Raw genomic sequence first — 57,425 nt, 5'->3', positions numbered from 1 at the left:
GGCTCTAGAACACAAGAAAATAGCGTTTCTCGGCGGTATCGCCGATGTCGAAGTCCGAAACCAGCGCATTGCCGGGTATAGATCGGTACTGGAAGAACATGGCTTGAACCATCCAGTGATCTGGGAATGCCCCGACAACAAGCTTTCTGGCATGAAAGCAATGGCCGGGCTCAAAGAGGCACATCCAGAAGTAACAAGCGTAGTGTGCAACGGAGATATGATCGCGATTGGTGCGTGTCTTGCTCTTGTTCGCATGGGGCTCACGCCTGGCAAGGACGTATCTGTCATTGGTTTTGACGATATTCAGGATGCAGCAGTTTCCGCACCGCCATTAACGACGATGGCGGTTTCGCCGTACAATCTTGGTCAACAGCTGGCTCAGGTTTTGCTGGAAAGAATACGAGAACCGGAACGGCCTGTTTCTTCGCATGAAGTTTCCGCAAAGCTTGTAGTTCGGGAAACCACCGGCATTGCAAAACCGTCGCGTGGAAAAGTGCCGAAAAACTGAAACGGGCAAAAATCCCGTGGGGTCATGGCTTACAGCGATGGCAACACGACGCAGCGCCACGACAAAAAGAGCTTGATTTCCTTACGTCTTTAGCTCGGCGGTGTCAGGACGCTCGTCAACGTCGCAGTTGTTGCCAAAACCACCACCGTTGTCAAAAACTCAAGCTCGATCGAACGGGTCAGGCGCTGCCCGGCCCTTGCATCTCCACTTCGCAGGGCCGGAACAAACTGAAGCTTGTTGAATGCTGCGAATATCAACAAGAGGCCAACAAGAAAGATTTTGAACAAAAGCGCACGACCATAGCCGGTTGCGAAGAGTGCCTGAATGCTGCCGACAAGCGCCCAAGCCATCACCAGACCCGCCGCGACCAAGAGCGGCACAACAAGTACACCCACCTTGCCAAATCGGTACCCTAGCTCCGCCGCATCTGAAAGCTGCCCTGGTTCAAGCGCCATTCTGCGAAGTGGGGCAAAGACGCCAAGCCAAAACGCTGCGCAAAGCAAATGTAGGAAAAGAACAACTTGAAAACCAAACCGTCCAAGTTCCGGCACATGACCGATCAGAGCAAAGGACCAAAGCGCCAAGAGGCCTCCGCAAAGAGCAATCCAACGGCCAAATCGTGGGACAAAGCATCCAAAAAGAAGCAAAACGGCGGCTAGTACTTGGCATACAAGCAGGTATCCCACGGATGTCTGCCACAGCAAACCAAGCATCTCGGGGTCGACCATACCATCGATCTCGCCTGTAAGTGCAGCTCCGCGAAGCAAAAAACCGACAATCGCCGCGACCAACGCGGAACAGGCCAGAACGATGGTCTGACGCTTCAACTCAGGGCTTATTCGCGCCACCAAACCAGAATAGACGCACCCGATGATCACAAGCCCGGTAGCACCGATAAAGCTTAGGTAAAGTACAAGCTTGGCAAGGATTGCAGCGACACCCCAAACGTCCAGCATGTCTATTCCACAGTAAAAGAAAACTCGCCCTGCATCGTGTGACCGTCTACACCCAAACCTCGCCACTCGATTACATATGTGCCGCTGCCCTTGCTCGGCAACGGTATCGAAAAGTTCTGTTCGAAATTCGTTTGGTCACCCAGTTCGAGTTTGACAGCCTTCTCCTGTTCAAAGGCCAGTCCAACTCGCGTTAACCTGATTTCCTGGTCAAATCTCAGCTCAACTTCACCTGGTTGATTGGGTATCGTTGCACCATCGGTTGGGGTCGTCGTTTCTACTTTCGAATGCGCCATGGCAAAACCGGATAGCAGGACCAAAATCACGAAAGCCAGGATTGTCTTCATACTGTTTCTCTTGGTTTTTTCCGCGCCACTTTCCGGTCAAAACTTTTGGCGACCACCGCAGCCGGGTTACCATAGACCAAAACTTCGCTTGTTATGAAGCATCAATCGTCAGATTGACGAATGGCGAAACGCCATTTCGATCCGTTTCATTATTTACGCGATTTTTATTCCTGGCCCACTATGCGCCGTCAAAACTTCTGTGTTCGCCGCTGCCCGCGCAAGAAGCGGCCAAACTTCGCAGCCCTGGATTTGAGCGAGGAGAACAACAGTAATTAAACCATGGATCACCGGTGCAATTATGATCTTTCGGCCACATACCGAAGGTGACAGCTTATTACAGCAAAAACCCGTCAGCCCAGGAATAGAACTTTAGGCTTGATCCCCTCCCCTATTTTCCTTAAACGACCGCAATCCGGCGCCGCGTGTTCGCGACTCCGGTGTTTTTGGTTTGTCTTCTGGCGTGGCGCCCCGCTTTCTTCGGCCCAAGGCGTGCTGATGGCAGACCGGACCAAAGGAACAGTCGACCTGATCTCTGGCGGGCTGCGGTGCAGGACCCGGTAGAAGACCAAGAGCTCTGAGGGCGCGCTCAAACTTCGTGGACCAACCACGAGCAGATAGGAGTACCTGCGATGGACCTGATCGCACAGCTTGAGGCGGAGCAAATTGCCGCCCTGGGGAAAGACATCCCCGATTTCAAAGCCGGTGACACCATCCGTGTCGGCTATAAGGTGACCGAAGGGTCGCGCACCCGTGTGCAGAACTATGAAGGTGTCTGCATCGCGCGCAAGAACGGCGAAGGCATCGCCGGTTCGTTCACCGTTCGCAAGATTTCCTTTGGCGAAGGTGTGGAACGTGTGTTCCCGCTCTATTCGACCAATATCGACAGCATCACCGTTGTCCGCCGTGGCCGCGTTCGTCGCGCCAAACTGTACTATCTGCGCACCCGTCGTGGTAAATCCGCACGTATCGCAGAAGTCACCAACTACAAGCCCAAGGCTGGCGCCGAGGCGTAAGGAGCGGAAAGATGAAAAAAGACATCCATCCCGATTATCACGTCATCAACGTCAAAATGACCGATGGCACCGTGGTTCAGATGAAATCCACCTGGGGCGCCGAGGGCGACCAGCTGGCCCTGGAAATCGACCCCTCCTCGCACCCTGCGTGGACCGGTGGTGGCACCCGTCTGATGGACGCTGGTGGCCGAGTGTCGAAGTTCAAGAAGAAGTACGAAGGTCTGGGCTTCTAAGCCAAACCTGTTTCGGATGCGAAAGGCCGCCTGTTTGGGGCGGCCTTTTTCGTTTGGGTCAGTTGAGCGGTTGATTAAGAAATCGTAATCTTTTGCCCATCCGGGCCGCAGGTTGCACGCACATCTAAAGGTGACCAGAGCGTTAACCCAGGAGAGTGCAATGCTATCGCCCACCAAATTGCTCGCCGCCACTGCAACCGTGGCCCTGTTGTCGCAAGCCGCTATCGCTGGCCCTGCCGACCAAAACACAGAGTTGCCCCCGCAGGACGAATATCTGGTGGATGGGATGCCCCTTTGGGGACCGTTCACTCCGGATTTTCCGCTGTCATTGCTGATTGAAAATAGCGGTGAGGCTCAGACCTCGTTGTCGACACTGGTCTAGCGCCCACCGCCGCAGGCTTAGACCCAAACCGACAGCGCTAAAGGCAGAACCAGGATTGTGGCCAGGGTCGAGACCAGAATAAAGCCCGCAACGTCCGGCCCGTATTCGGGCATATGCTGATCGATGAACAGATAGGTTGCCACGGATGAGGGCATCAGGCAGCACAGGATCACCGCGCCACGTTCCGCGCCCGTAAAGCCGAATAGCCAGACCAAGGTACTGGCGATCACTACGGCCATGGCGAGGTGCAGCCCGGTCAGTAGTACCGCGCGCCAAAGGCTTTGGATTTGTAGCGTCGCGAGTGTATGGCCCAGTGTCAGCAACATCAGCGGGATCGACAGCCCGCCCAGTATGTCAAAGGATTTGGCGATGGGTTGCGGCAGGCTGGTCCCCGTCGCCATCAGCACCAATGACAGCGCAACCGCGTAGATGATCGGCGATGTCGCCAGTTTCCTGTGGGAAAACGCGCCAGCCGGGATCCACATGCCGATGGTAAATATGCTGATCAGGACCACGACGACAAAACCCATCGTATAGGCCATGCCCGCATTGCCCAGCGCCAGCAACGTGATCGGCAGACCTATGTTGCCGACATTCCCGTGCATCAAGGGTGTCAGGAATGCGCGCACCGGAAGGCGCATCAACCGCAGCGCCACAAACCCCAGAACACCAAAGCCCGCGATCGCCAGCGCGGCGGCCGCCATGACGTCCAGGAACGTTCCGACAGCAATGGTCGTGGCCGACAGGTGCGAGATGATCAGTGTCGGGTATCCCACCCGTGAGACAATGCCGCCGATCACCTTGTTGTCGAAAGGCGCTTTGGTTACTGCCAGCCCATAGCCGATTCCGGCGCAGATCAGCACAGGCAAAACCACGTTGAGAACGTTTAGAAACAGCTGCTCCACCCGAGGCCTCTTGCGCTGATGTCTTGCACAGACTGTGGTTGAGCGGCAGAAGTTTGACAAGCCTTGGCCCGTAACGCCCCTGCATCACGGGATTTTCCCGAAAAGGCGCGCGGAACCTCAAAACCGCAGTGTGAAGTCCTTCCCTTCGACACTCACACAACATATAGTGGCATGCAACAACGTGTGGATAAACACGGCGGGACACTGGGAATACAGGCATGGCACATATCATCGTAGTCGGGAATGAAAAGGGCGGCGCGGGTAAATCAACCGTATCCATGCATGTGGCCACCGCGCTGGCGCGACTGGGACACAAGGTCAGCACCCTGGATCTGGATTTGCGCCAACGCAGCCTGGGTCGCTATTTCGAGAACCGTTTAAACTTCATGAAAAGCGCTGGATTGAACCTGCCCAGCCCGCGCCACCACGACCTGCCCGAGATCGATGCCAGCACGCTGAGACCCGGTGAAAACATCTATGACCACCGCCTGTCGGCTGCCGTGGCCGAGTTGGAAAGCGACAGTGACTTTATCCTGATCGACTGCCCCGGTTCACACACCCGCCTCAGCCAGGTGGCCCATTCACTGGCCGACACTCTGGTGACGCCGCTGAATGACAGTTTCATCGATTTTGACCTATTGGCCCGGATCGACTCGAAGGGTGAGAAAATCCTTGGCCCCTCGGTCTATTCCGAAATGGTCTGGAATGCGCGGCAACTGCGGGCACAGGCCGGGCTGAAGCCCATCGACTGGGTTGTGGTGCGCAACCGCGTCGGCACCCAGCGCATGGTCAACAAGGAAAAGATGCAACGCGCGATCGAGATGCTGTCCCAACGCATCGGTTTCCGCGTCGCCTCGGGCTTTTCTGAACGCGTCATCTTTCGCGAGCTGTTCCCCCGCGGCCTGACGCTGCTGGATCTCAAGGATATCGGGGTCAAACAGCTCAACATCTCGAACATCGCCGCCCGCCAGGAATTGCGGGACATGATGAAAGAGTTGAGCTTGCCGGGTGTTGAGATCGATTTTTAAGGTCTTGCGAACGGCTTGCGAGTCCCACGACTAACCCTGGTGTCCTTGGGTCGGGTCACTCCACTCGTATTCGCGCCATTCCTCAAGCGGATGTTCGATTAGCCATTTTTGGCAATAGTCGTGGATGACATCGTTTATGTTTCCACGATGCGCACTTGGCCAGTAGTGCTTGCTGTTGCTCTGCCCCAAGTTCCTCTTTCGCATAATAAAGAAGGAAAAAATCGAAGAGGCACTCGGGTTGGCCCTCGTCGGCGCATAGCTGTCTCAGAACGTTTAGGGTGTTTGTACTGTCGCCTTTGTTTTGAACAAGTCTTCTCACGTAAGCTGTCGCGACTATCTCGAGCGCTTCCTTGCGGTTGCGAATTTCTGGTAGGCCCAATTCACTTCGAATATGGGCGAGTAATTCGTTGATTTCAAAACTATTAAAAGGTGTGAATTCACCCAAGAGTACGTACAAACTTTCAGACTGAAAGCCTGCAATAACCATGTTTTCGGCCCAGGCCACAATTGTTTCGTCTGGCGAGAAACCCAGAAACCGCCCTGCAAAAATTTCAGACGTAAAGCGCGGCTCGGCGGTGCTCGTCATATCGCTTGTGAAGTAACACCGATTTCAATTTGAGCGACAAGTTCCTATTCAAGTCATATATCGATGCAGCCCAACAAAGCCAATCAACCCGCTTGATACAAAACCGTAAACAACTCCTTGGGCTCGGGCACCCCGCGCAGCATGTAGCGGCCGACCGAGACCAGTTCGTGCGGCGTATCTTGCGCGGCCTGCGCCACGTTGTCGGACACCAATATGCGTTGCCCTAGTGAACGGTGCATGCCGGCGATACGGGCAGTTTGGTTGACGGCGGGGCCGATCACCGTGAAATCCAATCGGCTATCGGCACCGATATTGCCATAGAGGATCTCACCCGCATGCAATGCGAGCGTATAGTTGACCACTGGCAGGCCCGCCTGCGCACGTTGCGCGTTCAACTCTGTGATCTTCGTGTGCAACTGCGCAGCAGCAGCCAAGGCCGCCTTGGCATCAGCATCGATATCTCCGACATCGAACATCGCCATCACGCCATCGCCCATGAATTTGAGGATGCTGCCCTCGCAGTCGTGGACCACGTCCACAGCGACGGACAAATAGTCGTTCAGCATGTCGATAATGTCCGGGCCCGGCAACTCCTCGGACAGAGTGGTGAAGCCTTCGAGGTCGAAGTTCCAGATCACCGCGTCGATTTTCTGTAATGACCCTCGGCGAATTTCGCCCGACAGCACCCGTTGGCCTGCATCACGCCCCAGATAGACCCGCATCAGATCATGCGAGACCCGCGCGTTCGACGCAGATTTAAGTGCCAGGCCCAGATGTGGCATGACCCCTTTGATCACCGCCATATCTTCATCTGCAAAACCGCTCAGCGCGTTGCTTGTCCAAGACATAAGAACCCCGTCCACCGGTTTTTTGGCGTCTCGGGGCGCGCTATGTGTCGGAACGTCAAAGGAAATACCGGTTGCGTAATAATCGGTTGCTCCGATTTCGCGCAGTTCGTTCAAAAAAGGAAAACGGCTGGCTTCGTTCTGGTTGACCAAGCGTTCATGGATTTCGTCGACATCTTCTTCCAGCAGAGCGAAAAGAGGGCTTTGCCGCCAGGCTTCGCTCGGGATCTCGCTGTATTCAAAGGTTTGATAATCGCCACCTTTGTCCTTGTACCAGCTATAGCCGGTGCCGCCGTAAACCGGATGCAGCGCTGATTGGGCTGCGTGAAACCGCATCAGAGGCACACCCATGTCGATCAATCGGTCACAATAGCCCTCGAGCAGTTGTTCCTTGCCCGCCCCTTCCAATCCTTGCGCAACCAGCCATTCGGACAGGCTGTGAATTTTGGTGTCTACTGATCCCGATATGCTCATATCACGTTCCTGTGTCGGCGGTGCTGTTCATCTGGGGACGCGCCCCGCCAATGTCCAGTGCCGGATCGGCCATGTCGCTTGGCCAAATCCGCTATTCCGTCGCGCGACAGTGGATTGGAAGTCAAGCGCTGATAGGTTCTGCTTCACCGACGCTGCATGGTGAAGGCCATGGCTTGCCCGTCCGCTCAATAGCGCAAGAATTGTGGTGCCGCGAATCCGTTGCTGCGCAAAACAAACTATCGGTGTTGGCAGGGGATCGGTGTATGATCCGTGTTCAGGCAGCAGGACGAGGACGAAATGAGCGTTGATACCTGGATCACCTATGTGGCGACAGTTCTCTTGTTGATGAGTACGCCCGGGCCAAGCCAGCTGCTGATGCTGTCCAACTGCGCAACCAACGGTCTGAAACGCGGCGTTTCCACGGCTGCCGGGGACTTGACTGCCAATTTCCTTCAAATGCTGGCGGCAGGGCTTGGCCTTGCTGCCGTGATTGCCAGCTCAGGTACCGCTCTGGCTTTGATTAAGTGGTTGGGCGTTGCCTATCTGGTTTTTCTTGGTGTCAAACAGGTCCGTAATGCAAAAGCCGCGTCGACACATCGCGCAACAAAGGCGAGCCCCAAGGCGCTGTGGGTGCAGGGTTTTGTGACCTCTGCCGCGAACCCCAAAGCCGTTGTGTTTTTTGCGGCCCTTTTTCCATTGTTCATAGATGGTGCGCTGCCATTTTGGCCTCAATTTGCGATTTTGTCCGCGACCTATCTTTTAATCGACGGGCTGTTTCTGACCGTCTATGGCGCAAGTGCCAGTTGGCTGGCTCAGCGGCTACAAGGTCCGGCGCGGCTCTGGCTCGACCGGATCGGGGGCGGATTCATGATTTTGGCAGCGCTTTTGCTGGGGCTTAAATCGCTTCGCGACGCCAACTGAAACAAAAGCCAAAACGCAAGAACATTTCCTGCCTCTATTTGATCCAGATCGTGGTGGCGCCCTGTCGAACTGATCAGTCTGTCAATATCCCAACGCGTCTTGCGTTGGGTGCAGTGAAACCGAACCCTGACCCCGGGGGCGACAGAGGAGATCATCCATGACCAAGATCTTTGAAGTTCCGCTTTATGCCTACGAAAGCAGTGCAGATCAGGCTTCAGCCTTGCCTGTTCGGCACCAGGTCATTGTTGTCGGCGCAGGTCCCGTCGGGTTGGCCGCTGCAATAGATCTGGCCCAGCAAGGGGTCGAAGTTCTGGTGCTGGATGACAATGACAAGGTCAGTTTTGGAAGCCGCGCGATTTGCTTCGCGCAACGACCGCTTGAGATCATGGATCGGCTGGGATGTGGTCAGCCGATGGTGGACAAGGGTATCCAGTGGCACGAGGGCAAGGTCTTTTTCGACACTCGTCAGGTTTATGGCTTTGACCTGCAGCCAGAAAAGGGTCAACGCCGTCCAGCCTTTATCAACCTGCAGCAATATTATTTTGAGCAGTTCCTCGTGGACCGCGTGCGGGAGCTGCAACAACAAGGTGCTGCGATCGAAATCCGCGGGCGCAACAAGGTCGAGGCAGTGGGAACCCATCCCGACCATGTTCGGCTTGAAGTGGAAACGCCAGAAGGGCCCTATATCGTTGAAGCCGATTGGGTAATCGCCTGTGACGGGGCCGGGTCCTCAATGCGTTCCATGTTGGGCAAGGATTTCCGTGGTCGGGTATTCGAAGACAACTTCCTGATTGCTGATGTGGTGATGCAGTCTGATCTTCCAAGCGAGCGTTGGTTCTGGTTCGATCCCCCTTTTAACCGAGGCCAATCGGCCCTGTTGCATAAACAGCCCGACGGCGTTTGGCGCATCGACCTGCAATTGGGTTGGGACATAGACAAGGACAAAGAAAAGCGGCCTGAGAATGTTATACCGCGCATAAAGGCGATGCTGGGCGACGATATCGATTTTGAGATCGATTGGGTCAGCATATATACCTTTCAATGTCGCCGGATGGAGCGGTTCCGTCATGACCGGGTCATCTTTGCTGGCGACAGCGCGCATCAGGTCAGCCCGTTTGGTGCACGTGGCGCCAATTCGGGTGTTCAGGATACCGACAACCTGTGCTGGAAGCTCAGCATGGTGATCGACGGGCGTGCCCCCGAAACGATTCTGGACAGCTATGATCGTGAAAGAACGCAAGCGGCGGATGAAAATATCAGTGCCTCAACCCGGTCGACTGAGTTCATAACGCCGAAGTCCGATATGTCGCGCTTGCTTCGAGACGCAGTGCTGGATCTTAGTGCGCAATTCGAGTTTGCCCGCCCGCTGGTCAATTCCGGTCGTTTGAGCACGCCTTGCATCTATGACGGCTCTCCGCTGAATTCAGCTGATGGACTGAACGGCCCAAGTAACACCCGTCCCGGTGCCCCTTGCCCGGATGCGCCTGTGGGCGATGGCTTTCTGCTTTCGAAACTGAACCGGGGATTCAATTTGTTGACTATCGATGCCGATGCGCCTGATGAGCTTGAGGTTGACGGGGTGTCCGTAAAAAGAGTGGCCCTCTCGGTCAAAGATGATCCATCGCTCGCGTTGAAGCATCGATACTTGGGCGAAGCCACCAGCGCTGTCTATCTGATCCGACCGGACCAGCATATTGCCGCCCGCCGAGACAGCTATGAAGAAAACGCGTTCCGCCAAGCGATACTCCGCGCTTCGGGGAAGGAGTAGCGACATGACCGATCTAGTTTTGACACCTAATATCCCGCAGCCTGACGATTTCTATGCAGAGCTTGTCGCAACACATGAAAGCCTGAACAAAGAAGAAAGCGATGCGTTGAATGCGCGGCTGATCCTGGTGCTTGCCAACCATGTCGGAGACAATACGGTTTTGAAACAAGCGCTGGAGGCCGCTTCTCAGGGTGCGCGACACCCTCTGCGATAGCGTCGACACTAGGAATGAATACCGATTGCAACCTGCAGCCAAAGCTCAGGCATGTATTCGCGCAGCCCCATACACGCAGAACATGCACATACCCTGTGTGGTAGCATATGTTTTGCGCAAAACCTTCCGAAGCTATGGTCTGACCGAGTTACGAAAGGGGGCGCATATGCCTACGATTACCGGCTACCACGCACATGTCTATTTCGACGCTGACACACAAGAAACCGCACAGCAGGTCTGCGAAGAGGCCACCCGTCTGTTTCCTTCGGTTCAGATGGGTCGCCTGCACACGCGCAATGTTGGCCCTCATCCGCGTTGGAGTTGTCAACTGGGATTTCCGACCGAAGCCTTTGATCAGGTCTTTCCCTGGCTTATCCTCAACCGCAAAGGGCTGACGGTTTTCACCCATCCTGAAACCGGAGACCACCTCGCAGATCATCGCGACCGTTCGGTCTGGATGGGAGAGATGTTGGAGCTTGATCTTACGATCTTCGATTGAGCATAGATCAAGCCGTGCGCTTCGTTTGGATATACGACCATTTGGGGGCTCTGCCCCCGTTGCAGCAAGCTGCGCCTCCCCCGAGGTATTTCTGAACAGAAGAAGCTTGGCGGGTGCGCTCTAAGCCAGGTCTCGGGCCTTGTCGCGGAGCAGGAATTTCTGGATCTTACCGGTGGAGGTTTTGGGAAGCGGGCCAAAGACCACCGTTTTGGGAGCTTTGAAATGGGCCAGTTGATCGCGGCAAAAGGCAATAATGTCGGCCTCGTTGGTCTGTGCCTGTGGCTTTAGCTCGACAAAGGCGCAAGGCGTTTCACCCCATTTGTCATCCGGGCGCGCGACCACGGCAGCCTCCATGACGGCGGGGTGTTTATAAAGCGCGTCCTCAACCTCGACAGATGAGATATTCTCACCTCCCGAAATGATGATGTCCTTGGATCGGTCTTTCAAAGCGATATAGCCATCGGGATGCATCACACCCAGATCGCCCGAAGCGAACCAGCCGCCGTCAAAGGCTTTGTCGGTCGCTGCGGGGTTTTTGAGGTAACCCTTCATGACAATATTGCCCTGCATGAAGATCTCACCCATGGTTTCGCCATCCGCAGGCACCGGCTTCAGGGTCTCGGGGTCAGCGACCATCAGGCCCGACAGCGCCACATATTTCACCCCCTGACGAACCTTCAGCGCCGCGCGCTCCGGCGCGTCTTTGTCATTCCATTCGTCTTTCCATGCGCAGACAACCGAAGGACCATAGGTTTCGGTCAGGCCATAGACATGGGTGACGTCAACGCCCATCGCCTCCATCGCCTCGATAACCTTGGCCGGAGGCGGGGCACCGGCAGTCATCACCGTTATCTGCTGCTTGAAGTCTTTGAGGTGGTCGGGCGCATTGGCCAGCATGTTCAGCACGATGGGCGCCCCGCAGAAATGGCTGACGTTTTCTTTCCGGAAAGCTTGGTAAATGGGTTCATCACGCACTGCCCGCAGGCACACGGATGTGCCTGCATTGGCCGCCATGGTCCATGGAAAGCACCAGCCGTTGCAATGAAACATCGGCAGCGTCCAAAGATAGACCGAATGCTGTGGCATCCCCCAAGTCAGGATGTTTGACGTCGCGTTGAGAGCCGCCCCCCGGTGATGATAAACCACGCCTTTGGGATTGCCTGTTGTGCCCGAGGTATAGTTCAGCGTGATCGCGTCCCATTCATCTGTCGGCAGCGACCAGTCGTACTCGGGGTCGCCCTCGGCCAGCAGCGCCTCATAGGTCAGATCGCCGAGGGTTTCGCCGCCCGCAAAGCTGGGGTCTTCGATATCGATCACCAGAATATCGTGATCTACCTGGGTCAAAGCCGCTTTCACGGTAGACGAGAACTCCGGATCGACCAGCAGGACCTTGGCCTCGCCATGGTTGAGGATAAAGGCAATGATCGCCGCATCGAGCCTTGTGTTGATCGCGTTCAACACCGCCCCTGCCATGGGGACTGCGAAATGCGCCTCATATAGTTCGGGGATGTTGGCCGCGATGATCGAAACCGTATCGCCCCGACCGATCCCACGTGCAGCAAGTGCCCCAGCTAAGCGGCGGCAGCGGTCATAGGTTTGCGCCCATGTGTATCTGCGGTCGCCGTAAACCACAGAGGGATAGTTGGGGTAAACTGCGGCTGTCCTCTCGATATAGCTTAGCGGGGAAAGCGGGGTGTAATTTGCCGGTCTTTTGTCCAGATGCTGTTCATAGATATTTGTGGCGGTCATCCGATATTCCTCCCAAACGCGGCAGACTTGCGTATTGAGCACAGAGCTTACGCCAAAAGAAATGCGTAGGAATACGTGAATTGGCTACACTGGCGATATTCTATGGATTAATCTGGCCCTACTTCGCGAGTCTCATTCGCGTTGATCTGCGTCATCACGTCACCGCGCGCCCGTTTGGAACAGTTGATTCCCCGCGCGCCACACCCAGAAAGGACATGTCATGGACGGCACGTTCAACGAAAACGATATTTCGCGGGTGGTCGAAGCCGACCGCGCCCATGTCTGGCATCATCTGATCCAGCACAAGCCCTTTGAAACAAACGACCCGCGCATCATTGTCGAAGGCAAGGGCATGCGCGTATGGGACCAGAAAGGCAAAGAACATCTTGATGCGGTCTCGGGCGGTGTCTGGACCGTCAACGTCGGCTATGGCCGCGAGTCGATCTGCAAGGCCGTCTACGAACAGATGATGAAGCTGTGCTATTTCGCGCAGTCGGCCGGGTCGGTTCCGGGTTCGATCTTTGCAGAACGGCTGATCAGTAAAATGCCGGGAATGAGCCGTGTTTATTATATGAACTCGGGTTCTGAGGCGAATGAGAAAGCCTTCAAAATGGTGCGCCAGATCGCGCACAAGAAATACGGTGGCAAGAAAACCAAGATCCTGTACCGCGACCGCGACTATCATGGCTCTACCCTGGCCACGATGTCAGCAGGTGGGCAGAACGAGCGCAACGCGCAATATGGCCCCTTCGCACCCGATTTTGTCCGCGTTCCGCATTGCATGGAATACCGCAAGCATGAGCTGGACGGCGCACCCGAAGAGAACTTCGGCGAATGGGCGGCAGATCAAATCGAAGAGGTCATCCTGCGCGAAGGCCCCGACACCGTGGGTGCCCTGTGCCTCGAGCCGGTGACAGCGGGCGGAGGCGTGATCGAAGCGCCCGAAGGCTATTGGCCGCGTGTGCAAGAGATCTGCAAGAAATATGACATCTTGCTGCATATCGACGAGGTTGTTTGCGGTGTAGGTCGTACCGGCACCTGGTTCGGCTATCAGCACTATGGCATCGAGCCCGATTTCGTGACCATGGCTAAGGGTGTCGCCTCGGGCTATGCCGCGATTGCGTGTCTGGTGACCACCGAAGAGATCTTTGACATGTTCAAAGACAATGCGGACGATCCGATGAACTATTTCCGCGACATCTCGACCTTTGGCGGATGCACCGCCGGACCAACCGCTGCGATCGAGAACCTGAAGATCATCGAAGATGAAAACCTGCTGCAGAATTGCACCGTCATGGGCGAACGCCTGATGAGCAATCTTCAGGGCCTGATGGAAAAGCACGCGGTGATCGGCGATGTGCGCGGTAAAGGCCTGTTCCAAGGTGCCGAGTTGGTGGCAGATCGTTCGACCCGTGAGCCTGTGGACGAAAAGCTGGCGCAGGCGGTTGTGGCGGATTGCATGGCGCAAGGTGTGATCATCGGCGTCACCAACCGCTCGATCCCGGGCCGCAACAACACGCTGTGTTTCTCGCCTGCACTGATCGCAACCGCAGATGATATCGACCAGATCACCGATGCCGTCGACGGCGCGCTGGGGCGTGTGTTCAGCTAACCCTGCAACTGAAACCAAAGTCAGAAAGCCGGGCCCAGCGCCCGGCTTTTTTTGCATTCAGCGCATGGTGTTCCGGCTTTTGAACAGCAACAGAAATACAAAGACCGACCCCAATGAGGTCGTGACAATGCCGACCGGCAATTCCTGTGGAGACAACATAAGGCGGCTGAGGATATCTGATACGGTCAGCAACATGGCGCCGACCAAAGCTGCTGTCGGCAGCAATTGGCGATGCAGCGGGCCCACTATGCCCCGCGCGATATGGGGCACCATAAGACCCACAAACCCGATGACACCTGCAACGGAGACGAACATTGCCGTCGCCAAAGCGGCAACAAAGAACATCTTGAACCGAACCCCTTGCACCGGCACGCCCAGGGTGGCGGCGGTCAGATCTCCGGTCAGCAACGCATCCAGCCAGCGGCTGCGATAGAGGGAATAGGCCAGGATCAGACCCAGCCCTGCGCAAACCAAAGGAAACGTTTCCCACCGGGCCAGTCCCAGCCCGCCCAGCATCCAGAAAATCACTGAATGCGCCGCGCGGTTGTCGCCGGAAAAGATCAGATAGTTGGTGATTGCCGAAAACAGGAACGACACCGCCAGACCAGCCAAGATCAGCTTTTCCGGAGCGCTGGTGCGCAGGCCATGGACCAGTGCCAACACAATGCCCGAGGCCACAAGCCCGCCACAAAAGGCGGCCAGAGGCAGAGTCCAGATTCCCAGAATGTCGCCCGTAACGGTGATGACAAACACCGCGCCGGCCGCAGCACCTGAAGACAGACCAAACAGAAATGGATCGGCCAGATCGTTGCGCGTAGTTGTCTGAAGGACTACCCCCACGATGCCAAGCCCAGCTCCTATGACCGCGGCAAACAAAGCGCGGGGTAAGCGCAGGTCAAAGACAATGCGGTGCGTCGGCGACATCTCTGAATCAGAAAGTCCCGCACCTTGCCGGATTGCCGCCCAAACCTCGGAAACAGGAATGGGCGTGGTGCCATAGGCCGTAGACACCATCAAAAGGGCGGCCAATAAGACCACCCCCAAAGCAAAGACAAGGCCCGTGCGGGTCATGTCAGTTCAGGCTCGGGTGCATGGCCTTCGCCATTTTCGAGATCGCCTCGATATTTGCCGGTCCCGGTGTCAGCTCTTCATAACGCAGGCCGATCCAACGCGCGTTTTTCACCGCATCGACCTGCGACATGACCGGATGGTCCTGCAAAAACTTGAACGTATCCTCGGCGCCGTTGCCGGTTTGATAGTCCAACAGCACAAGAAATTCAGGATTCGAAGCAGCAACCGCCTCCCACGAGGTGCGACCCCAGCTGGTGTCGAGATCATGGGTCACGTTTTCACCACCCGCAGCAGTGATCATCGCGTCAGGAATGGCGAATTTACCGGCGGTGAACGGTGCGTCTGCAGGACCGTCCAAAAGGAAAACACGGGGTTTTTCCAAGTCGGCGGTCTGCGCCTCGATGGCGGCCAGTTGGTCTTTCCAGTCTGAAACCAGCGCCTCGGCCTTGTCCTCGACATGCATGACCTGCCCAAGCCGCAGCACATCGTCAAACAGCAGATCCATGCTGGCCTGCGGGCGATCATCGTGCAGATGCACACAGCTTTCGGTCAGGATCATGGTCTTGATGCCAAAAGGCGCCAAAGTGTCAGGCGTCACCTCACCACCCGGTCGCATGCCATAGTACCAACCGGCGAAAAACAGATCTGGCTCGGCCGCTACAAGGTTTTCGACAGTGGGGTATTTGGGCGCAAGCTCGGGGATGTCTCCGCGCTGCGCGTCAAAATCGGGGCTGGTCTTGTACCAACCGGTAATGCCAGTCAGACCCACGATCTTGTCCTGCAACCCAAGCGCAAAGGCCATATCGGTCATGTTCATGTCATGCACGACCAGCCGTTCGGGTTGCTTCTCAAAGACAAGCGGCTCACCGCAATTGTCGACGGTAACACCCTGCGCCACAGCGCTGGTGGCCATGCCGGTTGCAAGAAAAGCCGACCAGATCAGTCGTTTCATCAATTCGTCCTTTTGTTCGATATGGTAGTTTTGCGGATGTCGAGCGCGGGGATCACGCGGCCTTCGTACTGAAAACTCAGGTAATCCACGCCAAACGTGTCTTGAACATGATCCGAGGTCAGAACCTGATCGACAGGGCCAAACCCGGTCATGCGGGTCGATTTCATCAGTGCCACATGAGTGGCGAATTCCGGGATCAGCACCAGGTCATGTACGATCATGACAACCGTGATGCCCAACTGCGCCACCAGAGACAACATGCGCCCCTTGGCGTCTGGGTCCAGATGGTTGGTGGGCTCATCCAGAAACAGCAGCGACGGCTTTTGCGCCAACGCACGCGCGATATGTGCCCGCTGACGCTCTCCGCCTGACAGCATGGCCATGCGTTTCTCCGCCTGTCCTGCCAGCCCAGTCAAGTCCAGAATCCGGTTGATGTCTTCGGCATGTTCTGCGGCAGAACGATCCGCCCGGATGGGGATCTGACCCAATGCAATGTAATCGCGCAGCATCAAGCGCCCGTCTGGCAACTCTTGCTGGCCGACAACCGCAATGCTGCGCGCCCTATCCATCGCAGTCATGGATTTGAGGCTGCGCCCGCTCACATGCACATCGCCCAATGCCAAAGGCACCGCACCGCACAGCAAGTTCAACAATGTGGTCTTGCCAGCACCATTTGGCCCGGCAATGGCGAGGATGGCACCTTCCTCAAGCGCAAAAGTCACGTCCTGCAACAAAACATCACCGTTCAACGCGTAGTATTCCAGGTTCTCGGCAACCAGAAAGGCGGGTTGAGTCATTGCAGCACCTCCTCTCCGATCCGGGGTAGGCGGGCGAGCGTTTTGTGCAGCAGCGCCTTGGGCCTGTCGGTGGCCTTCGTCCAGCCATCTGCGCTGGCATGATATTGCCGTGCAAAGGTAAGCAGGGCGGCGATGTCATCATCGCTTTTGATATCACCAAAGAGATACTGCGCCTTGTCTGTGGCTTGAAACCCGACGGTGCATGGCCGCTCACAGCCAGCCATACAAGACACGTGCCGAATGGCGAAACCATTCGGCAAACTGCTGACCTCTGCAGCGATTTCGGCGCTTACCGCAGCTCCACCGTCACAGGTCGAGCAGATCAGAATGAAGTGATCAGGATTGGCAGTCATTTGCCGTCTCGCTTGTTGCCAAACGAGGACGGAAGGTATCAGTCGTATTGCTGCACGCTGAACGCGCCATCTTGACCTCCTTCCAGGGCACCCCGCCCCGGTGTGGTTGCATCAAAGATGGCAGGTCTCCTGACTTGCGGGTCATTGCTTGGCCGTCCTTCCCGATCCGATGGATCAGTGGCTGATTGGCTTTGCTCACCGCTTACAGTTGCGGGGGCAGTCACGGACTAGGTGGCTTCGTGCACCGCACCGTGTTCCCTTTTCATCCCTTGGGCGGACCCGCAGGAACCATCACAATCTGAGTGCCTGAGATCGCAAAACGCGTCAACCGGATTCGACAGGGCACAAAAATTTGATCCACCCGATCTCACAACAACCCGCCAGAGCGTGATCGGGGTTTATTGGGCGTCAGCGCGGGTCATCCCCACCTTTGTATCAAGCCCCCAAACTGGGCCGATGAAAGGAGACGTTATGACACGTTCAATTTCCAAATTACTTCCTGCCCTGGTTGCGCTAGTTGCCGGCTTCGGGCCGCATATGGCAACCGCGAATGACGCACACCATCCTCAAGGAGCGGTCTACAAGATCATTCAGGCAGGTAACGCTCATGTGCCTCAGCTCTCTTCGCCAGCTGTCCACAAGCATTATGCTTATGTTGCGCAAACGGCGAAAGCCAAACCGGCGGCGCCGGTTGTAAAGGTCAAGACACTCAAGAAAAAATCAGTTGGGAAGAAGTTCCTGTTCAAACATTATGGCTATAATCCGTACCAGCCTCGCAAGTTCCGCGGCCATAGCGGACATGTGATCAAGAAGAAACCCAAGCATCATGGCAAGGTACATCACAAGGGATTTCGCAATCAGCACTTTTTTGCGCCCCAGTACCGCTACCGCTGAAGCCAGAAAGGTCGGTTTAGCCCCCCCTTAGGCGCTGCATCAAGTAAACTTCAGCGCCTTCGGGCACTGGCTCGGACAGTCCCGAGGCGATGATCCGGCCATTGATCGCGATTGAGACGCCGGCATCTATAGGCGCCTGCAATTGGGGGTAGCGACGCACAAGCTCGCGCAATATTTCGCCCGTCGTCGTGGCGTCGACTTCGACAACCTGCTGGCCCCCGGTCAATGACCGGAGACCTGACCAAAGGTTGACTTCAACCATCCTGCTTCAGCGCCGCCAGAATACGCGGCGGTGACATGGGCAGCTGGCGCATCCGTACACCCGCTGCGTGCGATACCGCGTTGGCGATGGCCGCTAAGGGTGGCACGATCCCGGTTTCTCCGACACCGCGCACTCCGTAAGGGTGGCCAGGGTTCGGGACCTCGACAATCACGGTATCGATCATCGGAAGATCACTGGCGACAGGGATGCGGTAGTCCAGGAAGATCGAGTTCTGCAGGCGACCATCGTCGCCGTAGATATACTCTTCGTTCAGCGCCCAGCCGATACCTTGCGCAGCGCCCCCCTGATACTGGCCTTCCACATAAGCCGGGTGGATCGCCTTGCCCGCATCCTGGATAACGGTATAGCGAGACACGCTGGTTTTGCCGGTCTCGGGGTCAACCTCGGCGTCAACGATATGAATGCCAAAGGATACGCCTGCGCCCTCGGGTGTCGCCTCGAAATGGCCCGAAATCGGCCCGCCCGTCGAACCCATGTTGGCAGTGATCTCGGCCAGCGGCAAAGGATCGAAATCGCCCGCATTGGGGCCCGACGGAACCGCGCAGCCGTTTTCCCATTTGACTGCATCTACCGGGATGCCCCACTTGGCCGCTGCCCGTTCGCACAGTTTTTCGACCGCATGTTTTGCTGCCTTGATGGTCGCCAGACCCGACGCGTAAGTCACGCGTGAGCCGTGGCTGACATCATTGTATCCAAGGGTGGCGGTATCCGCGATGGTCACCCGGATATTCTCGTAAGGGATGCCCAGAACCTCGGCCGCCATCAGCGCCATCGACGCGCGTGATCCGCCGATATCGGGCGTGCCCACCATGACCTGAGCCGAACCATCCTCGGACAAGGCGAGCGACACACTGGTTTCGCCGCCATGGTTGAACCAGAACCCGCAAGAAATCCCGCGTCCCTGCCCCGGCTTCAGAGGTGCCGAGTAATGCGGATGCGCCTTCGCGGCCTCTAATGATTCAACCAGACCGATCTGTTCATAGGTCGGGCCATAGCTGGCCTTGGTGCCCTCATGGGCTGCGTTTTTCAGGCGGACATCGATGGGATCAAGATCCAGTTTCTTGCACAGTTCGTCGATCACCGATTCAACAGCAAAAGCCCCCATGGGCGCGCCCGGGGCGCGATAAGCCGCCTGTTTCGGGCGGTTGGCCATCACGTCATAGCCGACCTGACGCACATTGGTCAGGTTATAAGGTGCAAAAGCACACATGGCGGTCATGTCACCCGGAGCGCCCGGGAACGCACCGCCTTGCAGACGAAAAATGCCTTCTGCCGCCGTGATCGTACCATCCTTTTTCATGCCGATCTTGACGTCCATCGACGCAGAGGCCGTTGGCCCCGTAGCGCGGAACACCTCGGACCGCGACATCACGATCTTTACCGGACGGTTGGCTTTGCGGCTTAGCGCCAGAGCGACGGGTTCGATGAATACGGTTGTCTTGCCACCAAACCCACCGCCAATTTCCGAAGCGGTCACCCGCAGTTGCGAAGTCTCGATCCCCAACAGCGCGGCACAGGTCTTTTGCGCGATCCAATGGCCCTGAGTGGTGCACCACAACTCACCTTTGCCATCCGCACCCAACTGCCCCAGACAGGCGTGCGGCTCGATATAGCCCTGATGTGTCGCCTCGGTCACAAAACTGTCTTCGATGACCAGATCCGCCTCGGCAAACCCGGCCTCGACATCTCCGTGCCCGCTTTCGTGATAGCGCACAACGTTTGGGTGCATCCCTTCTGGAACCGAATAATCCGCAGCGCCTTCGCGGATCACCGGCGCGTCGGGGGCCATGGCTTTGTCCACATCAGTGACATGAGGCAGCACCTCATATTCCACCTCGATCAGCTTTACCGCATCGCGTGCAGCCAAAGCCGACGTGGCCGCAATGGCAGCAACCGCGTGCCCGTCATACAGTGCCTTTTCCCCGGCCATGACGTTTTCCAATACGTTCCAGAATTCGCCTTCCAGCCCGGGTTTGAAGGGAACCTCGGCGAAATCGGCACGGGTGACGACAGCTTTGACGTCCTTATGTGCCTCGGCCTTCGATGTATCGATGCGGACAATCCGCGCATGGGCGTGGGGTGAGCGCAGAATGGCGCCGTGCAGCATACCAGGGGCCGACATATCCGCACCGAACTTGGCACGGCCTGTCACTTTGTCCAGACCATCGGGGCGGTCAGGGCGCGTGCCGACAAAGGTGAAACCAGATTTGCGATCGTCGAGTGCCATTACGATGCCTCCCGCAGGTCAGCTGCCGTGTCCATCACGGCGCGAATGATCTTGTCATAGCCGGTGCAGCGGCAGAGATTGCCTGCCAGCCAATACCGGGTTTCTTCTTCGGTCGGGTTGGGGTTCTTTTCCAGCAGCGACTTGGCCGCAACCAGAATGCCCGGCGTGCAGATACCGCATTGCAGGGCGGCATATTCGATCATCTTCTTTTGCAACGGGTGCAAAACATCACCATCCGCAATGCCTTCGACCGTTTCGATCTGCTTGCCCTCAGCCTCGACCCCCAGCATCAGGCATGAACACACCAAACGCCCATCAACAGTGACCGAGCACGCGCCGCAATCGCCCGTGCCGCAGCCTTCTTTAGCGCCGGTCAGGTTCAGCTTGTCGCGCAGGCAGTCCAACAGGGTTTCGCGAGGATCACACAGAAACTCGACCTCGTCGCCATTGACCTGAGTTGTTACGTGAAACTTGCTCATGCTTTTTCTCCCTTCGCGCGGGCATAGGCGATTTTCGCCGCGCGTTTGGCCAAAACTCCGGCGACCTCGGTGCGGAACGCGATAGTGCCGCGCTTGTCGTCAATCGGGTTGCATGCCGCCGAGGCCGCCTCTGCCAGCGCCTCCAGAGCGGTGTCATCGAGCGTGCTGCCGATAATCGCCTTGGCGCAGTCTTCCACCAAAAGAACGGTTGGGGCCACGGCCCCCAGACAGACCCGCGCTTCGGTGATCGTGTCGCCGTCAAGGCGCAGGTTCACGCCCACACCCACAACGGCAATGTCCATTTCGGTGCGAGGAATGAACCGCAGATAGGCGTCGCCTCCGTTTTCGCCACGCGCCGGGATATGCACGGCGGACACCACCTCACCCTTGGCCAGGCTGGTTTTGCCCGGTCCGGTGGGGATGTCCTCGACAGCCACGGTGCGCGCACCATCCGGGCCGGTCACAGTCAGCGTCACACCTGCCGCAACCATCGCCGGGACCGAATCCGCAGCGGGCGAGCCGTTACACAGATTGCCGGTCAGCGTCGCGCGTCCTTGCACCTGGGTCGATCCGATCAGATCCATCGCCTCGACCACACCGGGCCAGTCCTGCCCCAAAGTGGTGTGTTCGCTCATCTCGGCGCCCGTTACAGCAACGCCAAGGGTCCAACTGCCATCCGCATTCTGCTCGATGTTGCTGACACCCTCGATTTTCTTGATGTCGATCAGCGTATCCGGCGTCACCAGGTCCGAGCGCAGCTGCACCAACACATCGGTGCCACCCGCCAAAAACCGGGTTATGCCCGTCGCGTTGGCAGCCAGAGCGGAAGCCTCGGCAAAACTGGCGGGACTGTGATAATCCATGAAATTACCTCGTACCTGTATATCAGGGGAAACTGGGTTCAGCGGGGACGTTAATTCAGGCCTCGTCCGGCGTCCATGGGGGGAATGGCAAAAATTCACCGTTCTGTTTCCGGGCGCGGTCCACGTCTCTTTCGTGTGGATCACACCCGTTCAGATCTGATCAAACAGCCACTCTCGCATCAGATCCACAAGCTTGGGTTGCCGGGGCTTCACCGGAGCAATAACGTAGAAGCCCGGATCACTGATCAGCGCCTGCCCCAACGCTTTGAGCAACGGTCCCGATGCCAGGTCCGAGGTAACCAGAGCTACCTTGCCCTCAACCCTCACCCGTTCCAAATACAATAGCCATCCCGATGGGCCGCCATCGGCGAAGCTATGACGAGATCGCGTCGGTCGTCGCAATGCTGGCCTCCGAAGGCGGCGGGTATATTACCGGGCAAAACATTCGGGTCGACGGCGGCATCACCCGCTCGGTCTGAGCTCAGAACCGCGCTTTGACTAAATGCGTTAGCGCCGCGCCGGTTTCGAAATAGGCGCGGCGCAGGCCGGTCCAGCGCTCGGTATGCTTTGCTACTGCAGGAACAGGCAACAGCGCGGGGTCATCGCGCAGAAGGCTCTGCGCCGCCAAACGGCCAAACACAGTCCCGGGCCCGATGCCGCGCCCGGAATAGCCGTGGATCGCAAGGGCGTTTGGCCCAAGCTGCGTGATTTTGGGCAGATGATCGGAAGTCATAGCAATGCGCCCGTGCCAGCCCTGCTGAAAGGGCTGATACGCCAGTTGCGGGAACATGTCAGCCATTTTGCGCCTGATCCAAGCCGTGTGCGATGCGCTGCCTACATGGCCCAAATCGCCCATAGCCCCTAGAACAAAACGCCCGTCCTGATCCATTCGAAAGGACGTCATGATCAGGCCTGTATCCCAACAGCCCTCTTTGCCCGGCAAGATGCTGGCCCGCAAATTGTCAGACAACGGCGCCGTCGCGTATTGGAAATAGTAGACCGGCACATAGGCTGGCGCGGTCTTGTGCAGGTCCTGATGATAGGCGTTGGTGGCCTGGATCATTGACTTCGCGCGCACTGCTCCCTGCGGCGTTTTCAGAACCCAGCTGTCACGGTCTCGTTCCAAGGATTGAACCGGGCTGTGCGCAAAGATATCGGCCCCTGCCGCTATGGCCGCCCGCGCCAGTCCGCGCACATAGCTGAGCGGCTGGATAGTACCCGCACGCGGATCAAATAGCGCGCCGTGGAATGCGGCGCTGCCGGTGCGATCGGCTGTCTGATCAGGTGACAGAAGTTCAACCGGTGCGCCCGTGGCGCTGAGTTGCGCGTGACGCGTCTGCAGATCACGAAAACCAGCCACTGAGTGCGCGCAATGCAGCGTGCCGTTACGCACGGGCTCGCAATCGATCTCATGGGTGTCGATCAAGTCAAACACTTCGGCTGGCGCGGCGGCCAGCAGGTCGATCAGGCGGTCTCCTGCATCCTCGCCCAAATGCGCGCGGATCTCGTCCGGCGGCACCCAAAGGCCCGCATTGGCCAGCCCGACATTGCGGCCCGAGCCGCCATGGCCAACCTCCTGCGCCTCAAGCAAACACACCGATGCCCCCGCCTGCGCCGCTGTCAAAGCGGCAGAACAGCCGGTATAGCCTGCGCCAATGATCGCCAGATCAACGGTCAGGTCGCGGGTCAGAGGCGGCGTGTCCACATCTTCGCGGCAGGTGTGCTGCCAAAAGGACTGTTCGTGGTCGCTCACTTACGCCTCCTTGCGGTGTCCGGGCCCAGTAAAACGCAGGATCAGCCGGTTGCAAGAGCGCGCTGGTCCGCGCGACCCATGGCGATCAGGAACGGATTCGCCTGTTGTTGCGCCTGAAACGTCGTCTTGTCGCTCATACCGCGCCAGTTCGCCAGAACCAGAGACTGCGCCACCGCCCCGCTCAGGGTCGCACCCGGGCCAGTGACGATGAAAAGATCAGGGGCAAACTCGCGCGCGGCGGTCTGGATTGCACACGTGAAATCATAAGCTTCGGTGACCTGATGACCCAGAGTGTATTCCCACAGCGCCCGTGTCTCGACGGCGCCCGGCCACCAGATCTTGCCGCGTCCGTCGATCAGCGGTCGATCTGGCTGATGGAACATGCTCGCCGGTAACTGCGCGCGCCCTTCCGCCGCAACCGGAGCCTGCAACGCCGTATGGAACGCTGCGTGGTTCGCCAGCCGCAGGGGAAACCGATCCTGCACTTTAGGCTGAGAGGCCTCAAACGCCGCAAGGCCCTCGGCGTTACCCGCAAGCACCAGCATTCCGCCCAGGTCGATGGACAGCGCCAGAACATGACCTTCGATCTGGTTGATTCGTTCCACCTCTGCCAGCAACTCAGCCTTGAGTAGGGGGTTATCGGCCCAGCTTTCATCCGTGAAAGGATAGACCAATTGACCGCCGATCAAATGATCTTGCATCAAACTGCCCATCGTATTGACGACACGGAACCCGTCTTCGGGCGACACCGCACCTGCCGCTGCCAGAGCGATATACCAGCCCATAGAGTTTCCGGTGAAAGCGACCACTTCGATATCGTCCGCCAATGCCTGCGCATCGGCCAGAGAGGCCGCATAGATCAGGGGTGAGGCCACATCGCCGCGTGAATATGTGCTAACCGCATATCGATCCGCGCTGTCCAGAGCGATCACGGGCTGCTGGCCATTCTCGGCACGAATGACGTCAAAGCTTTGGAACATCCGCATCCGGTCAGCGTGATGCTTGTGCAGATAGCCCAATTCCGGCTTGTTATAGGTGCCCCTGCCGGGGCAGATCACAACGGCGGTTCGGGTCATGCGCGGCCTCCGGTCAGGTCGAGAGCAGCGGTCACGATGCCCTCTTTCGACGGGAGCGGCGCGGCGTAGGCGGGGCCGGTCGCGATGAAACTATCCTCAGCCACCACGCGCGCAGTTGGGATCGAGGCGCATTCTTCGGCAAAGAGTGTCATCAACCCTTCGGACTGGCTGCCGGTGCGGCGGCATTCATCGACGATCAGGATGTGTTTGCACCCTTTGGTGGCCCTGATCAGAGCCTCAGCGGGCAATGGTGCCAACCAGCGCATATCAATGATCCGCGTCTTCAGCCCTGCTGCTTCAAGCTCAGGCTGCGCCTGTTTCGACAAATAGTGCCCATTGCCATAAGTCACGATGGCCAGATCGTCTCCGTCGCCATGCACCCCGACCTCGCCCAGCGCGATGCGCTGATCCGGTGCGGGATATGTCGTCATCCAGCCCCCATCCTGCGCTGCGTGCAGATCACGCATGGGATAAAGCGCAATTGGCTCAAGGAAGATCACCACCCGCTGCTCTTCTCTCGCCAGCCGCACGCATTCCCGCAGCATCTTCGCAGCGTCCGCCCCAGTTGACGGGCAGGCGATGATCACACCGGGGATGTCGCGCAGAACGGCCAAAGAATTGTCGTTGTGGAAATGCCCACCAAAGCCCTTTTGGTATCCAAGCCCTGCAATCCGCACCACCATCGGATTGGTGAACTGGCCGTTCGAAAAGAACGGCAAGGTCGCGGCCTCACCCCGGATCTGATCCTCGGCATTGTGCAGATAGGCCAGAAACTGGATCTCGGGGACCGGAACGAAACCGTTATGGGCCATCCCGATGGCGAGGCCCAGAATGGACTGTTCATCCAGCAAGGTGTCGATCACGCGATCCGGACCAAAGCGCTGTTGCAGCTTTTGCGTCACGCCATAGACGCCGCCCTTGCGACCCACATCCTCGCCCATGCAGGCCACTTCAGCATGCTCCAGCATCAGGTCGGTGAGTGCCCAGTTGATCAGACGACTCATGGGTTGCGGCTCGGCCATCGCGCGCATGTCACCTCCGAACACCGCCGCGCGGGCCTCGGCGCTGGGGCCATTGGTGGGTTTGCACGGACGTTTCGGGGGGATCAGGCTGGCCATGACCTGCGCGGCATCTTCCAGATGCGGACGGCGCGCGGCCTCTGCGGCCACCCTGTCTGTGCGGGCGCAGGTATCGGTGTAGATGTGCAGCGCCTGATCCGGTGTCAGCGCGCCCGCTTGATCCAGCAGGCGCACGGAATGCAACAGAGGATCGTTGGCCTCATCCGCCTCGACCTCGGATTTCGACATATAGGTCGTCGGCACATCGGCACCGGCATGACCGTAAAGGCGCACGGTTTTCAGATGTAGAAATGCCGGTTTCCGGCGCGACCGCACATAATCCGCCGCCTCTTGCGCCACGGCAAATGTCTCAAAAAGATCAAGACCGTTGGCCTGGAAATAGCGGATTCCGGGGCGATGCTCCATCGACGCCTGGATCCAGCCTTTTGGTGTCTTGACCGAAATCCCGATCCCGTTGTCCTCGCAGACAAACAACAGCGGCAGAGGGGTCGATTGCACGCTGGTCCACCCGGCAGTATTGATCGCTCCTTGCGCGGTTGAGTGATTGGCCGAGGCATCGCCGAAAGAACACATCGCGATCCCGTCTTCGGGCAGGCAGCGATGCTCTGGGTCATGTCGCCGCGCCGCGCCCAAGCTGTAAGCTGCACCCACAGCCTTAGGCAAATGACTAGCGATGGTGGACGTCTGAGGCGGGATAGCCAATGCCTTGGAGCCCAGCACCTTGTGCCGCCCGCCCGAGGTTGGATCCTCTTTCGAGCAGGCAAAACTCAGCAGCATATCCCAGGCGATCTGCTGTCCAGGCACCTGTTCAGCCCGCGCGATCTGGAAGGCTGCATCGCGATAGTGCAAAAAGGCGATATCCGTCGGGCGCAACGCATGGGCCACGGCGGCCATCCCCTCATGCCCCGAGGAACCAATGGTATAGAACCCCTGCCCCGCTTTCTGCATGGCCCGGCTGGTCCGGTCCAGCGCACGGCTGAGCACTTGCGACCGAAAAAGCAATACGGCCTCGGCATCGGACAGACCGGATCGCGGTGGCGGCCCATCGGGCAGATCGCGGTCGCTGACCCGTTTCAGGAAATTCTCATGAACGATCTGCGCGCGATCCATTGGCCTTCCTCTTTTCGTCAGGCCGAGCAGGCCGGAGACGACATTCTGTTTACCGGTCAACTTAAAATCAGCCTGCGCGGTCAGTGCAAGCCTCGACGGCCAGACACTCATCGCGCTGGCGCAAAGGAAAAACCAGTGTTATTGCGTCGGAAAGGTATGAGGATATGTCATATGATTGCCCCCCGCCGCTTTCTGCCCTCTGTTTCGTCTCTGCTCGCGCTGGAGGCAGTTGACCGTCTGGGCAGTGCGTCAGCCGCAGCACAGGAGTTGTCGCTGACGCAAAGCGCGATCAGCCGTCAGTTGAAAACGATGGAGGATCAACTGGGTGTGACCCTGATCGAACGCAGCCAGATGCGCCTGCACCTGACGCCAGCCGCACAAACCTATGTCGCGACGGCAAGATCGGCCCTGCAGGACCTTGCTCAGGCCGCACTGAACCTCAAGGCCAACCCGGTGGGCGGATCGCTGAACCTGTCTATCCTGCCAGCATTTGGCATGCATTGGCTGGCCCCCCGTTTGCTGGATTTTGCACGCAAACATCCTGAGGTGACAGTCAACCTGGGCACACGCCTGCGCCCCTTCGACTTTGCAACCCAAAGCTTTGACGCGGCAATCCATTTCGGACGGCGGGATTGGAGCGGTGTTGAGTACTTGCCGATTATGCAGGAAACCATTCTGCCCGTCTGCGCACCAAGCCTGGCCCCGTCCGGGTTCTCCAGCCTGGCGACCCTCGCCAATGCGCCCCTGCTGCATATGGAGACACGCCCGGACGCCTGGGAACATTGGTTCGGCACGCAAAACCACGTCGCCAGCGGGCTGACCGGTATGCTGTTTGATCAATTTGCAACGATGATTCAGGCTACTATTCACGGACTGGGCGTCGCGCTTCTACCGTCCTATCTGATCCAGGAGGATATCCAAGCCAGGCGCCTCGTACCGGCCTGGAACGGCCCGGATGTCAGCTTGGGGAACTACTATCTGGTCTGGCCGACGGGCCGCCCAACCCCCGAACCCCTGCGTTCATTTCGCGCCTGGTTGACCGATCAGCTCGAAGGCTCAACGCGTCCAGTCAGCTGAGTTCATTGAGTCAAAGCGCAAGAGCAAACTGCGCGGCCTTCGGCCTTGCGTCCTGCGGACGGCAGGGGGGGCCGGGCCCGCGCGAGCGTTGCTCGCGCGGGCCCGGCCCAACGGGAGGAGATGTTCCGACTGGAACATCGACGACGGGCGGGAGCTTTACGAGATCAGAGGTTCAGACATCCAGAGAACGCGCAATCAGTTCTTTCATGACCTCATTGGTGCCGCCATAAATCATCTGCACCCGCGCATCCGCGTAAAGCCGAGCGATCGGGTATTCCATCATGAAACCATAGCCACCGAACAATTGCAGGCATTCGTGCATGATCTCGTTCTGCACTTCCGAGCCCCAGTATTTCACCATCGAGGCAGTGGCGGCATCCAGCTCGCCGGCCTCGAGCTTGGCGATGCAATCATTCACAAAGCTACGCAACACCTCGGCTTTTGTCTTACATTCAGCCAGCTTGAAGCGGGTGTTCTGGAAATCCATAACCCGCTGACCAAACGCCTTGCGCTCTTGCACATATTTCACCGTTTCAGCGATAGCAAAATCGATCGCACCCAGCGCCATGATACCAATCGTCAACCGCTCCCACGGGAGTTGCTTCATCAGTTGATAAAAGCCCTGACCCTCTTCCGGCCCCAACAGGTTGGTCATCGGAACTTTGACATCTTCAAAGAAGAGCTCTGCTGTGTCGTTGCCCTTCATACCCAGCTTTTTCAGGTTCCGCCCCCGTCGAAACCCTTCGGTGCCTTCGGTTTCAACTGCAATAAGTGATACGCCCTTGGCCCCGAGTGACTTATCGGTCTTTGCGGCCACAATCACCAGATCTGCCGACTGCCCATTGGTGATGAAGATCTTTGATCCATTCATGCGATAGGAATTGCCGTCTTTCTCGGCGGTGGTCCGCACGGACTGAACGTCCGAACCGGTGCCTGGCTCGGTCATTGCCAGAGCACCGACCATTTCGCCCGAAGCCAGCTTGGGCAGCCATTTCTGCTTCTGATCTTCGCTGCCATAAGCCGTCAGATAGTGGATCACGATCGACTGGATGCCATAGCCCCATCCCGCGTCCCCGCGCGCGGCCTGTTCATAGAGCGTAACAGCGTCAAAGCCCATGCCGCCACCAACGCCACCATATGCCTCGTCAATCGAACCGGCCATCAGGCCTGTTTCGCCCGCCTGCATCCAAAAATCACGATCGACGACGCCGTTTTCCACCCAGGTCTCGACATTGGGCACCAAGGCGTCGTCCATGAACCGGCTCGCCATTTCGGCGAACATCTTGTGTTCATCGGTAACCCAAGCGGCGGAACTGGTGAAAAGGGACATGGCGGCCTCCGTGATGCGTAACATGACAAAAGCTAGCGGACATATCGACGCCCGCCAATCCGCTTGACGCAGCGTTTGCGAATATCGAAACGCCACGTTTTGCTGAAGGCGATCTGGACTCAACCCGCCTCTTTTGCACGAAACAGTGTTTTAGGGCGAAGAATTCGCCTGGTGGCCCTTGACCTTCCCGTGACTGGAACCCTCATATACAGGCCAAATTGCACAGCGGAACAGTTTTCTTGACGGCGCAACATCACATAGAGTTCAAGGTTTCCGGCCTCAGCTGCGCGTCATGCGTTGGCCGGGCAGAAGCTGCTTTGCGTACCGTACCGGGGGTCACCGACGCTGCGGTCAATTTTGCGACCCACTTGGCGAAGGTCGAATACGTAGGTGACATGCCCGCAGTAGAAACCGCGCTGAAAGACGCTGGCTACCCGGCCACACGCCTTCAAGCGGATCTGTCAATCGAGGGCATGAGTTGCGCATCATGCGTCGGGCTGATTGAGCGCGCCTTGCTGGCAGTGCCGGGGGTGACAGAGGCCAATGTCAATCTGGCAACACGCCAAGCGCGGGTAACCTATCTGGAAGGCGCAACCGACCCTGCATCGCTGGCTGCGCGGGTCACAAAAACAGGGTATGCGGCGCGTACAGTGTCCACGACCACCGATGAGGCAGACCAGAGCTGTTCTGCCGAATACCAATCACTGAAAAGGGTTACCATTCTTGCTGCGTTACTGGCCTTGCCAGTCTTTGTGCTCGAAATGGGCGGGCATATGGTGCCTGCCTTCCATCATTGGATCCACGCCACCATCGGTGAGCAGACCAGCCGATTGATCCAATTCGCGCTGACCTCGGTGCTGCTGATTGGCCCGGGCCGCATTTTTTATGCCAAGGGCCTTCCGTCATTGCTGAAGGGCACGCCGGATATGAACGCCTTGGTCGCTTTGGGCACTGGTGCTGCCTATCTCTACTCTGTTGTCGCCTGTTTCGCGCCGCATTGGCTGCCCGAAGGCACCGCAAACGTCTATTTCGAAGCGGCCGCAGTGATTGTGGTGCTGATCCTTCTGGGGCGCAGTCTTGAGGCTCGGGCCAAGGGCCGTACCGGTGCCGCGATCCGCAAGCTGATCGGATTGCGACCCAATACTGTGCAAGTCAAACGCGGAGACTCGTTTGTCGAACTCCCTTTGACCGAAGTGGGTGTGGGGGACGTTCTGATGATCCGCCCGGGCGAGCGCCTTCCGGTGGATGGCGACGTGCTGGATGGGCGCTCTTATGTCGACGAGAGCATGATCACAGGCGAGCCCGTTCCCATCGGCAAAAAGGCTGGCGACGCGGTTGTCGGTGGTACGCTGAACGGCACCGGTGCCTTGCAGATACGCGCGACCAAAGTTGGCGCGGATACGGTTCTGGCGCAGATCATCAGGATGGTGCAACAGGCTCAGGGCGCTAAACTGCCGATACAGGGCGTGGTTGACAGGATTACCTTATGGTTTGTGCCCGCCGTCATTGCTGTCGCCTGCGCAACCGTACTGATCTGGCTGGCTGTGGGACCTACCCCGGCCCTGCCCTTGGCACTGGTTGCCGGTGTGTCGGTTCTGATCATCGCCTGCCCCTGTGCAATGGGGCTGGCGACACCCACTTCGATCATGGTGGGCACCGGGCGCGCGGCAGAACTGGGTGTGTTGTTCCGCAAAGGCGATGCGCTGCAACATTTGCAGCAGGCGAAACTCATCGCCTTCGATAAGACTGGCACGCTAACCCAAGGACGTCCGGAATTGGTCGAGATGACACTGGCCAATGGGTTCCAGAAAATTTATGTGCTGCGTCTGGCGGCGGCAGCGGAAGCGCAGTCCGAGCATCCTATTTCGCAGGCCATCACGCGCGCCGGTCCTGCTAGGCTGCCCAAAGTGTCTGAGTTCCAGTCCCTGACCGGACGCGGTTTGAGCGCCAAGGTCGAAGACCACACAGTTCTGATCGGCTCGGATCGTCTGATGCATGACAATGCCATCGACCTTTCCGATCTGGCCGATGCCGCCGCAAACTATGCCGATAGCGGTGCGACCCCAGTCTATGTGGCCATCGACGGGCTCGCCGCTGCGGCACTATCGGTTGCTGACCCGATCAAGCCGGGCACATCCGAGGCTCTGGTGCGGTTGCGCCAGATGGGCCTCACGGTGGCCATGATCACCGGAGACAATGCCCGGACTGCTCGGTCTTTGGCCGATACTCTGGGCATCGAAATCGTGACCGCCGAGGTGTTACCTTCTGGCAAGGTCGAGGCGGTCGAAGCGCTGAAACGCCAGCATGGCACGCTGGCCTATGTTGGTGACGGGATAAACGACGCCCCGGCCTTGGCCACAGCAGATATTGGCCTTGCCATCGGTACGGGTACGGATGTCGCGGTCGAGACCGCAGACGTGGTGTTGATGTCAGGCGATCTGCGCGGTGTGGCCAACGCGGTCGAGATCAGCCGCCGCACCCTTCGCAATATCCGTCAGAACCTGGGCTGGGCCTTTGGCTACAACGTGTTGCTGATCCCGGTCGCAGCCGGGGCGCTCTATCCCTTTGGCGGTCATCTGCTGTCACCGGCGCTGGCGGCGGGGGCCATGGCCTTGTCCAGCGTCTTCGTCGTCTCGAACGCGCTGCGTCTGCGCCGAGTGCAGGCAAGCGTGCCAGATACATCCCCTGCAACACAGGGACAGGAGGCTCACGCATGAATATCGGAGACGTTGCCAACAAGACCGGCCTGCCAGCCAAGACGATCCGTTATTACGAAGAGATCGATCTGATCAAACCGCTGCGCGACACCAATGGCTATCGCCAATTTCGGGATCAGGACGTGCACAAGCTGGCCTTTCTGGGCCGCGCACGCACGCTAGGGTTCACCATCGAAGACTGCCGCGCCCTGCTTGCGCTTTACGAAGATGAAAGCCGCGCCAGTGCGGATGTAAAACGCATTGCCCGTGATCACCTGTCTCAGATCGAGGCCAAGATTGCGGATCTGCGCGCGATGCGCGACACGCTCAGCCATTTGATCGAGGCCTGCGCAGGCGACACCCGCCCCGATTGCCCGATACTGAAGGATCTGGGTGGGAAAAGCTGACGCCGGGGTTGCCCTTTGCGGCCAGCTTTGCTTTGTCTTCGCTCAAAGCACGGGTCACTCGCCTATGGGCGCTGCTGACCACGAAGGTGGAGAGGATTTCACAAATGGCAAAAGTCGCGTTCCTTGGCCTGGGTGTCATGGGCTATCCAATGGCCGGGCACCTGCAGGCCGCAGGTCATGACGTTACCGTCTATAATCGCACCGCAAGCAAGGCCGAGGCCTGGGTGGACCAGCATGGCGGCGCGATGGCCGCTACACCGAAAGAAGCCGCGACAGGAGCGGATTTCGTCATGGCCTGCGTCGGCAATGACGATGATCTGCGGTCTGTCTGCACCGGTGAGTCCGGCGCGTTTCATGGCATGACAGCGGGAGCCACTTTCGTTGATCACACCACCGTTTCGGCCAAGGTCACGCGCGAGCTGTATGAAGCAGCGCAGGCAAAAGGTCTGGGCTTTGTTGACGCGCCGATCTCTGGCGGTCAGGCAGGGGCGGAAAATGCCGTACTGTCGATCATGTGCGGTGGCGATCAGCCTGTATTTGATGCGGCCGAACCGGTGATGCAGGTCTATTCTAAGATTTGCCGCCGCATCGGCGAGAGCGGTGCCGGACAGATGACCAAAATGTGCAACCAGATCGCGATTTCCGGTCTGGTTCAGGGCCTGAGCGAAGCGCTCCATTTTGCCGAGAAGGCCGGGCTGGACGGGCGTGCCGTGGTTGAGGTGATTAGCCAGGGCGCGGCGGGCAGCTGGCAGATGGCCAACCGCTATGAAACCATGCTGGACGATCACTTTGATCATGGGTTTGCTGTGGACTGGATGCGCAAGGATCTGGGCATCTGCCTCGACACCGCCGATGAGACCGGGGCATCCCTGCCTGTGACCGCTCTGGTGGATCAGTTCTACAAGGACGTCCAAAAACTGGGCGGGGGGCGGTGGGACACCTCGTCCCTGATCAAGCGCCTGCGCGCTCTGGGCTAAGCTGACAATGGGGGGCTGTCTGCCCCCGTTGCGACAAGCGCGATTTGTTTTCCACCAGATGTGGCGGAGCCCGACTGTTGAATGGCAGAGGTGTAGATGAGTGATATTTCAGCATTCTGGTCAGATGCGCTGCGTCAGCACTGGGGGTTAGACGGACGGCTGACACGTCTGGATGGTGAATATGATCTGAACTTTCTGGTGCAGGCCACCAATGGCCAGGACTATGTGCTCAAGGTCATGCGAGCGGGATGCGCACCCGCTCTTGTGGATCTGCAAATCCAGGCCTTGTCCCATCTTGCCAACGCAGCGCCAGGCTTGCCGGTACCGAAGGTAATCCCGGATCTGCAAGGCCGGGCGTTGCCAGAGATCGCAGACCCGGATGGCAAGACGCGGCATGTTTGGCTGCTGGAACGGCTGCCCGGTGCGGTCTATGCGAAATCAGCTCCAAAGTCCGAGGCTCTGATCCTGAAACTTGGGCGTGTTTTGGGCGCAATGGATCGGGCGCTGGAAGGCTTTCACCATCATGGGCTGCACCGCGCTGCCTTCAAATGGGATCTGACACAGGCGGGCTGGATAGATAGCAAGTTGGATCGGATCGCAGACCCTGCACGCCGTACTTTGCTGCGTGAAGTTTGCGAGGGCTTTCACGCGGTGTCGCAGCGTTTGGCAGATTTGCCCAAACAGGCCATTCACAACGATGCCAATGACTACAACATTCTGGTCGAAGGTGAATTGGGCGAGCAGCACCGGATCTCTGGTCTGATTGATCTTGGCGATATGTGCGCCGCGCCACGGGTGTGTGAACTGGCCATTGCCGGGGCTTATGTGGTGCTGGATCACCCAAAGCCGGAACGCGCGCTGACAGCGCTGGTCAAAGGCTACAATGCGGCCAATCGGTTGCGCACGGAAGAAGTGGATCTGATCTGGCCGCTTTTGCGTATGCGCCTGGCGGTTTCCGTGGTGAATTCAACGCTGATGGCGGCAGAGACCCCTGATGACCCCTACGTGACCATCTCGCAGGCTCCGGCCTGGCGGTTTTTGGAGAACCCTTCAGTCAATGGTGGGCTGATGGCCGCGCGACTGCGGGCCGCCTGTGGCTTGCCTGTCGCCGATGGTGCCGAACGCGTGATGGCGTTTCTGCGTGATCAACGCGGTCAGTTCGCACCCATGTTCGGGCAGGATTTGAATGACCTGCCTCTGGGATCGCTGTCCGTTGAGAACTCGACCTGGCCACAAAACCCGTTTGATATGCCTTTATCCGAGGCCGCGCGCGTGGGGTCTGAGTTTGGTGAGGGCCTGTGGCTGGGCTATTACAACGAACCGCGCTTGATCTATGCCGAGCCCGGGTTCCGCAAGGGGCCGTGGAAAGCGTCGGATCGGCGCACCGTGCATCTGGCAATAGACGTCTTCGCACCTGCGGGAACCGAACTGCACGCACCATTGGCCGGGCGGGTCGAAGTGGTCGAGAACCGGGACAACCACCTGGATTATGGCGGTGTGGTCATCCTGCGACATGAAACGCCCAAGGGGGATCCCTTTTATACACTCTACGGCCATCTGGACCCTGAATGCTGTGACCGTTTGAAACCCGGTGATCCGGTAGAACACGGGGCCGTGTTTGCCCGTCTGGGCGATCCTGGCCAGAATGGCGGATGGGCGCCGCATGTGCATTTCCAACTGGCGCTGACCACTGACGGGATGGAGGCCGACTGGCCCGGCGTCGGTGACCCTGATGAGATGGAGCTGTGGCACGCTGTTTGCCCGAATCCAGCGGCGCTCCTGAACCTGCCAGACGAGAAGGTTTATTATCGACCCACCGACGCGCAAGCGGTGCTGCGGAATCGTCAGGACCATTTCGCTGGAAACCTGTCGTTGACCTATGACGTACCAGTGATGCTGGTGCGCGGGTGGAAGCACCATCTGTTTGACGAGTGGGGCAGGCCTTATCTTGACGCGTATAACAATGTCCCCCATGTCGGTCACGCGCATCCGCGTATACAGGCCGTGGCGGCGGATCAGTTGAAGCGGGTGAACTCGAACACGCGCTACCTCCACCCCGCGCAAACGGCATTTGCTGATAAACTCCTGTCGAAACTGCCCGATCACCTTCAGGTCTGCTTCTTTGTCAACTCGGGCACCGAGGCCAATGAGCTGGCGCTGCGTTTGGCGCGGGCGCACACGGGCGCAAAAGGGATCATAACGCCCGATCATGGCTATCATGGGAACACGAACGCCGCGGTGGCGATCTCGGCCTATAAGTTCAACAAGCCCGGTGGTGTCGGCAAGGCCGATTGGGTTGAGCTTGTTGAGGTCGCGGATGACTATCGCGGTCGATACAAACGCGATGATGAACAGCGGGCGCAGAAATATGCCGATTTAGTGGACCCCGCCATCCAGGCCTTGCAAGAGCGGGGTCAGGGAATGGCAGGGTTTATCGCTGAAACCTTCCCGTCTGTCGGGGGCCAGATTATTCCACCCAACGGGTACCTGCCCGCCGTTTACGACAAGATCCGCGCGGCCGGAGGGGTCTGTATTGCAGATGAGGTTCAGACCGGGCTTGGACGGTTGGGAACGCATTATTTTGGCTTTGAACAACAAGGCGCGCTGCCGGATATCGTTGTTCTGGGCAAACCCATTGGAAACGGGCACCCGATTGGAGTTGTGGTGACAACCAAAGCCATCGCTGAAAGCTTTGACAATGGGATCGAGTTCTTTTCGACCTTTGGCGGCTCAACCCTGTCTTGCCGGATCGGCAAAGAGGTTTTGGATATCGTCGATGACGAAGGCTTGCAGGAAAACGCCCAGCTGATAGGCGCGCGTCTGATCGACGGGCTGCGCGAGATCGAGGCCGAGTTCGCCTGCGTCGACGATGTGCGCGGTATGGGTCTGTTTCTTGGGGTCGAATTGATCAATCCGGATGGTTCAGAAGGCACCGAGATCTGTCGATATGTCAAAAACCGAATGCGTGATCATCGTATTCTTATTGGTAGCGAAGGGCCCAAAGACAACGTGCTCAAGATCCGACCACCGCTGACGATTGAAGCTGACGATGTGGACATGATCCTCTGGGCTTTGCGCGATGTATTATGCGAAGTAGGCGACTTCGCCCCTGCCTCTGTCCCATCCTGCGGCCATGCGCATCATCACGCCGGGTGCGGCTGCTGCTAAAAGAGACCCCGGTGGAATCCGGGGTTTCTGCGCCGATCAATGGGCCACAACCGGGGCGTTGCGAGAACCAAATCGCGGCACGGGGTCTTACGAGCCTCCAAGGCAGATTTACCAAAATGCTTTGCCAATTCTGCCTTCGCAGCCGCGGTTTCCAGGAGCACGGTTCTCGATGTCATCCACTCAGGGCTTAACGCTCATTTCGTCAGGATCAGTTTCCCGGCACGGGTAATGCGTAGCGTATATAGCTGGTCACCCAATTCGATGTGAGCGAGATTACCACCTTTGGTCAGGTCTTCAGCCTTGTGGGCCGGAAGCAATGAGACCGGGTAACCTTGGGTCGGGGTCGGGTTTTGAGCGTTCATCAGGGCGTCTCCAGAAGGTATCGGGCAACAAGCTGTATCTGTTTTGGACTGTGTCATCTGGCTGACCCAGAATTGGGTTGGCTACGCGGCATAGGGTTTAATCTGATTATTTTTGTCGGATATGTCAAGGCCTGTCTTTTCTCGCCCGCATCTCGGCTTGGCATTGTATCCGCGACCAAGGGGCGCTAGGCCCGAAATACCGTGGTAAAGGATGGAAAGCGCATGCAAGCAGCTGTTGTATTTGACCTCGACGGCACATTGATCGACAGCCTCGCCGATCTGGCGCAATCGGTGAACCGAATGCTGGCAGATGTCGGCCACGACCCATTGCCAGATGAAACCATCAAGGGGTTTGTTGGCAACGGGCTGCCAACACTTGTCGAACGGGCGATGACCCATTGCGCCATACCGATGGATCGACATGTTGAGCTTACCCAAAGCACCTTGGCGCATTACAATGCCGCCCCCTGCGAACACACCAGATGCTACCCGGGCGTGACTGGCGCTTTGACCCAATTGCGTGACATGGGACATGTTTTGGCCGTCTGCACCAACAAGCCCGAGTCCCCGGCACGTCATGTGTTAGAAGCGTTGAATCTGTCGCCTTTCTTTGACGTGGTCACCGGGGGTGACACGCTGCCCACGCGCAAACCGGACCCGCAACACCTGCTTGCCACCTATGATGCGATGGACATATCGGGGCCCTTGATCTTTGTCGGAGACAGCGAGGTGGACGCCGAAACCGGGCGACGCGCCGGGGTGCCGTTCCTGCTCTTCACCGAGGGCTATCGCAAATCGCCGATAGAAAAGCTGCCCCATTCCGCAAGCTACAATCACAGCTCGAATCTGCCCGAACTTGTAAGAGATCTTATGCAGCAGGACCCAGAGACTGTATCGAGATAATCACAAAACCCCCAATAGAGGGGCCGGTCGAGGGGGTTTGATACCTACCCCTCATTGGGGAATTTTGTGAAAGTGACAAGACCGCGGGGGGACGGTCTTGAAGCGGTAAATCAGTCATACCCCAGCCACACAGATCAGGATATTGGGGGTTTCCCGTAGTGGTTAATTTTTTCTTAACCAAACCCTACCACCGAGCGGCCTTACACTTGCATCAGTTGCAGCGCGGCCCGTGCGATCACCAATTCTTCGTTGGTAGGAACAACCATCAGCGTCACACGCGACAGATCGGTCGAAATCACGGTGCGGTTGTCCGCATTGGCGTCATGGTCCAGCTCAATTCCCAGCCAGCCCATATCGGTGCAGATGCGTTCACGGATATAGGTCGAGTTCTCGCCAATCCCTCCGGTGAACACAAGCGCATCCAACCCGCCCAGAACAGCAGCCATCGCCCCCAACTCGCGCCGAATTCGGAAGGTGAAATAGTTGATCGCATTGCGTGCACCTGGCGCGTCCGAAGCTTCGAGCGTCCGCATATCGCTGGTCATGCCCGATAGGCCCAGCAGACCGGATCTCCGGTACAGCAGATCCGAGATCTCGTCTGCACTCATGCTGCACTGATCCATCAGATACAGAACAACACCCGGGTCCAACTGCCCGCACCGTGTACCCATGGGCAAGCCGTCGATGGCCGAAAACCCCATGCTGGAGCCCACCGACCGCCCATCAATCATCGCGCACATCGACGCCCCGTTGCCCAGATGGGCAACAACCACGCGCCCGCCATGTATAAGCGGTGCCGTCTCTTTCAAATGGCCCGAGACGTACTCATAACTGAGCCCATGAAAGCCATAGCGCCGCACGCCGATATCGTAAAACTCAGACGGCAGCGCAAAGGTGTCGTTGACCCAGGGGTGGTTTCGGTGAAATGCGGTATCGAAACACGCAACCTGCTTGGCTTCTGGGAAACGCTTCATCGCAGCTTGCGCCCCGTCCAGATTGACGGGCTGATGCAACGGTGCAAACGGTTCGAGCTGTCTCAGTTTCTCAAGGCTGTCCGGCGTCAGAACCACGGGCCCTCCGTTGTTCGGACCTCCATGCACCACGCGATGACCGACCGCCGCAATGCGCGCATGTGGGAATTCGATCTGGAGCAGATTCAAAATGCTGTCCAAAGCGGCCCCATGATCGCGCAACGCGTCCGAAACACCATCTGCCAGAGATTTTCCATCCCGATCACGCAAACGAATATGGGCCGAAGAACTGCCGATATTTTCAACGATCCCCGAACAGATCAACGCCGGATCGCTTTGCGACGCAGCAAACAGGCCAAATTTCAAGGACGAAGAGCCCGCATTCAAGGTGATGATGTGATCCATAAGAGAGGCTATTTCCCCAAACCGAATTCAGGGGCGCGTTCACGCCCGACACTGAATACGCGTTGTCGCAATTCGTCTAACTGTTCAGACTGATGAAGCATCTTGTCCGAAAACACCAGCACTGTGCCCGGCACCCGTCAGATACCGTTCGAATGTTTCATCAATATGTCGCTGCGGGTCCTCAACGCCACGTACGCCCATCGACCATGTCACATTTGGCCGCATGACCTCTGGCCATCCGACAAAAGCAAGACCTTGCGGCTCAGGAAACCGTCAGGCTCTGCTTACCCACATTTGGAATGTCCGCAGCTGCGGCAGGTCATGCAGCCTTCGATCATCACCATGTCATATTGCCCGCAGGACGGGCAGGCTTTGCCGCGCGGGGCGTCCATGTTGACAACCTGCGCTTGAGGGTCGGATTTCAGGCCCATCCCCTCGCCTTCCAGGAACCCGATGGCAACCATATGCTGTTCGATCACGCCACCGATGGCAGCCAGGATTGACGGAATATACTTGCCCTGCACCCAGGCCCCACCACGCGGGTCAAAGACGGCCTTCAGCTCTTCCACCACAAAAGACACATCCCCGCCACGCCGGAACACAGCCGAAATCATGCGGGTCAATGCCAGCGTCCAGGCGTAGTGTTCCATGTTCTTCGAGTTGATGAACACTTCAAAAGGTCGCCGGCGTTGGCCGATCACGATATCATTGATGGTCAGATAGATCGCATGTTCGCTATCAGGCCATTTCAGCTTATAGGTCGATCCTTCCAGAGATTGCGGGCGATCCAGCGGCTCGGACATATAGATCACGTCGCCGCCGTCCACCTCATGCGGTGCACTGGCGCTTTCACCGGGCGCCTTGTCGTCGCTTTCAGACACGGTCAGGACCGAACCCGTCACATCATTCGGGCGGTAGGTCGTGCAACCTTTGCAGCCTTCATCCCAGGCCTGCATGTAGACGTCTTTGAACGCATCAAAGCTGATATCTTCCGGGCAGTTGATCGTCTTGGAAATCGAGCTGTCGATCCATTTCTGTGCCGCCGCCTGCATCTTGACGTGATCTGACGGGCTGAGAGTCTGCGCATTGACGAAATAGTCGGGCAATTCAGTATCGCCGAACTTGTCGCGCCACATCTGCACGGCATAGTCCACAACCTCTTCTTCAGTGCGTGAGCCATCCTTTTGCAGCACTTTCCGGGTGTAGGCGTAAGCAAAGACCGGCTCGATCCCCGAGGACACATTGCCAGCATAAAGCGATATTGTCCCCGTTGGCGCGATCGATGTCAGCAGCGCATTCCGGATGCCGTGTTCTCGGATCGCGTCACGCACATCCTCGTCCATTTGCTGCATCGTACCGCTGGCCAGAAACTTCTCGGCATCGAACAAAGGAAACGCCCCTTTTTCCTTTGCCAGATCGACCGACGCCAGATACGCGGCGCGGGCGATTGCGTGCAACCAGCGCTCGGTTTGACGCGCCGCCTCGTCTGACCCATAGCGCAGGCCCAGCATCAGCAGTGCATCCGCCAGCCCGGTCACGCCAAGACCAATCCGGCGTTTGGCTTGCGCCTCAGCGGCTTGCTCGGGCAGCGGAAATTTCGATGCATCAACCACATTGTCCATCATCCGCACGGCCGTAGCGACCAGCTCTTGCAGCGCGGCCTCGTCCAGATGCGCGGCCTCTTCGAACGGGTCTGCCACCAGACGCGCCAGGTTGATCGACCCCAGCAAACACGCGCCATAAGGGGGGAGCGGCTGCTCTCCGCAGGGGTTGGTGGCGGCAATGGTCTCGACATAGCTCAGGTTGTTGGCCTGATTGATCCGGTCGATAAAGATCACGCCCGGCTCGGCATGGTCATAGGTGGCCTGCATGATCTTATTCCACAGATCCCGCGCCTGAACCGTGTGATAGACCTTGCCGTCAAACACCAGCTCCCACGGGCCATCGGCCTTGACGGCCTCCATGAACGGGTCGGTGACCAGCACGGACATGTTGAACATGCGCAACCGCGCCGGGTCGGATTTGGCGGTGATGAACTGTTCGATATCGGGGTGGTCACAGCGCATCGTGGCCATCATCGCCCCCCGGCGAGAACCGGCGGACATAATGGTCCGGCACATGGCATCCCAGACATCCATGAAACTCAACGGCCCCGAGGCATCGGCGGCCACGCCTTTGACGTCTGCCCCGCGCGGGCGGATCGTCGAGAAGTCATAACCGATCCCGCCGCCTTGCTGCATGGTCAGCGCGGCCTCTTTCAGCATATCAAAGATACCGCCCATACTGTCGGGCACCGTGCCCATGACAAAACAATTGAACAGAGTCACTTGCCGCGCCGTGCCAGCACCCGCGGTGATACGGCCCGCTGGCAGGTATTTGAAATCCTCCAGCGCCTCATAGAATTTCCCGGCCCAATGCTCGGGGTCTTTTTCGACCCGCGCCAGATCGCGCGCGATGCGGCGCCAACTGTCCTCGACCGTCTGGTCAATGGGTGTGCCATCCGCTTCCTTGAAGCGGTATTTCATGTCCCAGATCTGCTCGGCGATGGGGGCGGCAAAGCGGCTCATTGGTGATTCCCTGACTAGAAAGAGGTATCCAGACTATCTCAATTCACGCCTTCACCACAACACCTTGATGACTGCGTTTTGCAAGCTACAATATAGAGACCGCTCTTGGGACGACTCTGTGGGAAAACTGTGGATAAGTACGTAAATCTCGTCAAACTCTCGGTTGGCTCGGAAAGCGTCGACACGCTGATGGCGTGGCAGGACAGCCGCAGGCCGCTCTATGAGGATGGCTGCCCACGCCATGTCACCCGCATGTGGCCCAAGCGTGAGGCCGAGATTTTGAACGGCGGATCAATCTATTGGGTGATCAAGGGTGTGATCCAGTGCCGCCAGCGGATCCTGCGACTGGACGAGGTACGCGGCGAGGATGGCATCCGACGCTGTGCCATCGTGCTGGACCCTCAGGTGCATCGCACCCAAAACGCCCTGAAACGTCCGTTTCAGGGCTGGCGTTACCTCAAACCCGAGGACACGCCCGCCGACCTACCCAAAAACCGCGAACAAGATGATGCCCTGCCCGATGATCTGAACCGCGCGCTTGCCGAAATCGGTGTGCTTTAGTCAGCTCAGACGATCCAATAATGCGGCCAGGACAGCCTTGTCTTCGGGGCTGCATTTGGCCACCCGGCTGCGCCAAAGCGTCGCCTGAGATTGCAAGATCAACCCATCCGACAGGATCTTGAGGTGATTGGCCCGTAACGTTTCACCCGTCGAGGTGATATCGGCAATCGCCTCGGCGGTTTCGTTCATGACCGTCCCTTCGGTCGCGCCCTGACTGTCGACCAGCGTGTAATCGGCCACGCCCGCATTGGTCAGAAACTCTCGCACCAGACGGTGGTATTTGGTGGCAATCCGCAGACGGTGCCCGTGTGTTTTGCGAAACGCCGCCGCAGCCGCATCCAGATCATCCAGCGTATCCACATCGACCCAGCAAGCAGGGGTCGCGATGATCAGATCGGCCTTGCCAAAGCCCAACTGAGCGATCTCTTCCACCTGTTGTTCCCAACGGGGCAGTTTTTCCTGCACCAGATCGATGCCGGTGACACCCAGATTGATCCGCCCTGCCGCCAGCTCTCGCGGGATTTCCCCTGCGGACAGCAGGATCAGCGAAACCCCGTCGATCCCTTCGACCTTACCGGCATATTCCCGATCCGATCCGCTGCGCGACAGGGTGATGCCGCGTTTTTCGAACCAGGAAAACGTCTTGTCCATCAGACGGCCCTTCGAGGGCACACCAAGTTTCAAACTCATTGCCCGGCCTCCTCAACGCTTAGCATAAGGTCCGGGCGAATTACGCCCCCAACCGCCGGGATCTCGGCCCCGCCACCAAGTTGCCGGGTCAGCGCGTCGTACCGACCGCCCGTTGCCACAGGCGGCAAATCGGGGCGGCCTTCGGCGTAGAAGCCAAAGACAAAACCGTCATAATATTCCATTGAGGTGCGACCATAAGAGGCCTCGAAATCCAGCCGCTCCACATCCACGCCACGCGCCTGAAGTGCCGCAATGCGGGCCTCGAGCCGATCCAAGGCGGGGGTGATCTGGGGCAGATCCACCGCCACGTCGCGCAGCTGTTCCAGCGCAAAAGGCATGGTTTCGCGCACATTCAGCAAGGTTTCGAGCCCGGCCAGCTCGGAATCCGAAATCGGAGCTGTCTCCCGATCTTCGCGCAGCGCTTCGATCCGCGCCTCGATCTCGGCGGCCCGGCGCTTGCCGATCATCGGTGCGACAACGGCCAACGGGTCCGCCGCATTCAGCAGAGCGTCGCGGGTTTCAGGCCCGGCGGCACGACCCGCAAAACGGTCCAGCAAATGGCGGAACCGGCGCGGACGCCAGAGATGGCGCATCAACGCGGCTTTGCGGCGCTCGGTCGTCTGAAGCCCTGCAACCGCTGCGATCAGAATGCCGATGTCACCGGTCGCCGCCCGCAGCGGCAGACCTCGCAACTGTAGTCCGATCAGGGAAAACACCTCGGCATCGGCACCGGCGGGATCGACGCGGTCAAAGACCTCATACCCCACCTGAATGTATTCATTGGCCCGGTCCGGGTCGTGTTCCTGTCGGCGAAAAACCTCACCAGAATAGGTATAGCGCGCCGGTTCTGCCCCTTCCGACATATGCATCTGCACCACCGGCAAGGTGAAATCCGGGCGCAGCATCTGTTCACCGCGCAATGCATCCGATGTCACATAGGCGCGCGCGCGGATATCTTCGCCGTAGAGATCCAGCAGAGTGTCCGCCGGTTGCAGCAGCGGCGGATCAACGATCTGCGCGCCTGCGGCCTCGAACCGAACACGCATCATCGCGGCGCGGGCCTGTATCTGAGAACGGTTGGCCATGGCTCAGTCCTGACTGTCCAGAATTTCGCGCACCTTGGCGACCAGATCACCGCGCGGCACTTCGAACTGGCTGGGGCGTTCCTTCCATTCCTCAAGCGTGGCGCTTTCGGCGATCTTGGCACCGAGGATCAGGTCTTTGATCTGCACGATCCCTTTGGACTTTTCATCGCCACCTTCGATCACCGCGACCGGCGAATTGCGCTTGTCCGCGTATTTCAGCTGATTGCCGAAATTCTTGGGGTTGCCCAGATAAACCTCGGCCCGGATCCCCGCATTGCGCAGCTCGGCCACCATGGCCTGATAATCGGCCATCCGATCCCGGTCCATCACCGTCACAACCACGGGGCCCTTGGCCTGCGCGCTGATCCGACCCTTTTCGCGCAGCGCCGCCAGCAGGCGGTCAACACCGATCGAGATACCGGTCGCGGGCACTTCCTGCCCCGTGAACCGTTTGACCAGATCATCGTAACGACCACCGCCCGCGACCGAGCCGAACTGCCGCTTGCGGCCTTTCTCGTCGAAGATCTCAAAAGTCAGTTCGGCCTCATAAACCGGTCCGGTGTAATAACCCAAGCCACGTACGACCGAGGGGTCAATAGAAATTTGGTCACTATCGTAGCCCTGCGCCTTTAGAAGGCTTGAAATCGTTTCTAGCTCCGCAACGCCTTCGCTGCCTTCATCTGATCCACCAACTACGGATCGGAGATTTTTCAGCGTTTTTTCGTCGGTATCGGCTTTTGCGAGTAGGAACTCGATGACTCGGTCAGCTTGCAGCGAAGTCAGATGAAGCCCATCAATGAATGCACCTGAAGCATCTTCTCTGCCTTTAGTAAGTAGTTGCTTTACGCCCTCAACACCAACCTTGTCGAATTTGTCGGCGGTTCGAAGTATTCCCGCCACTAAGTCGTCAGACACTTCACCGTCCGAGCTAAACATGTCCTTAACAAGGCCATTCAGAACCTTGCGGTTGTTCACCCGCACCAGGTAGTCGCCGCGCGGGATACCAACGGTCTCTAAAGTATCCGACAGCATCGCACAAATCTCGGCATCTGCGGCCATTGAGGCCGTACCCACCGTATCCGCATCGCATTGATAAAACTGACGATAGCGCCCCGGCCCTGGCTTTTCGTTGCGCCAGACCGGACCCATCGCATAACGGCGATAAGGTGTGGGCAGATCGTTGCGGTGTTGCGCATAGACACGGGCCAAAGGCGCGGTCAGGTCATAGCGCAAGGCCATCCAGTCACCGTTTCCGCCCTCGTCAAACTCCTGCCAGGCAAAGACACCCTCATTCGGGCGGTCGACATCTGGCAGGAACTTGCCCAGCGCTTCGACGGTTTCGACCGCGCTGCTCTCCAAGGCGTCAAAGCCATAACGATGATAGACACCCGCAATCGTCCGCAGCATCTCGGTGCGCTGCGTGACTTCCTCGCCGAAATAGTCACGGAACCCTTTTGGCGTTACGGCCTTGGGGCGGGGCTGTTTCTTGGGCTTGGCCATCGGGGGCGTCCTTCGCGGTCATGTTCCGCGCGCGGTCTATCCCATGGCCCGCATCGGGGCAAGGCGCGCTTTCGCTGGCCTTGGTGCCGCTGGGGCGGTATGACCCCCGCAAAGGAGACCGCCATGCAGCATCTGGAAGAGCAGATCGCCCACCTGACGCGCACCGTTGACGAGTTAAATGCGGTCGTAACCGGCCAGCAATCCGAAATCGACCGCCTGACGCGCCGGGTCGAGATGTTGCTGCAACGCGAGGCCGAACGGTCGCAAGAAGGATCGGGCGGTGTTGTCTTCGGCGACGAACGCCCGCCGCATTACTGACCGTACGCGCCAGGTCCTTCTCAGAAAGGCGTGCAAGCCACATATACTTTTACGGCCCCCGCCTCTACTTTAACGGCCTCCGCCTCCGACCGGAGTGTCCGCGACTTGTTTGACCGAATTATATCTCCTCAACCATCATCACGCCTTCCAGAGATTTGATGGCCCCCTTGATCTGTGGGGTGATTGGGAAATCCTGACCCAGATCCATTTCAACATCGCCGGGCAGGCCCGGATCGAGTAGCAGCAGTTGGATCGGCCCCCGCGCAGCGCCTTTGGTAGCTGTTGCCGCGTCTTCCAGAACCTTGGCCACGGTGGGCAATGCTTGCGCCTCGTCAACAAAAATGCGCAGCCCGCTGGCCCCGGCCTCGGCGACGACCGAATCCACCGGGCCAACGGATCGGCCCAGCAGCTTTAGTTGGTCAGCCTCCATCGTGGCCTCAGCGGTCAGCACCACTTGAGCGCCGGTTTCCAGAAACTCGCGGCATTTCTCTAGCGTGTCCGAGAACAAGGTCACCTCATAAGCCCCGGTCGGGTCAGAGAGCTGCGCAAAGGCAAAACGGTTGCCCCGCGCCGACTTCCGTTCTTGCCGCCCAGCCACAACCCCGGCCATTTTGGCGATCAACGGGCCCGAACGCGCTTTTTCAGTCACCTCGTCCAGCGTGAGAACCTGCTTGCGCTTCAGCGCGGGCATATAGTCGTCCAGCGGATGGCCCGACAGGTAAAAGCCGATAGCCTTGAACTCTTCGCTTAACCGTTCAGCAGGCAGCCAATCCGGTGAAGGGGACAAGCGCGGCTCGGGCAGATCATCCCCTGCCTCGCCAAACAACGACACCTGGTTCGAGTTCTTCTGCTCGTGGATCGCAGCCGAATATTGCACCAGCGGATCAAGGCTTTCGAACACGCGGCGACGGTTCTTGTCGAGCTCATCAAAGGCCCCCGCCCGCGCCAGCATTTCCAGCGGACGTTTGCCGACCTTTTTCAAATCAACCCGGCGGGCAAAATCGAACAGGTTGACGAAGGGTTTATCGTTCTGGTCGCCCTGAGCGTGCCCAGAACGTCGCCCTTCGACCACAAGGTTCATCGCCTCGACACCCACATTCTTGAGCGCGCCCAGCGCATAAACCAAATGGCCGTCCGCCACATCGAAGGTCGCCAAAGACCGGTTCACGCAGGGCGGCACATAGGGCAGTTCCAACCCTTTGCGGACCTCTTCAAAGTAAACCGCCAGCTTATCGGTCAGATGGATATCGCAGTTCATGACACCTGCCATGAACTCCACCGGATGGTTCGCCTTTAGCCAGCCGGTCTGATAGCTGACCACCGCATAGGCCGCCGCGTGGGATTTGTTGAAACCATAGTTGGCGAATTTATCCAACAGGTTCCAGACCTCGGTCGCCTTGGCCTCATCCACATTATTCTCGGCCGCGCCCTTGAGGAACTTGGGCCGCTCGGCATCCATCGCCTCCTGGATTTTCTTGCCCATCGCGCGCCGCAACAGATCGGCCCCACCCAGGCTATAGCCTGCCATTTCCTGCGCGATCTGCATCACCTGTTCCTGATAGACGATGATGCCCTGGGTTTCGTCCAGAATATGATCGATGGAGGGATGTAGCGTGTCCCGTTCGCTCAGCTTGTTCTTGACCTCGCAGAACTTTGGAATGTTCTCCATCGGGCCCGGGCGGTATAGCGCCACAAGCGCAATAATATCCTCGATACAGTCCGGCTTCATCCGCTTGAGCGCATCCATCATGCCACTGGATTCCACCTGGAACACGGCCACCGTCTTGGCTGCGGAATAGAGCTTATAGGTTGCCTCATCATCCAGCGGGATCGCGTTGATCTGGTTCTCGGCCCCTTCGGCAGGCTCATAAAGCTCAGTCCCATCGGCGGCGATATGAAGCGGTCGGCCTGACTTGAAAATCAGATCCATCGCGTTCTGGATCACGGTCAGTGTTTTCAAACCCAGAAAGTCGAACTTCACCAGCCCCGCTTGTTCAACCCATTTCATATTGAACTGGGTCGCGGGCATATCCGAGCGTGGGTCCTGATAGATCGGCACCAACGCGTCCAAGGGTCGATCCCCGATCACCACCCCCGCCGCGTGAGTTGACGCGTTTCGCAACAGACCTTCGACCTGTTGGCCGTAGTTCAGCAGCCGCTCGACAACCTCTTCGCTGCGCGCCTCTTCCCGCAGGCGCGGTTCATCCTTCAATGCTTTTTCGATGCTGACAGGCTTGACCCCCTCAACCGGGATCATCTTGGACAGACGGTCCACCTGCCCGTAAGGCATCTGCAAAACCCGCCCGATATCGCGTACCGCAGCCTTGGACAGCAACGCGCCGAAGGTGATGATCTGCCCCACCTTGTCACGCCCGTATTTCTTCTGCACATAGCGGATCACCTCTTCCCGGCGGTCCATACAGAAGTCGATATCGAAGTCGGGCATCGATACCCGTTCGGGATTCAAAAACCGTTCGAACAGCAGCGAATAGCGCAACGGGTCAAGGTCGGTGATCGTCAGCGCATAAGCCACCAGCGACCCCGCACCCGAGCCGCGCCCCGGACCAACCGGGATGTCGTGATCCTTGGCCCATTGGATAAAGTCGGCAACGATAAGGAAATAGCCGGGAAAACCCATGCCTTCGATGATGCCCAGCTCAAAATCCAGCCGCTCCTGGTATTCCTCAGGCGTCACCGCATGGGGGATTACGGCCAGACGCTTCTGCAAGCCCTCATTGGCGATGCGGCGCAGTTCGGCCACCTCGTCGTCGGCAAATTTCGGCAGGATCGGATCGCGGCGATAGGCCATGAAAGCACAGCGCCTGGCAATCTCAACTGTGTTTTCAATCGCCTCGGGCAGATCAGCAAACAGGGTGGCCATTTCCTGTTGCGACTTGAAATAATGCTGCGCCGTCAGGCGGCGGCGATCTTCTTGCTGATCGACATAAGCGCCTTCGGCTATGCAGATCAGCGCATCATGCGCCTCATACATGTCCGAGGTCGGGAAATACACATCATTGGTGGCAACCAGCGGCAGATCCTTGGCATAGGCCATTTCAACGTGACCCCGCTCGGTCCGCTTTTCGGCCTCGGGCTGTCCATCCTCACCCGGATGGCGCTGCAACTCGATGTAAAGACGATCCGGGAACATCCCCGCCAACCGGTCCACCAGAGCCTCGGCCGCAGGGCACTGACCTTGCTGCAGGAGCATGCCAACCGGCCCGTCCGGCCCTCCGGTCAGGCAGATCAAGCCTGCTGACCGCTCGGCCAATTCCTCCAGCGTGACCTGCGGCAACTGCCCACCCTTGTCCACATAGAGGCACGAGCTGAGCTTCATCAGGTTCTCATATCCGGTCTCGGACTGCGCCAGCAGCACCAACGGTGCAGGTGTTTTCGGCTTTTCACCCGGCTGCGCCTGAACATAGGTCAGATCGACCTGACACCCCATAATGGGCTGAATACCTGCGCCACTGGCCGACACCGAAAACTCCAGTGCCGAAAACATCGAGTTGGTATCCGTCACCGCAACGGCGGGCATCTCCATCTGCGCGCACAAGGCAGGCAGCTTTTTCAGCCGCACAGCGCCTTCCAGCAGCGAATATTCGGTGTGAACACGTAGGTGAATGAATCGAGGGGAACTGCTCATAGCGCAACGCTAACCCAGCCCGTGCCCGGGCAAAAGAAGGAACCTGTAAGAAAAACTGCCTATCAATTCATCGCTGATTATTCGGGATTTCCTGAAGGTGCTTCGGGATCTTCTGGCGAACCACTCATAAATCTATTTCTTTCCAGAGCCTTACACCTTGCGTCGGCGCAACCATCGTTGAGTGGCGCATACAATTGTGCACAAAACAGGCAGTTTTTCTTGCCAGATCCGCCGCGCTGTTTCTAACATCTGACGGCAAGCTACCGCCCGCCACTCTTTCTACGTCGCATCGAAGGAGGGCCACAGGGGCGCAACCGGGTAAGGCGACGGGTTTCTCGAATGAACATCACGTTTCTTCTGAACGGAGAGACAGTGGAGCTGACGAATGTCAATCCGACGACAACGCTGTTGGATTGGCTGCGCGAAGAGCGCGGGCTGACCGGCACCAAAGAAGGCTGCAACGAGGGCGATTGCGGGGCCTGCACCGTTATGGTGACGGAAGCGGACAGCGCCAAGGCACTGAATGCCTGCATCCTGTTCCTGCCGCAACTGCACGGCAAGGCGATCCGCACTGTCGAAGGTGCCAGCGGACCAGATAAAGAACCCCACCCGGTGCAACAGGCCATGGTCGATTTGCATGGCTCACAATGCGGGTTCTGTACGCCCGGCTTTATCATGTCGATGGTTGCCAGCCACACGAATGGCGCGACCGACCATGACACCCAACTTGCGGGCAACCTTTGCCGCTGCACCGGTTATGCCCCGATCATCCGCGCCGCCAAAGCAGCCGAAACCCGGGATGTTCCCGACTGGATCACATCCGACCAATCCTTCTTCTGTTCTCAAATACCTCGGGGGGAGGCTGAAAGCCGGGGGGCAGAGCCCCCCTCCCACCTGCCCGAAAACAGCAATGAATTGGCAGAGCTCTACGTGCAACACCCCGACGCAACACTGATCGCTGGGGCAACCGATGTGGGCCTTTGGGTGACCAAACAGTTGCGCGATCTGGGCCCGGTCATCTTTCTCAACCGCTGCGATGACCTGAAACAGATCACCCTCACCGAAGAAGAAATCCGCATTGGCGCCATGGTCGATATGAACCGGCTGGGTGACGCTCTGGCCGACCTGCACCCGTCTTATGCGGAAATGATCCGCCGCTACGCCAGTGTTCAAATACGTCACGCAGCCACATTGGGTGGCAATATCGCCAATGGCTCCCCTATCGGAGACAACCCGCCCGCCCTCATTGCGCTTGGGGCAACCCTGCATCTGCGTAAGGGCGATGCGCGGCGGTCGATCCCGCTTGAGAACTTCTTCATCGACTATGGCAAACAGGATCGCGCTCCTGGTGAATTTGTCGAGGCCATCACTGTACCGCGCCAACCGGACCGGCTGAAAGCCTATAAGCTCAGCAAGCGGTTCGATCAGGATATTTCGGCTGTCTGCGGCTGTTTCAATATCACCGTAACGGATGGCACGGTTACGCAGGCACGTATCGCTTTTGGCGGTATGGCGGGCATTCCGAAACGCGCCACCCATGTCGAAGCCGCCTTGATCGACAATCCCTGGACACTCAACACGATCCACGCCGCGCTGCCCTGTTTCGCCGACGATTTTTCCCCTCTCACGGATATGCGCGCCTCGGCCACTTACCGCCTGCAAACCGCCAAAGCGATGCTGGAACGCTATTACCGCGAAGATCAGGGCGAGATCACAAATGTGCTGGAGGTGTCCGCATGAGCGTGACCAAACCTCTGCCGCATGACGCAGCACCGCTGCATGTCTCGGGCGCGGCGCGTTATGTGGACGATATTCCCACGCCCAAAGACACGCTCCATCTGGCCTTTGGTCTCAGCTCGATTGCCAAGGGCAAGATCACTGGGATGGACCTGACCGAAGTGCAAAACGCCACAGGCGTCGTGGCGGTGATGACCGCCAAAGATCTGCCCTTTGCCAATGATGTGTCTCCCTCGATCCACGATGAACCTCTGCTGTCTGACGGAACCGTTCATTATATCGGCCAGCCGGTGTTTCTGGTTGTCGCCACCAGTCATCTCGCCGCTCGCAAGGCAGCACGACTGGGCAAGATCGATTATGCCGCAGAAACGCCGATCCTGACGGTCGAAGAGGCACTGGCCGCTGACAGCCGGTTCGAAGATGGCCCACGAATTTATGCCAAGGGTGACGCCGACGCAGCCATTGCAGGCGCGGCTTATGTGATTGAAGACACGTTTGAAATTGGCGGGCAGGAGCATTTCTACCTCGAAGGTCAGGCCGCTTTGGCCCTGCCCAATGAGGGCGGGGACATGCTGGTGCACAGTTCAACCCAGCACCCGACCGAGATTCAGCACAAGGTAGCCGACGCGCTTGGTGTGCCGATGCACGCGGTCCGGGTCGAAACCCGCCGCATGGGCGGTGGTTTTGGTGGCAAGGAAAGCCAGGGCAACGCGCTGGCCGTCGCCTGCGCCATAGCGGCACGGGCAACAGGCAAAGCCTGCAAAATGCGCTATGACCGCGACGATGATATGGTCATCACCGGCAAGCGACACGCGTTTCGGATCGCATACAAAGCCGGGTTTGATGAGCACGGCCATATTCAAGGCGTCTCGTTCCATCATTACGCCATCTGCGGCTGGGCACAGGACCTGTCGCTGCCGGTGGCCGACCGCGCGATGCTGCATTCCGACAACGCATATCTGTTGCCCAATGCCCGGATTGAAAGCCATCGGCTAAAGACCAATACCCAATCTGCCACCGCCTATCGCGGCTTTGGTGGCCCGCAGGGGATGGTCGGCATAGAACGGGTGATGGACCACGCCGCGCATGTGCTGGGCCTTGACCCGGTGGAGCTGCGCCGCCGGAATTACTATGAGCCGGCGCATGCGGTAGCCGAGGTCGCTCCGTCCGAGAAGCCTTTGGGTCACCTCGACCCGCATGAGGACCTGACCAGTCGCGGCGCGGTAGAAACCGGTGACGCACCGGTTCGCCCTCTGCCCGTAGGAGGCAACACCACACCCTACGGGATGGAGGTTAGCGATTTCGAACTGCACGGGATGACCGAGGCTCTGCTGAAATCCAGCGACTACGCCTCGCGCAAGGGCGCCATAGCGGAATGGAATGCCCGGAACAGCGTGATCAAAAAGGGCATCGCCTTCTCTCCGGTCAAGTTCGGGATTTCCTTTACACTGACCCACCTCAATCAGGCGGGGGCGCTGGTGCATGTGTATCAGGACGGGTCAGTCCATCTGAACCACGGCGGCACCGAAATGGGTCAGGGCCTGTTTCAGAAAGTGGCGCAAGTGGCCGCGTCACGCTTTGGTATCCCGCTGGAGATGGTGAAGATCACCGCCACCGATACGGCCAAAGTACCCAACACCTCGGCCACTGCGGCGTCCTCGGGCAGCGACCTGAACGGGATGGCGGTCAAAGCCGCCTGCGACACCATTCGTGACCGGATGGCCGAGTATCTGGCCGAGCGGCATCAGGCGAACCCCAGCGCGGTGACCTTCGCCGACGGGCATGTTTCGGTGGGCGCAGAACGTTATACGTTCGCCGAAGCTGCGGCGCTCGCCTATCAGGGCCGGATCAGCCTGTCGGCCACGGGGTTCTACAAGACCCCAAAGATCGAATGGGACCGGATTGCAGGTCGGGGGCGTCCGTTTTTCTACTTCGCCCATGGCGCTTGTGTCACCGAGGTTGCGGTGGATACACTGACCGGTGAAAACCGCATCCTGCGCACCGATATTCTGCACGATGCCGGGGCGTCGCTGAACCCCGCCTTGGATATCGGGCAGGTTGAAGGTGGCTATGTGCAGGGCGCAGGTTGGTTGACGACCGAGGAACTGGTCTGGGACGGCAAAGGCAATCTGCGTACGCATGCGCCCTCAACCTACAAGATCCCCGCCTGCTCTGACCGACCGGACATCTTCAACGTGGCGCTGTGTGATGGTGAGAACCGCGAAGAGACAATCTATCGCTCCAAAGCTGTGGGAGAGCCCCCGTTCATGCTGGGCATCTCGGCCTGGTTGGCCTTGTCGAACGCAGTTGCGGCCTGTGGCGATAGGTATCCCGCGATGAATGCCCCCGCGACGGCAGAGGAAATCTGGCACAGCATCCAGCGCGTGAAGGAGGGATCCGATGGGGTTTGACCTCGACGCATTGCGCAATGCCGTCAACACCCACGGGCGCGTGGCACGCGTGGTCATCGCTGCGATCAAGTGCTCGTCCCCCCGCGAAGTGGGTGCGGCGATGCTGGTCTGGTCGGGCGGGCAGTCTGGCACGATTGGCGGTGGCACGCTGGAACATCAGGCCGCAGAGGTCGCACGAGGACAGACAACCCAATCCCGCCTGACACATCACGCGCTTGGCCCCGAGCTGGGGCAATGCTGCGGCGGGGCAGTTTCACTGCTGACCGAGGTCTATGACCAAAAGAGTGTTGAAGCTCTGGATGACTCGGTGATTGCACGGTCACCGTCGGGCGGTGACATGCCCCTTTCGGTCAAACGTCTGCTGGCCAAGGCCCGGGGTCAGGGCATCCTGCCTGAATCCCAATTGGTTGACGGTTGGATGGTTGAACCTGTGCACAAACCAAACCGCAAGCTTTGGATTTGGGGGGCGGGCCATGTGGGGCGTGCCTTGGTGGATGTCCTGAATCCACTGCCCGACCTAGCGATCACCTGGGTCGATACCGCGCCCGAGCGATTTCCCCAGACTATCCCTCACGCAGTGACCCACATTCCCGCCGCCAATCCGGCCGAGTTGGTACGTCATGCGCCGAAAGATGCAGAGCATCTTGTGCTGACTTATTCACATAATCTGGACCTGGAACTGTGCAACAGGCTGCTTTTGCACGATTTCCGCTTTGCGGGGCTGATTGGCTCGGCTACGAAATGGGCGCGATTCCGGTCGCGGCTGGCGGCTTTGGGCCACGTACCTGAACGGATCAGCCGGATCACCTGCCCCATCGGCGACCCCGGCTTGGGCAAACACCCGCAGATGATCGCCGTAGGCGTTGCCGCGCAGCTTTTGCGCGCGGCTCGACAAAACGAGTTGAAGAAGGACCTGAGCGCGTGACCACTCCACTTCTAAGCCTACAAGGGCTGACCAAAGCCTACCCCGGCGTAGTGGCCAATGATAAGGTGTCCTTCGACATCGGCGAAGGCGAGGTGCATGCGCTGCTGGGCGAAAACGGCGCAGGCAAATCCACGCTGGTCAAGATGATCTATGGGTTGGTGAAGCCAGACAGCGGCACGATGAAACTGCGCGGTCAGGTCTTTGCTCCACCAGAACCGCGCGCAGCGCGGGCTGACGGGATTGCTATGGTTTTTCAACATTTCTCGCTGTTCGACGCGCTAAACGTGGCCGAGAACATCGCGCTGGGCATGGAAAATCCACCACCGATGGGTGATCTGTCCGCACGCATCCGCGAGGTGTCGGAAACCTATGGCCTGCCGCTGGACCCGTTTCGCACCGTGGGCGACCTGTCGGCGGGGGAGCGGCAACGGGTCGAGATCATCCGCTGCCTGCTCCAAGACCCCAAGCTGCTGATCATGGATGAACCCACCAGCGTCTTGACGCCGCAAGAGGTCGAAATTCTGTTTGAGACGCTGAACAAACTGCGCTCCGAAGGCACTTCGATCCTCTATATCTCGCACAAGCTGGAGGAAATCCGCACGCTGTGCGATCACGCCACGATCCTGCGGTTGGGCAAGAATGTGGGTGAATGCGTGCCATCCGAGACCTCGGCCCGGGATATGGCCGAAATGATGGTCGGCGCAACTCTGCAAACGCCCGAACGGTCGGGCCGTGAGTTTGGTGAGGTTGCTTTGGATGTCAGCGGCCTGTCAGTGCCCTCTCCTTCGGAATTTGGAACCGCGCTGAAGAATATTCACATGACGGTGCGCAAAGGCGAGGTTCTGGGCATCGGAGGTGTGGCCGGGAACGGACAGGATGAATTGCTGGGTGTGCTGTCGGGGGAAATCCTGACCTCGGCAGACGCGATCAAGTTCAACGGTCAACCTATTGGCAAGCTGGGGCCCACCGCGCGTCGCAAACTGGGGGTTCTGACCGCGCCAGAAGAGCGTTTGGGCCATGCGGCGGCGCCGGATATGAGCCTGACTGAAAACGCCTTGCTCACCGGCTCGGTACGCGAAGGCCTTGTGAGCAGCGGGTTTCTGAAATGGTCCGACACCACGCGCTTTGCGGAAAAGATCATCAAGGCCTTTGACGTGCGCACTCCGGGGCCGGAAAACGCGGCACGGTCGCTTTCAGGTGGCAACCTGCAGAAATTCGTCATTGGTCGCGAGGTATTGCAAAACCCCGATGTGCTGGTCGTCAACCAGCCTACCTGGGGTGTGGATGCGGCGGCGGCTGCGGCGATCCGGCAGGCCCTACTGGACTTGGCGGCCGAGGGGACAGCGGTGATCTGCATTTCTCAGGATCTCGATGAACTGATGGAAATCTCGGACAGTTTTGCAGCGCTCAACGAAGGACGGCTGAGCGCGCCGCGCCTGACAGCGGTGCTGACTGTGGATGAGATCGGCCTGATGATGGGCGGAGCCCATGGCATGGAGGTGGCGCATGTGTGACGCGTTGTACCGCCTCCGGCGGCCGTATTTGGAACGAGAAGAAGCTGTGGCGGGGGTAAGCTGGTGATTGTGTTGGAGAAACGGCCACAACCATCCAAGATGTGGTCTTATGCGACCCCGCTGGTGGCGGTCATTGCCACGATGGTGTTCGGCGGCGTTTTGTTCGCCCTACTGGGCAAGAACCCGGTTGAAGCGATTGGTACAATCTTCTGGGAGCCTCTGTTTGGCGAGTTCGCCTTCTATTACCGCCCGCAATTGCTTGTAAAAGGCGCGCCTTTGGTACTGATCGCAATTGGCCTGTCACTTGGGTTTCGGGCTGGCATCTGGAATATCGGGGCCGAGGGCCAGTATATCATGGGCGCGATTTTCGGCGCGGCGGCGGGTCTGGCCTTTTATCCGCTTGAGGCGTGGTTCATCTTTCCGATCATGGTCATGGCCGGTGCGCTCGGCGGCTGGATTTGGGCGACAATTCCAGCGGTTTTGAAGGTTCGGTTTGGCACCAATGAAATCCTTGTCTCGCTGATGCTGGTCTATGTGGCCGAGCAGATGCTGGCCTCGGTTTCGCTGGGCTTGCTGAAGAACCCCGAAGGGTTTGGCTTTCCCGGCTCGCGCAACCTGCAGCAATATGAAAGTGCCTATAATGCCGAGCTGATCGCGGGATCGGGGATGCATTGGGGTGTGGTGACCGCCCTGATCGCGGTGATCTTTGCCTATGTGCTGCTGAACCGGCACATGCTGGGCTTTCACATCCGCTTGACCGGCGAAGCCCCGAGGGCGGCAAGGTTTGCGGGTGTAAATCCGGCGCGGCTGGTCCTCTTCTGTCTGGGCCTGTCGGGTGCTTTGGCCGGGCTGGCGGGGATGTTCGAGGTTTCGGGGCCATCCGGCGTGGTCAGCATCGATTTTAACGTCGGCTATGGCTTCACGGCCATTATCGTGGCTTTCCTGGGCCGCTTGCATCCGGTGGGCATCCTGTTGGCGGGTGGCCTGATGGCGTTGACCTATATCGGCGGCGAAATCGCGCAATCTCAGCTGGGCCTGCCCGCCGCCGCCATTCAGGTGTTTCAGGGGATGTTGTTGTTCTTCCTGCTGGCCTTCGACCTTTTGACCAATTACCGCATCCGTGCGGCCCGTAGCGAGGTGGCATGATATGGATCTTGGTGAAATCAATCCCGTCCTCCTAATCGCCTCGCTGATGGTGGCG

52 protein-coding genes and 1 riboswitch (2 of these 53 cut by a window edge) are annotated in these 57,425 nt (G+C 58.5%); of the genes, 26 read left to right on the top strand and 26 right to left on the bottom strand.

Going from position 1 to position 57,425, the window contains the following annotated elements; genetic code table 11:
* Positions 1-508, top strand: partial view of a LacI family DNA-binding transcriptional regulator gene (locus tag GOV38_RS18845; protein ID WP_171209294.1) — the 3' portion only. It extends 527 nt beyond the left edge of the window; only the last 508 of its 1,035 coding nucleotides appear in the window; the start codon falls outside the window, past its left edge; its stop codon occupies positions 506-508.
* 89 nt (positions 509-597) lie between these two features.
* On the opposite strand, the gene GOV38_RS18840 is transcribed toward GOV38_RS18845, so the two are convergent.
* Both GOV38_RS18840 and GOV38_RS18835 read right to left on the bottom strand, forming a co-directional pair.
* Positions 598-1,464: a copper resistance D family protein gene (locus GOV38_RS18840; protein WP_171209295.1), complete on the bottom strand. Its 867-nt coding sequence runs from the start codon at positions 1,462-1,464 to the stop codon at positions 598-600.
* Between the two features lie 2 nt (positions 1,465-1,466).
* Entirely contained in the window at positions 1,467-1,808 is a 342-nt protein-coding gene (locus GOV38_RS18835; protein WP_171133053.1) for a copper resistance CopC family protein, read from the bottom strand.
* A 629-nt stretch (positions 1,809-2,437) separates the two neighbouring features.
* On the opposite strand from GOV38_RS18835, the gene rplS reads away from it, so the two are divergent.
* From rplS to GOV38_RS18820, 3 genes are all read left to right on the top strand, one after another.
* Positions 2,438-2,821: a 50S ribosomal protein L19 gene (gene rplS / locus GOV38_RS18830; RefSeq protein WP_170575547.1), complete on the top strand. Its 384-nt coding sequence runs from the start codon at positions 2,438-2,440 to the stop codon at positions 2,819-2,821.
* A gap of 11 nt (positions 2,822-2,832) precedes the next feature.
* Positions 2,833-3,054, top strand: a complete 222-nt coding sequence (gene rpmE / locus GOV38_RS18825; RefSeq protein ID WP_008757924.1) for a 50S ribosomal protein L31 — start codon at positions 2,833-2,835, stop codon at positions 3,052-3,054.
* A gap of 160 nt (positions 3,055-3,214) precedes the next feature.
* Complete coding sequence (locus GOV38_RS18820) at positions 3,215-3,436, top strand: hypothetical protein (protein ID WP_171209296.1); 222 nt, start codon at positions 3,215-3,217, stop codon at positions 3,434-3,436.
* Positions 3,437-3,453: 17 nt separating this feature from the next.
* Here the strand turns inward: GOV38_RS18820 and GOV38_RS18815 are convergent, their stop codons facing one another.
* A complete protein-coding gene (locus tag GOV38_RS18815; RefSeq protein WP_171209297.1) occupies positions 3,454-4,341 on the bottom strand; it encodes an AEC family transporter in 888 nt (295 codons plus the stop codon).
* Between the two features lie 218 nt (positions 4,342-4,559).
* Here GOV38_RS18815 and GOV38_RS18810 point away from each other — a divergent pair, with 218 nt between their 5' ends.
* Positions 4,560-5,369, top strand: coding sequence for a division plane positioning ATPase MipZ (locus tag GOV38_RS18810; RefSeq protein ID WP_171209298.1), 810 nt, complete (start codon positions 4,560-4,562; stop codon positions 5,367-5,369).
* Between the two features lie 82 nt (positions 5,370-5,451).
* Here GOV38_RS18810 and GOV38_RS18805 read toward each other — a convergent pair whose 3' ends face one another.
* Complete coding sequence (locus GOV38_RS18805; protein WP_171209299.1) at positions 5,452-5,955, bottom strand: hypothetical protein; 504 nt, start codon at positions 5,953-5,955, stop codon at positions 5,452-5,454.
* 83 nt (positions 5,956-6,038) lie between these two features.
* Positions 6,039-7,274, bottom strand: a complete 1,236-nt coding sequence (locus GOV38_RS18800) for an adenylate/guanylate cyclase domain-containing protein (protein ID WP_171209300.1) — start codon at positions 7,272-7,274, stop codon at positions 6,039-6,041.
* A 297-nt stretch (positions 7,275-7,571) separates the two neighbouring features.
* Between GOV38_RS18800 and GOV38_RS18795 the strand changes: the two genes are divergently transcribed.
* The 4 genes from GOV38_RS18795 (at position 7,572) to GOV38_RS18780 (ending at position 10,676) form a co-directional block, all read left to right on the top strand.
* Entirely contained in the window at positions 7,572-8,195 is a 624-nt protein-coding gene (locus tag GOV38_RS18795; RefSeq protein ID WP_171209301.1) for a LysE family translocator, read from the top strand.
* A 157-nt stretch (positions 8,196-8,352) separates the two neighbouring features.
* Positions 8,353-9,963, top strand: coding sequence for an FAD-dependent oxidoreductase (locus GOV38_RS18790; RefSeq protein ID WP_171209302.1), 1,611 nt, complete (start codon positions 8,353-8,355; stop codon positions 9,961-9,963).
* A gap of 4 nt (positions 9,964-9,967) precedes the next feature.
* Positions 9,968-10,177 carry a DUF2783 domain-containing protein gene (locus GOV38_RS18785; RefSeq protein ID WP_171102493.1) on the top strand — a complete coding sequence of 70 codons (210 nt, stop codon included), beginning with the start codon at positions 9,968-9,970 and terminating at the stop codon, positions 10,175-10,177.
* Positions 10,178-10,343: 166 nt separating this feature from the next.
* The gene (locus GOV38_RS18780) at positions 10,344-10,676 is read left to right on the top strand and encodes a DOPA 4,5-dioxygenase family protein (protein WP_171209303.1); all 333 of its coding nucleotides are present in this window, start codon (positions 10,344-10,346) and stop codon (positions 10,674-10,676) included.
* Positions 10,677-10,796: 120 nt separating this feature from the next.
* Here the strand turns inward: GOV38_RS18780 and GOV38_RS18775 are convergent, their stop codons facing one another.
* Positions 10,797-12,425 carry an acyl-CoA synthetase gene (locus tag GOV38_RS18775; RefSeq protein ID WP_171209304.1) on the bottom strand — a complete coding sequence of 543 codons (1,629 nt, stop codon included), beginning with the start codon at positions 12,423-12,425 and terminating at the stop codon, positions 10,797-10,799.
* A gap of 220 nt (positions 12,426-12,645) precedes the next feature.
* On the opposite strand from GOV38_RS18775, the gene GOV38_RS18770 reads away from it, so the two are divergent.
* On the top strand, positions 12,646-14,037 hold the full coding sequence (locus GOV38_RS18770) for an aspartate aminotransferase family protein (RefSeq protein WP_171102498.1): 1,392 nt from the start codon (positions 12,646-12,648) through the stop codon (positions 14,035-14,037).
* Between the two features lie 57 nt (positions 14,038-14,094).
* Here the strand turns inward: GOV38_RS18770 and GOV38_RS18765 are convergent, their stop codons facing one another.
* Genes GOV38_RS18765 through GOV38_RS18750 form a run of 4 tightly spaced genes read right to left on the bottom strand, consistent with a single transcriptional unit; the run spans position 14,095 to position 17,210 of the window.
* Complete coding sequence (locus GOV38_RS18765) at positions 14,095-15,108, bottom strand: iron ABC transporter permease (protein WP_171133063.1); 1,014 nt, start codon at positions 15,106-15,108, stop codon at positions 14,095-14,097.
* A 1-nt stretch (position 15,109) separates the two neighbouring features.
* The gene (locus tag GOV38_RS18760; protein ID WP_171209305.1) at positions 15,110-16,060 is read right to left on the bottom strand and encodes an ABC transporter substrate-binding protein; all 951 of its coding nucleotides are present in this window, start codon (positions 16,058-16,060) and stop codon (positions 15,110-15,112) included.
* Entirely contained in the window at positions 16,060-16,857 is a 798-nt protein-coding gene (locus GOV38_RS18755; protein ID WP_171102504.1) for an ABC transporter ATP-binding protein, read from the bottom strand. Before GOV38_RS18755 ends, GOV38_RS18760 begins: the two co-directional genes overlap by 1 nt.
* Positions 16,854-17,210 carry a DUF1636 domain-containing protein gene (locus GOV38_RS18750; protein WP_171209306.1) on the bottom strand — a complete coding sequence of 119 codons (357 nt, stop codon included), beginning with the start codon at positions 17,208-17,210 and terminating at the stop codon, positions 16,854-16,856. Before GOV38_RS18750 ends, GOV38_RS18755 begins: the two co-directional genes overlap by 4 nt.
* Before the next feature lie 101 nt (positions 17,211-17,311).
* Positions 17,312-17,518, bottom strand: a riboswitch (cobalamin riboswitch).
* A gap of 163 nt (positions 17,519-17,681) precedes the next feature.
* Between GOV38_RS18750 and GOV38_RS18745 the strand changes: the two genes are divergently transcribed.
* Positions 17,682-18,104 (top strand): hypothetical protein, encoded by a 423-nt coding sequence (locus GOV38_RS18745; RefSeq protein WP_171209307.1) that lies wholly within the window; start codon positions 17,682-17,684, stop codon positions 18,102-18,104.
* Positions 18,105-18,120: 16 nt separating this feature from the next.
* Here GOV38_RS18745 and GOV38_RS18740 read toward each other — a convergent pair whose 3' ends face one another.
* From GOV38_RS18740 to GOV38_RS18720, 5 genes are all read right to left on the bottom strand, one after another.
* Positions 18,121-18,366, bottom strand: a complete 246-nt coding sequence (locus GOV38_RS18740; protein WP_171102509.1) for a MoaD/ThiS family protein — start codon at positions 18,364-18,366, stop codon at positions 18,121-18,123.
* Positions 18,359-20,614, bottom strand: a complete 2,256-nt coding sequence (locus GOV38_RS18735) for a xanthine dehydrogenase family protein molybdopterin-binding subunit (protein ID WP_171102511.1) — start codon at positions 20,612-20,614, stop codon at positions 18,359-18,361. The genes GOV38_RS18740 and GOV38_RS18735 overlap by 8 nt, the downstream gene beginning before the upstream one ends.
* Entirely contained in the window at positions 20,614-21,093 is a 480-nt protein-coding gene (locus GOV38_RS18730; RefSeq protein WP_171102513.1) for a (2Fe-2S)-binding protein, read from the bottom strand. The genes GOV38_RS18735 and GOV38_RS18730 overlap by 1 nt, the downstream gene beginning before the upstream one ends.
* Positions 21,090-21,956, bottom strand: a complete 867-nt coding sequence (locus GOV38_RS18725; RefSeq protein WP_171209308.1) for a xanthine dehydrogenase family protein subunit M — start codon at positions 21,954-21,956, stop codon at positions 21,090-21,092. Before GOV38_RS18725 ends, GOV38_RS18730 begins: the two co-directional genes overlap by 4 nt.
* A gap of 150 nt (positions 21,957-22,106) precedes the next feature.
* Positions 22,107-22,298 (bottom strand): hypothetical protein, encoded by a 192-nt coding sequence (locus GOV38_RS18720; protein WP_171209309.1) that lies wholly within the window; start codon positions 22,296-22,298, stop codon positions 22,107-22,109.
* Between the two features lie 11 nt (positions 22,299-22,309).
* Here GOV38_RS18720 and GOV38_RS18715 point away from each other — a divergent pair, with 11 nt between their 5' ends.
* A complete protein-coding gene (locus GOV38_RS18715; RefSeq protein WP_371808527.1) occupies positions 22,310-22,435 on the top strand; it encodes an SDR family oxidoreductase in 126 nt (41 codons plus the stop codon).
* A gap of 2 nt (positions 22,436-22,437) precedes the next feature.
* Here GOV38_RS18715 and GOV38_RS18710 read toward each other — a convergent pair whose 3' ends face one another.
* From GOV38_RS18710 to GOV38_RS18700, 3 genes are read right to left on the bottom strand one after another with little or no spacing between them, the layout of a single operon-like run.
* A complete protein-coding gene (locus tag GOV38_RS18710) occupies positions 22,438-23,709 on the bottom strand; it encodes an FAD-binding oxidoreductase (RefSeq protein ID WP_171209310.1) in 1,272 nt (423 codons plus the stop codon).
* 41 nt (positions 23,710-23,750) lie between these two features.
* Entirely contained in the window at positions 23,751-24,785 is a 1,035-nt protein-coding gene (locus GOV38_RS18705; RefSeq protein ID WP_171209311.1) for an ACP S-malonyltransferase, read from the bottom strand.
* Complete coding sequence (locus GOV38_RS18700) at positions 24,782-26,974, bottom strand: dehydrogenase E1 component subunit alpha/beta (protein WP_171209312.1); 2,193 nt, start codon at positions 26,972-26,974, stop codon at positions 24,782-24,784. The genes GOV38_RS18705 and GOV38_RS18700 overlap by 4 nt, the downstream gene beginning before the upstream one ends.
* Positions 26,975-27,145: 171 nt before the next feature.
* Here GOV38_RS18700 and GOV38_RS18695 point away from each other — a divergent pair, with 171 nt between their 5' ends.
* Positions 27,146-28,051, top strand: a complete 906-nt coding sequence (locus GOV38_RS18695) for a LysR family transcriptional regulator (RefSeq protein WP_171209313.1) — start codon at positions 27,146-27,148, stop codon at positions 28,049-28,051.
* Between the two features lie 172 nt (positions 28,052-28,223).
* Here GOV38_RS18695 and GOV38_RS18690 read toward each other — a convergent pair whose 3' ends face one another.
* Positions 28,224-29,381 carry an acyl-CoA dehydrogenase family protein gene (locus GOV38_RS18690; RefSeq protein WP_171209314.1) on the bottom strand — a complete coding sequence of 386 codons (1,158 nt, stop codon included), beginning with the start codon at positions 29,379-29,381 and terminating at the stop codon, positions 28,224-28,226.
* Positions 29,382-29,620: 239 nt separating this feature from the next.
* Between GOV38_RS18690 and GOV38_RS18685 the strand changes: the two genes are divergently transcribed.
* From GOV38_RS18685 to GOV38_RS18670, 4 genes are all read left to right on the top strand, one after another.
* Positions 29,621-32,098, top strand: a complete 2,478-nt coding sequence (locus GOV38_RS18685; RefSeq protein WP_171209315.1) for a heavy metal translocating P-type ATPase — start codon at positions 29,621-29,623, stop codon at positions 32,096-32,098.
* Positions 32,095-32,484 (top strand): Cu(I)-responsive transcriptional regulator, encoded by a 390-nt coding sequence (gene cueR, locus GOV38_RS18680; RefSeq protein WP_171102528.1) that lies wholly within the window; start codon positions 32,095-32,097, stop codon positions 32,482-32,484. Before GOV38_RS18685 ends, cueR begins: the two co-directional genes overlap by 4 nt.
* Positions 32,485-32,588: 104 nt before the next feature.
* Positions 32,589-33,461, top strand: coding sequence for an NAD(P)-dependent oxidoreductase (locus tag GOV38_RS18675; protein WP_171209316.1), 873 nt, complete (start codon positions 32,589-32,591; stop codon positions 33,459-33,461).
* A 96-nt stretch (positions 33,462-33,557) separates the two neighbouring features.
* A complete protein-coding gene (locus GOV38_RS18670; protein ID WP_171209317.1) occupies positions 33,558-36,629 on the top strand; it encodes an aminotransferase class III-fold pyridoxal phosphate-dependent enzyme in 3,072 nt (1,023 codons plus the stop codon).
* A 194-nt stretch (positions 36,630-36,823) separates the two neighbouring features.
* Here the strand turns inward: GOV38_RS18670 and hemP are convergent, their stop codons facing one another.
* Positions 36,824-36,991: a hemin uptake protein HemP gene (hemP, locus tag GOV38_RS18665; RefSeq protein WP_171102532.1), complete on the bottom strand. Its 168-nt coding sequence runs from the start codon at positions 36,989-36,991 to the stop codon at positions 36,824-36,826.
* 222 nt (positions 36,992-37,213) lie between these two features.
* On the opposite strand from hemP, the gene gph reads away from it, so the two are divergent.
* Positions 37,214-37,894 carry a phosphoglycolate phosphatase gene (gene gph / locus GOV38_RS18660; RefSeq protein ID WP_171209318.1) on the top strand — a complete coding sequence of 227 codons (681 nt, stop codon included), beginning with the start codon at positions 37,214-37,216 and terminating at the stop codon, positions 37,892-37,894.
* Between the two features lie 200 nt (positions 37,895-38,094).
* Here the strand turns inward: gph and GOV38_RS18655 are convergent, their stop codons facing one another.
* Positions 38,095-39,270: an acetate/propionate family kinase gene (locus GOV38_RS18655; RefSeq protein WP_171209319.1), complete on the bottom strand. Its 1,176-nt coding sequence runs from the start codon at positions 39,268-39,270 to the stop codon at positions 38,095-38,097.
* Positions 39,271-39,554: 284 nt separating this feature from the next.
* Positions 39,555-41,837 carry an adenosylcobalamin-dependent ribonucleoside-diphosphate reductase gene (locus GOV38_RS18650; RefSeq protein ID WP_171209320.1) on the bottom strand — a complete coding sequence of 761 codons (2,283 nt, stop codon included), beginning with the start codon at positions 41,835-41,837 and terminating at the stop codon, positions 39,555-39,557.
* Positions 41,838-41,966: 129 nt separating this feature from the next.
* Between GOV38_RS18650 and GOV38_RS18645 the strand changes: the two genes are divergently transcribed.
* Positions 41,967-42,398, top strand: coding sequence for a DUF1489 domain-containing protein (locus tag GOV38_RS18645; protein WP_171102545.1), 432 nt, complete (start codon positions 41,967-41,969; stop codon positions 42,396-42,398).
* Here GOV38_RS18645 and hisG read toward each other — a convergent pair whose 3' ends face one another.
* The 3 genes from hisG to hisS are packed head-to-tail and all read right to left on the bottom strand — an operon-like array spanning position 42,399 to position 45,673.
* Entirely contained in the window at positions 42,399-43,088 is a 690-nt protein-coding gene (gene hisG, locus GOV38_RS18640) for an ATP phosphoribosyltransferase (protein ID WP_171209321.1), read from the bottom strand.
* Positions 43,085-44,173: an ATP phosphoribosyltransferase regulatory subunit gene (locus GOV38_RS18635; protein WP_171209322.1), complete on the bottom strand. Its 1,089-nt coding sequence runs from the start codon at positions 44,171-44,173 to the stop codon at positions 43,085-43,087. The genes hisG and GOV38_RS18635 overlap by 4 nt, the downstream gene beginning before the upstream one ends.
* A 3-nt stretch (positions 44,174-44,176) precedes the next feature.
* Positions 44,177-45,673, bottom strand: a complete 1,497-nt coding sequence (gene hisS / locus GOV38_RS18630; protein WP_171209323.1) for a histidine--tRNA ligase — start codon at positions 45,671-45,673, stop codon at positions 44,177-44,179.
* 123 nt (positions 45,674-45,796) lie between these two features.
* Here hisS and GOV38_RS18625 point away from each other — a divergent pair, with 123 nt between their 5' ends.
* The gene (locus GOV38_RS18625; protein ID WP_171102554.1) at positions 45,797-45,991 is read left to right on the top strand and encodes a SlyX family protein; all 195 of its coding nucleotides are present in this window, start codon (positions 45,797-45,799) and stop codon (positions 45,989-45,991) included.
* 118 nt (positions 45,992-46,109) lie between these two features.
* On the opposite strand, the gene dnaE is transcribed toward GOV38_RS18625, so the two are convergent.
* Positions 46,110-49,637 (bottom strand): DNA polymerase III subunit alpha, encoded by a 3,528-nt coding sequence (gene dnaE / locus GOV38_RS18620; protein WP_171209324.1) that lies wholly within the window; start codon positions 49,635-49,637, stop codon positions 46,110-46,112.
* Between the two features lie 339 nt (positions 49,638-49,976).
* Here dnaE and xdhA point away from each other — a divergent pair, with 339 nt between their 5' ends.
* The 6 genes from xdhA to GOV38_RS18590 all read left to right on the top strand — a co-directional run.
* Entirely contained in the window at positions 49,977-51,377 is a 1,401-nt protein-coding gene (xdhA, locus tag GOV38_RS18615; RefSeq protein ID WP_171209325.1) for a xanthine dehydrogenase small subunit, read from the top strand.
* A complete protein-coding gene (gene xdhB, locus GOV38_RS18610; RefSeq protein WP_171209326.1) occupies positions 51,374-53,785 on the top strand; it encodes a xanthine dehydrogenase molybdopterin binding subunit in 2,412 nt (803 codons plus the stop codon). Before xdhA ends, xdhB begins: the two co-directional genes overlap by 4 nt.
* A complete protein-coding gene (gene xdhC, locus GOV38_RS18605; RefSeq protein WP_171213029.1) occupies positions 53,775-54,710 on the top strand; it encodes a xanthine dehydrogenase accessory protein XdhC in 936 nt (311 codons plus the stop codon). Before xdhB ends, xdhC begins: the two co-directional genes overlap by 11 nt.
* Positions 54,707-56,224 carry an ABC transporter ATP-binding protein gene (locus tag GOV38_RS18600; protein WP_171209328.1) on the top strand — a complete coding sequence of 506 codons (1,518 nt, stop codon included), beginning with the start codon at positions 54,707-54,709 and terminating at the stop codon, positions 56,222-56,224. The genes xdhC and GOV38_RS18600 overlap by 4 nt, the downstream gene beginning before the upstream one ends.
* A 63-nt stretch (positions 56,225-56,287) precedes the next feature.
* On the top strand, positions 56,288-57,370 hold the full coding sequence (locus GOV38_RS18595; protein WP_171102566.1) for an ABC transporter permease: 1,083 nt from the start codon (positions 56,288-56,290) through the stop codon (positions 57,368-57,370).
* A 1-nt stretch (position 57,371) separates the two neighbouring features.
* Positions 57,372-57,425, top strand: the 5' end (the start) of a protein-coding gene (locus tag GOV38_RS18590) for an ABC transporter permease (RefSeq protein ID WP_171102568.1). Its footprint extends 867 nt past the window's final position; 54 of the gene's 921 nt are visible here — the first part of the coding sequence; its start codon is at positions 57,372-57,374; its stop codon lies beyond the right edge, outside the window.

Source organism: Ruegeria sp. HKCCA5839 (assembly GCF_013035585.1).
Taxonomy (GTDB): domain Bacteria; phylum Pseudomonadota; class Alphaproteobacteria; order Rhodobacterales; family Rhodobacteraceae; genus Ruegeria.
The sequence above is the reverse complement of the archived record's forward strand: the minus strand, read 5'-3'. Positions and strand labels throughout refer to the sequence as shown.

What these genes read in the sequence shown, in the direction of transcription:
- GOV38_RS18715 (WP_371808527.1), top strand. Translation starts at nt 22,310, where the DNA reads ATGGGCCGCCATCGGCGAAGCTATGACGAGATCGCGTCGGTCGTCGCA.
- GOV38_RS18805 (WP_171209299.1), bottom strand. Translation starts at nt 5,955, where the DNA reads ATGACGAGCACCGCCGAGCCGCGCTTTACGTCTGAAATTTTTGCAGGG.
- GOV38_RS18745 (WP_171209307.1), top strand. Translation starts at nt 17,682, where the DNA reads ATGACACGTTCAATTTCCAAATTACTTCCTGCCCTGGTTGCGCTAGTT.
- GOV38_RS18770 (WP_171102498.1), top strand. Translation starts at nt 12,646, where the DNA reads ATGGACGGCACGTTCAACGAAAACGATATTTCGCGGGTGGTCGAAGCC.
- GOV38_RS18800 (WP_171209300.1), bottom strand. Translation starts at nt 7,274, where the DNA reads ATGAGCATATCGGGATCAGTAGACACCAAAATTCACAGCCTGTCCGAA.
- GOV38_RS18705 (WP_171209311.1), bottom strand. Translation starts at nt 24,785, where the DNA reads ATGACCCGAACCGCCGTTGTGATCTGCCCCGGCAGGGGCACCTATAAC.
- GOV38_RS18625 (WP_171102554.1), top strand. Translation starts at nt 45,797, where the DNA reads ATGCAGCATCTGGAAGAGCAGATCGCCCACCTGACGCGCACCGTTGAC.
- GOV38_RS18725 (WP_171209308.1), bottom strand. Translation starts at nt 21,956, where the DNA reads ATGGATTATCACAGTCCCGCCAGTTTTGCCGAGGCTTCCGCTCTGGCT.
- GOV38_RS18765 (WP_171133063.1), bottom strand. Translation starts at nt 15,108, where the DNA reads ATGACCCGCACGGGCCTTGTCTTTGCTTTGGGGGTGGTCTTATTGGCC.
- GOV38_RS18755 (WP_171102504.1), bottom strand. Translation starts at nt 16,857, where the DNA reads ATGACTCAACCCGCCTTTCTGGTTGCCGAGAACCTGGAATACTACGCG.
- GOV38_RS18780 (WP_171209303.1), top strand. Translation starts at nt 10,344, where the DNA reads ATGCCTACGATTACCGGCTACCACGCACATGTCTATTTCGACGCTGAC.
- GOV38_RS18810 (WP_171209298.1), top strand. Translation starts at nt 4,560, where the DNA reads ATGGCACATATCATCGTAGTCGGGAATGAAAAGGGCGGCGCGGGTAAA.
- GOV38_RS18750 (WP_171209306.1), bottom strand. Translation starts at nt 17,210, where the DNA reads ATGACTGCCAATCCTGATCACTTCATTCTGATCTGCTCGACCTGTGAC.
- GOV38_RS18635 (WP_171209322.1), bottom strand. Translation starts at nt 44,173, where the DNA reads ATGGCCAACCGTTCTCAGATACAGGCCCGCGCCGCGATGATGCGTGTT.
- GOV38_RS18790 (WP_171209302.1), top strand. Translation starts at nt 8,353, where the DNA reads ATGACCAAGATCTTTGAAGTTCCGCTTTATGCCTACGAAAGCAGTGCA.
- rplS (WP_170575547.1), top strand. Translation starts at nt 2,438, where the DNA reads ATGGACCTGATCGCACAGCTTGAGGCGGAGCAAATTGCCGCCCTGGGG.
- xdhC (WP_171213029.1), top strand. Translation starts at nt 53,775, where the DNA reads ATGGGGTTTGACCTCGACGCATTGCGCAATGCCGTCAACACCCACGGG.
- GOV38_RS18785 (WP_171102493.1), top strand. Translation starts at nt 9,968, where the DNA reads ATGACCGATCTAGTTTTGACACCTAATATCCCGCAGCCTGACGATTTC.
- GOV38_RS18760 (WP_171209305.1), bottom strand. Translation starts at nt 16,060, where the DNA reads ATGAAACGACTGATCTGGTCGGCTTTTCTTGCAACCGGCATGGCCACC.
- xdhB (WP_171209326.1), top strand. Translation starts at nt 51,374, where the DNA reads ATGAGCGTGACCAAACCTCTGCCGCATGACGCAGCACCGCTGCATGTC.
- GOV38_RS18840 (WP_171209295.1), bottom strand. Translation starts at nt 1,464, where the DNA reads ATGCTGGACGTTTGGGGTGTCGCTGCAATCCTTGCCAAGCTTGTACTT.
- dnaE (WP_171209324.1), bottom strand. Translation starts at nt 49,637, where the DNA reads ATGAGCAGTTCCCCTCGATTCATTCACCTACGTGTTCACACCGAATAT.
- GOV38_RS18695 (WP_171209313.1), top strand. Translation starts at nt 27,146, where the DNA reads ATGATTGCCCCCCGCCGCTTTCTGCCCTCTGTTTCGTCTCTGCTCGCG.
- GOV38_RS18730 (WP_171102513.1), bottom strand. Translation starts at nt 21,093, where the DNA reads ATGAGCAAGTTTCACGTAACAACTCAGGTCAATGGCGACGAGGTCGAG.
- xdhA (WP_171209325.1), top strand. Translation starts at nt 49,977, where the DNA reads ATGAACATCACGTTTCTTCTGAACGGAGAGACAGTGGAGCTGACGAAT.
- GOV38_RS18675 (WP_171209316.1), top strand. Translation starts at nt 32,589, where the DNA reads ATGGCAAAAGTCGCGTTCCTTGGCCTGGGTGTCATGGGCTATCCAATG.
- GOV38_RS18740 (WP_171102509.1), bottom strand. Translation starts at nt 18,366, where the DNA reads ATGGTTGAAGTCAACCTTTGGTCAGGTCTCCGGTCATTGACCGGGGGC.
- GOV38_RS18735 (WP_171102511.1), bottom strand. Translation starts at nt 20,614, where the DNA reads ATGGCACTCGACGATCGCAAATCTGGTTTCACCTTTGTCGGCACGCGC.
- GOV38_RS18650 (WP_171209320.1), bottom strand. Translation starts at nt 41,837, where the DNA reads ATGAGCCGCTTTGCCGCCCCCATCGCCGAGCAGATCTGGGACATGAAA.
- gph (WP_171209318.1), top strand. Translation starts at nt 37,214, where the DNA reads ATGCAAGCAGCTGTTGTATTTGACCTCGACGGCACATTGATCGACAGC.
- GOV38_RS18820 (WP_171209296.1), top strand. Translation starts at nt 3,215, where the DNA reads ATGCTATCGCCCACCAAATTGCTCGCCGCCACTGCAACCGTGGCCCTG.
- hisG (WP_171209321.1), bottom strand. Translation starts at nt 43,088, where the DNA reads ATGAGTTTGAAACTTGGTGTGCCCTCGAAGGGCCGTCTGATGGACAAG.
- GOV38_RS18690 (WP_171209314.1), bottom strand. Translation starts at nt 29,381, where the DNA reads ATGTCCCTTTTCACCAGTTCCGCCGCTTGGGTTACCGATGAACACAAG.
- GOV38_RS18655 (WP_171209319.1), bottom strand. Translation starts at nt 39,270, where the DNA reads ATGGATCACATCATCACCTTGAATGCGGGCTCTTCGTCCTTGAAATTT.
- GOV38_RS18835 (WP_171133053.1), bottom strand. Translation starts at nt 1,808, where the DNA reads ATGAAGACAATCCTGGCTTTCGTGATTTTGGTCCTGCTATCCGGTTTT.
- hemP (WP_171102532.1), bottom strand. Translation starts at nt 36,991, where the DNA reads ATGAACGCTCAAAACCCGACCCCGACCCAAGGTTACCCGGTCTCATTG.
- GOV38_RS18775 (WP_171209304.1), bottom strand. Translation starts at nt 12,425, where the DNA reads ATGACCGCCACAAATATCTATGAACAGCATCTGGACAAAAGACCGGCA.
- cueR (WP_171102528.1), top strand. Translation starts at nt 32,095, where the DNA reads ATGAATATCGGAGACGTTGCCAACAAGACCGGCCTGCCAGCCAAGACG.
- GOV38_RS18795 (WP_171209301.1), top strand. Translation starts at nt 7,572, where the DNA reads ATGAGCGTTGATACCTGGATCACCTATGTGGCGACAGTTCTCTTGTTG.
- GOV38_RS18670 (WP_171209317.1), top strand. Translation starts at nt 33,558, where the DNA reads ATGAGTGATATTTCAGCATTCTGGTCAGATGCGCTGCGTCAGCACTGG.
- rpmE (WP_008757924.1), top strand. Translation starts at nt 2,833, where the DNA reads ATGAAAAAAGACATCCATCCCGATTATCACGTCATCAACGTCAAAATG.
- GOV38_RS18700 (WP_171209312.1), bottom strand. Translation starts at nt 26,974, where the DNA reads ATGGATCGCGCGCAGATCGTTCATGAGAATTTCCTGAAACGGGTCAGC.
- hisS (WP_171209323.1), bottom strand. Translation starts at nt 45,673, where the DNA reads ATGGCCAAGCCCAAGAAACAGCCCCGCCCCAAGGCCGTAACGCCAAAA.